Annotated in this window: 54 protein-coding genes (2 of these 54 cut by a window edge); 20 read left to right on the forward strand and 34 right to left on the reverse strand. The window is 65.7% G+C overall.

What is annotated here, in order from left to right; all coding sequences use genetic code 11:
- On the forward strand, positions 1 to 152 hold the 3' end of the coding sequence (locus tag LNV28_RS14080; RefSeq protein ID WP_263519056.1) for an amidase. It extends 1465 nt beyond the left edge of the window; the window shows 152 of its 1617 coding nt (coding positions 1466-1617); its start codon lies beyond the left edge, outside the window; the stop codon is at positions 150 to 152.
- Positions 153 to 371: 219 nt separating this feature from the next.
- Here LNV28_RS14080 and LNV28_RS14085 read toward each other — a convergent pair whose 3' ends face one another.
- The 6 genes from LNV28_RS14085 to LNV28_RS14110 form a co-directional block, all read right to left on the reverse strand.
- Positions 372 to 725 carry a TonB family protein gene (locus tag LNV28_RS14085; RefSeq protein ID WP_263519055.1) on the reverse strand — a complete coding sequence of 118 codons (354 nt, stop codon included), beginning with the start codon at positions 723 to 725 and terminating at the stop codon, positions 372 to 374.
- A 71-nt stretch (positions 726 to 796) separates the two neighbouring features.
- Complete coding sequence (locus LNV28_RS14090) at positions 797 to 2350, reverse strand: methyl-accepting chemotaxis protein (RefSeq protein WP_263519054.1); 1554 nt, start codon at positions 2348 to 2350, stop codon at positions 797 to 799.
- Positions 2351 to 2722: 372 nt separating this feature from the next.
- Entirely contained in the window at positions 2723 to 4321 is a 1599-nt protein-coding gene (locus LNV28_RS14095) for a methyl-accepting chemotaxis protein (RefSeq protein ID WP_263519053.1), read from the reverse strand.
- 124 nt (positions 4322 to 4445) lie between these two features.
- Positions 4446 to 5732 (reverse strand): c-type cytochrome, encoded by a 1287-nt coding sequence (locus tag LNV28_RS14100; protein WP_263519052.1) that lies wholly within the window; start codon positions 5730 to 5732, stop codon positions 4446 to 4448.
- Positions 5733 to 6428 (reverse strand): c-type cytochrome, encoded by a 696-nt coding sequence (locus LNV28_RS14105; protein WP_263568986.1) that lies wholly within the window; start codon positions 6426 to 6428, stop codon positions 5733 to 5735.
- Positions 6421 to 7128: a YggS family pyridoxal phosphate-dependent enzyme gene (locus tag LNV28_RS14110; protein WP_263519050.1), complete on the reverse strand. Its 708-nt coding sequence runs from the start codon at positions 7126 to 7128 to the stop codon at positions 6421 to 6423. The genes LNV28_RS14105 and LNV28_RS14110 overlap by 8 nt, the downstream gene beginning before the upstream one ends.
- A gap of 26 nt (positions 7129 to 7154) precedes the next feature.
- Between LNV28_RS14110 and LNV28_RS14115 the strand changes: the two genes are divergently transcribed.
- The 3 genes from LNV28_RS14115 to LNV28_RS14125 all read left to right on the forward strand — a co-directional run bounded on the left by LNV28_RS14115 (position 7155) and on the right by LNV28_RS14125 (position 10447).
- A complete protein-coding gene (locus tag LNV28_RS14115; protein WP_263519049.1) occupies positions 7155 to 8198 on the forward strand; it encodes a type IV pilus twitching motility protein PilT in 1044 nt (347 codons plus the stop codon).
- 144 nt (positions 8199 to 8342) lie between these two features.
- Positions 8343 to 9479: a PilT/PilU family type 4a pilus ATPase gene (locus tag LNV28_RS14120; protein ID WP_263519048.1), complete on the forward strand. Its 1137-nt coding sequence runs from the start codon at positions 8343 to 8345 to the stop codon at positions 9477 to 9479.
- 44 nt (positions 9480 to 9523) lie between these two features.
- Positions 9524 to 10447, forward strand: a complete 924-nt coding sequence (locus LNV28_RS14125; RefSeq protein WP_263519047.1) for an NAD(P)-dependent oxidoreductase — start codon at positions 9524 to 9526, stop codon at positions 10445 to 10447.
- Between the two features lie 37 nt (positions 10448 to 10484).
- Here the strand turns inward: LNV28_RS14125 and LNV28_RS14130 are convergent, their stop codons facing one another.
- The 3 genes from LNV28_RS14130 to LNV28_RS14140 all read right to left on the reverse strand — a co-directional run bounded on the left by LNV28_RS14130 (position 10485) and on the right by LNV28_RS14140 (position 12292).
- Complete coding sequence (locus tag LNV28_RS14130; RefSeq protein ID WP_263519046.1) at positions 10485 to 11129, reverse strand: BON domain-containing protein; 645 nt, start codon at positions 11127 to 11129, stop codon at positions 10485 to 10487.
- Between the two features lie 41 nt (positions 11130 to 11170).
- The gene (locus tag LNV28_RS14135; protein WP_263519045.1) at positions 11171 to 11743 is read right to left on the reverse strand and encodes an SIS domain-containing protein; all 573 of its coding nucleotides are present in this window, start codon (positions 11741 to 11743) and stop codon (positions 11171 to 11173) included.
- Positions 11744 to 11845: 102 nt separating this feature from the next.
- Complete coding sequence (locus LNV28_RS14140) at positions 11846 to 12292, reverse strand: YraN family protein (protein WP_263519044.1); 447 nt, start codon at positions 12290 to 12292, stop codon at positions 11846 to 11848.
- Here LNV28_RS14140 and rsmI point away from each other — a divergent pair.
- Positions 12285 to 13202: a 16S rRNA (cytidine(1402)-2'-O)-methyltransferase gene (gene rsmI / locus LNV28_RS14145; RefSeq protein WP_263519043.1), complete on the forward strand. Its 918-nt coding sequence runs from the start codon at positions 12285 to 12287 to the stop codon at positions 13200 to 13202. The genes LNV28_RS14140 and rsmI overlap by 8 nt on opposite strands.
- A 35-nt stretch (positions 13203 to 13237) precedes the next feature.
- On the opposite strand, the gene LNV28_RS14150 is transcribed toward rsmI, so the two are convergent.
- Together LNV28_RS14150 and LNV28_RS14155 are read right to left on the reverse strand one after the other, a co-directional pair.
- Positions 13238 to 13594, reverse strand: coding sequence for a hypothetical protein (locus tag LNV28_RS14150; RefSeq protein ID WP_263519042.1), 357 nt, complete (start codon positions 13592 to 13594; stop codon positions 13238 to 13240).
- Between the two features lie 179 nt (positions 13595 to 13773).
- Entirely contained in the window at positions 13774 to 14226 is a 453-nt protein-coding gene (locus tag LNV28_RS14155; RefSeq protein WP_263519041.1) for a DUF4188 domain-containing protein, read from the reverse strand.
- Between the two features lie 128 nt (positions 14227 to 14354).
- On the opposite strand from LNV28_RS14155, the gene LNV28_RS14160 reads away from it, so the two are divergent.
- The 4 genes from LNV28_RS14160 (at position 14355) to LNV28_RS14175 (ending at position 18519) form a co-directional block, all read left to right on the forward strand.
- Positions 14355 to 15230 carry a LysR family transcriptional regulator gene (locus LNV28_RS14160; protein ID WP_263519040.1) on the forward strand — a complete coding sequence of 292 codons (876 nt, stop codon included), beginning with the start codon at positions 14355 to 14357 and terminating at the stop codon, positions 15228 to 15230.
- A 64-nt stretch (positions 15231 to 15294) separates the two neighbouring features.
- Entirely contained in the window at positions 15295 to 16758 is a 1464-nt protein-coding gene (gene tldD, locus LNV28_RS14165) for a metalloprotease TldD (RefSeq protein WP_263519039.1), read from the forward strand.
- A gap of 277 nt (positions 16759 to 17035) precedes the next feature.
- Positions 17036 to 18163 (forward strand): 3-deoxy-7-phosphoheptulonate synthase, encoded by a 1128-nt coding sequence (locus tag LNV28_RS14170; protein ID WP_263519038.1) that lies wholly within the window; start codon positions 17036 to 17038, stop codon positions 18161 to 18163.
- A 44-nt stretch (positions 18164 to 18207) separates the two neighbouring features.
- Positions 18208 to 18519 carry a hypothetical protein gene (locus LNV28_RS14175; RefSeq protein ID WP_263519037.1) on the forward strand — a complete coding sequence of 104 codons (312 nt, stop codon included), beginning with the start codon at positions 18208 to 18210 and terminating at the stop codon, positions 18517 to 18519.
- Here LNV28_RS14175 and LNV28_RS14180 read toward each other — a convergent pair.
- Positions 18513 to 19172: a trimeric intracellular cation channel family protein gene (locus LNV28_RS14180; protein ID WP_263519028.1), complete on the reverse strand. Its 660-nt coding sequence runs from the start codon at positions 19170 to 19172 to the stop codon at positions 18513 to 18515. The genes LNV28_RS14175 and LNV28_RS14180 overlap by 7 nt on opposite strands.
- Before the next feature lie 171 nt (positions 19173 to 19343).
- Between LNV28_RS14180 and htpG the strand changes: the two genes are divergently transcribed.
- Entirely contained in the window at positions 19344 to 21227 is a 1884-nt protein-coding gene (gene htpG, locus LNV28_RS14185; protein WP_263519027.1) for a molecular chaperone HtpG, read from the forward strand.
- 71 nt (positions 21228 to 21298) lie between these two features.
- On the opposite strand, the gene LNV28_RS14190 is transcribed toward htpG, so the two are convergent.
- The 4 genes from LNV28_RS14190 to LNV28_RS14205 form a co-directional block, all read right to left on the reverse strand.
- On the reverse strand, positions 21299 to 21961 hold the full coding sequence (locus LNV28_RS14190) for a PEP-CTERM sorting domain-containing protein (protein WP_263519026.1): 663 nt from the start codon (positions 21959 to 21961) through the stop codon (positions 21299 to 21301).
- A 252-nt stretch (positions 21962 to 22213) separates the two neighbouring features.
- A complete protein-coding gene (locus tag LNV28_RS14195) occupies positions 22214 to 23287 on the reverse strand; it encodes a serine/threonine protein kinase (RefSeq protein WP_263519025.1) in 1074 nt (357 codons plus the stop codon).
- Between the two features lie 79 nt (positions 23288 to 23366).
- Positions 23367 to 24209 carry a DUF2726 domain-containing protein gene (locus LNV28_RS14200; RefSeq protein ID WP_263519024.1) on the reverse strand — a complete coding sequence of 281 codons (843 nt, stop codon included), beginning with the start codon at positions 24207 to 24209 and terminating at the stop codon, positions 23367 to 23369.
- 213 nt (positions 24210 to 24422) lie between these two features.
- The gene (locus LNV28_RS14205; protein WP_411969975.1) at positions 24423 to 25157 is read right to left on the reverse strand and encodes a GNAT family N-acetyltransferase; all 735 of its coding nucleotides are present in this window, start codon (positions 25155 to 25157) and stop codon (positions 24423 to 24425) included.
- A gap of 310 nt (positions 25158 to 25467) precedes the next feature.
- Here LNV28_RS14205 and rplM point away from each other — a divergent pair, with 310 nt between their 5' ends.
- From rplM to erpA, 3 genes are all read left to right on the forward strand, one after another.
- The gene (gene rplM / locus LNV28_RS14210; RefSeq protein ID WP_263519023.1) at positions 25468 to 25896 is read left to right on the forward strand and encodes a 50S ribosomal protein L13; all 429 of its coding nucleotides are present in this window, start codon (positions 25468 to 25470) and stop codon (positions 25894 to 25896) included.
- A gap of 9 nt (positions 25897 to 25905) precedes the next feature.
- A complete protein-coding gene (rpsI, locus tag LNV28_RS14215) occupies positions 25906 to 26298 on the forward strand; it encodes a 30S ribosomal protein S9 (RefSeq protein WP_263519022.1) in 393 nt (130 codons plus the stop codon).
- A 196-nt stretch (positions 26299 to 26494) separates the two neighbouring features.
- Entirely contained in the window at positions 26495 to 26869 is a 375-nt protein-coding gene (erpA, locus tag LNV28_RS14220; protein WP_263519021.1) for an iron-sulfur cluster insertion protein ErpA, read from the forward strand.
- 69 nt (positions 26870 to 26938) lie between these two features.
- On the opposite strand, the gene LNV28_RS14225 is transcribed toward erpA, so the two are convergent.
- Both LNV28_RS14225 and LNV28_RS14230 read right to left on the reverse strand, forming a co-directional pair.
- On the reverse strand, positions 26939 to 28054 hold the full coding sequence (locus LNV28_RS14225; RefSeq protein ID WP_263519020.1) for an anhydro-N-acetylmuramic acid kinase: 1116 nt from the start codon (positions 28052 to 28054) through the stop codon (positions 26939 to 26941).
- A 52-nt stretch (positions 28055 to 28106) separates the two neighbouring features.
- Complete coding sequence (locus LNV28_RS14230) at positions 28107 to 29492, reverse strand: M23 family metallopeptidase (RefSeq protein WP_263519019.1); 1386 nt, start codon at positions 29490 to 29492, stop codon at positions 28107 to 28109.
- A gap of 234 nt (positions 29493 to 29726) precedes the next feature.
- Between LNV28_RS14230 and tyrS the strand changes: the two genes are divergently transcribed.
- Entirely contained in the window at positions 29727 to 30980 is a 1254-nt protein-coding gene (gene tyrS / locus LNV28_RS14235; RefSeq protein WP_263519018.1) for a tyrosine--tRNA ligase, read from the forward strand.
- Between the two features lie 111 nt (positions 30981 to 31091).
- Here tyrS and LNV28_RS14240 read toward each other — a convergent pair whose 3' ends face one another.
- The 13 genes from LNV28_RS14240 to gspG form a co-directional block, all read right to left on the reverse strand.
- Positions 31092 to 34508, reverse strand: coding sequence for a S41 family peptidase (locus LNV28_RS14240; RefSeq protein WP_263519017.1), 3417 nt, complete (start codon positions 34506 to 34508; stop codon positions 31092 to 31094).
- 110 nt (positions 34509 to 34618) lie between these two features.
- Complete coding sequence (locus LNV28_RS14245) at positions 34619 to 35515, reverse strand: 5'-nucleotidase (protein ID WP_263519016.1); 897 nt, start codon at positions 35513 to 35515, stop codon at positions 34619 to 34621.
- Between the two features lie 15 nt (positions 35516 to 35530).
- The gene (gene gspF, locus LNV28_RS14250; protein WP_263519015.1) at positions 35531 to 36742 is read right to left on the reverse strand and encodes a type II secretion system inner membrane protein GspF; all 1212 of its coding nucleotides are present in this window, start codon (positions 36740 to 36742) and stop codon (positions 35531 to 35533) included.
- Positions 36743 to 36764: 22 nt separating this feature from the next.
- A complete protein-coding gene (gene gspE, locus LNV28_RS14255) occupies positions 36765 to 38183 on the reverse strand; it encodes a type II secretion system ATPase GspE (protein WP_263519014.1) in 1419 nt (472 codons plus the stop codon).
- 5 nt (positions 38184 to 38188) lie between these two features.
- Positions 38189 to 40429 (reverse strand): type II secretion system secretin GspD, encoded by a 2241-nt coding sequence (gene gspD, locus LNV28_RS14260; RefSeq protein WP_263519012.1) that lies wholly within the window; start codon positions 40427 to 40429, stop codon positions 38189 to 38191.
- A 2-nt stretch (positions 40430 to 40431) separates the two neighbouring features.
- Positions 40432 to 41358, reverse strand: a complete 927-nt coding sequence (locus LNV28_RS14265) for a type II secretion system protein N (protein ID WP_263519011.1) — start codon at positions 41356 to 41358, stop codon at positions 40432 to 40434.
- A complete protein-coding gene (locus LNV28_RS14270; protein ID WP_263519010.1) occupies positions 41355 to 41870 on the reverse strand; it encodes a type II secretion system protein M in 516 nt (171 codons plus the stop codon). The genes LNV28_RS14265 and LNV28_RS14270 overlap by 4 nt, the downstream gene beginning before the upstream one ends.
- On the reverse strand, positions 41867 to 43186 hold the full coding sequence (gene gspL, locus LNV28_RS14275; RefSeq protein ID WP_263519009.1) for a type II secretion system protein GspL: 1320 nt from the start codon (positions 43184 to 43186) through the stop codon (positions 41867 to 41869). The genes LNV28_RS14270 and gspL overlap by 4 nt, the downstream gene beginning before the upstream one ends.
- A 115-nt stretch (positions 43187 to 43301) precedes the next feature.
- A complete protein-coding gene (gene gspK, locus LNV28_RS14280; protein WP_263519007.1) occupies positions 43302 to 44297 on the reverse strand; it encodes a type II secretion system minor pseudopilin GspK in 996 nt (331 codons plus the stop codon).
- Positions 44294 to 45010 (reverse strand): prepilin-type N-terminal cleavage/methylation domain-containing protein, encoded by a 717-nt coding sequence (locus LNV28_RS14285; protein ID WP_263519006.1) that lies wholly within the window; start codon positions 45008 to 45010, stop codon positions 44294 to 44296. The genes gspK and LNV28_RS14285 overlap by 4 nt, the downstream gene beginning before the upstream one ends.
- Positions 45010 to 45387: a type II secretion system minor pseudopilin GspI gene (gspI, locus tag LNV28_RS14290; protein WP_263519004.1), complete on the reverse strand. Its 378-nt coding sequence runs from the start codon at positions 45385 to 45387 to the stop codon at positions 45010 to 45012. The genes LNV28_RS14285 and gspI overlap by 1 nt, the downstream gene beginning before the upstream one ends.
- Complete coding sequence (locus LNV28_RS14295; RefSeq protein WP_263519002.1) at positions 45384 to 45857, reverse strand: pilus assembly FimT family protein; 474 nt, start codon at positions 45855 to 45857, stop codon at positions 45384 to 45386. The genes gspI and LNV28_RS14295 overlap by 4 nt, the downstream gene beginning before the upstream one ends.
- On the reverse strand, positions 45829 to 46260 hold the full coding sequence (gene gspG, locus LNV28_RS14300) for a type II secretion system major pseudopilin GspG (RefSeq protein WP_263519000.1): 432 nt from the start codon (positions 46258 to 46260) through the stop codon (positions 45829 to 45831). The genes LNV28_RS14295 and gspG overlap by 29 nt, the downstream gene beginning before the upstream one ends.
- An 88-nt stretch (positions 46261 to 46348) precedes the next feature.
- Between gspG and LNV28_RS14305 the strand changes: the two genes are divergently transcribed.
- Complete coding sequence (locus LNV28_RS14305) at positions 46349 to 46942, forward strand: hypothetical protein (protein ID WP_263518999.1); 594 nt, start codon at positions 46349 to 46351, stop codon at positions 46940 to 46942.
- Here LNV28_RS14305 and LNV28_RS14310 read toward each other — a convergent pair.
- Positions 46932 to 48032, reverse strand: coding sequence for a nicotinate-nucleotide--dimethylbenzimidazole phosphoribosyltransferase (locus tag LNV28_RS14310; protein ID WP_263518998.1), 1101 nt, complete (start codon positions 48030 to 48032; stop codon positions 46932 to 46934). The genes LNV28_RS14305 and LNV28_RS14310 overlap by 11 nt on opposite strands.
- A 127-nt stretch (positions 48033 to 48159) precedes the next feature.
- Positions 48160 to 49689 (reverse strand): threonine ammonia-lyase, biosynthetic, encoded by a 1530-nt coding sequence (gene ilvA, locus LNV28_RS14315; RefSeq protein WP_263519173.1) that lies wholly within the window; start codon positions 49687 to 49689, stop codon positions 48160 to 48162.
- Positions 49690 to 50106: 417 nt separating this feature from the next.
- On the opposite strand from ilvA, the gene LNV28_RS14320 reads away from it, so the two are divergent.
- Positions 50107 to 50529, forward strand: a complete 423-nt coding sequence (locus LNV28_RS14320; protein WP_263518996.1) for an OsmC family protein — start codon at positions 50107 to 50109, stop codon at positions 50527 to 50529.
- Between the two features lie 25 nt (positions 50530 to 50554).
- On the opposite strand, the gene coq7 is transcribed toward LNV28_RS14320, so the two are convergent.
- Complete coding sequence (gene coq7 / locus LNV28_RS14325) at positions 50555 to 51172, reverse strand: 2-polyprenyl-3-methyl-6-methoxy-1,4-benzoquinone monooxygenase (RefSeq protein ID WP_263519172.1); 618 nt, start codon at positions 51170 to 51172, stop codon at positions 50555 to 50557.
- Positions 51173 to 51573: 401 nt separating this feature from the next.
- On the opposite strand from coq7, the gene LNV28_RS14330 reads away from it, so the two are divergent.
- The 4 genes from LNV28_RS14330 to LNV28_RS14345 form a co-directional block, all read left to right on the forward strand.
- On the forward strand, positions 51574 to 52581 hold the full coding sequence (locus LNV28_RS14330; protein ID WP_263518994.1) for a porin: 1008 nt from the start codon (positions 51574 to 51576) through the stop codon (positions 52579 to 52581).
- 203 nt (positions 52582 to 52784) lie between these two features.
- Positions 52785 to 53864 carry a porin gene (locus LNV28_RS14335; RefSeq protein WP_263518992.1) on the forward strand — a complete coding sequence of 360 codons (1080 nt, stop codon included), beginning with the start codon at positions 52785 to 52787 and terminating at the stop codon, positions 53862 to 53864.
- Positions 53865 to 54029: 165 nt separating this feature from the next.
- Positions 54030 to 54683 carry a DUF3047 domain-containing protein gene (locus LNV28_RS14340; RefSeq protein ID WP_263518991.1) on the forward strand — a complete coding sequence of 218 codons (654 nt, stop codon included), beginning with the start codon at positions 54030 to 54032 and terminating at the stop codon, positions 54681 to 54683.
- A gap of 235 nt (positions 54684 to 54918) precedes the next feature.
- Positions 54919 to 55021, forward strand: the 5' end (the start) of a protein-coding gene (locus LNV28_RS14345; RefSeq protein ID WP_263518989.1) for an ABC transporter permease. The gene runs 875 nt beyond the window's last position; the window shows 103 of its 978 coding nt (coding positions 1-103); it begins with the start codon at positions 54919 to 54921; its stop codon lies beyond the right edge, outside the window.

Consider the following 55021-nt stretch of genomic DNA (forward strand, 5'->3'; position numbering starts at 1 on the left):
TGACCGTGCCCATGGGCCTGGTGGGCGAGCTACCGGCCGGCATCTCCTTCGGTGGCTTGGCCTGGCAGGAAGCCAAGCTGCTGGCCTACGGCTATGCCTACGAGCAAGCCAGTCTCAAGCGGGCCGCGCCGAAGTTCTTGAGCAAGGTCTGAGCACGGGCCGCTTGGCGCCATAGGAAAAGCCCGGCGTGACCGGGCTTTTTTGCGCTTGTTCGCAGGTTCAGCCTTCGCGCGAGCATGCGCTCAGGCTTGAACGAGACACCGGATGCTGCGCAGGCAGCCTCTTGCTTCTGCGTTCAGCCTTCGCGCAAACATGCGCTCAGGCCTGAACGAGGCACAGCATGCTGCGCAGGCAGCATCCTGTGTCCACGTTCAGTCCTCGTTGTTGAAGACGAGCTTGACTTCGTGGTGCTGCTTTTCGCCGCTGGCTTCGAAGCGCCAGTCCATCAGGGCGTTGGTGACCGAGCGGTCGAAGACCTTGCGCGGTTGCGCTTCCAGGATGTCCACGCCGGTGACCTTGCCGTCGCCGTCGATGGCCATCTTGGCGGTCACGGTGCCGCGGGTGATGGATTGCTTCTCGGCTTCACGCGGGAACTCCGGCGGCACCTTCTTGACGATCTTGGGTGCAGCGTGGGCACTCAGGGCCAGTGCCACGGTGGCGGCGAACAGGCCGGCAGCGCGCAGCAGGGAAAAGGAGGAAGCGGCGGGGGTGCGGGTGTACTTCATGGTGCGGGTCTCGACTGCAGAAATAGAGGGTTGTGGGGCAAAGAAAAGAGGGGCGGGAAACTGGACGGCGTTCAGGCCGGCACGGCGCGGAAGAAGCCGACGGCGTCGAGCAGGCGCGAGGAACTGGTCTTGAGCGCGTCGGTCGAACGGCCGAGCTCATCGACCAAGGTGGTGTTCTGCTGGGTGGTGCGGTCCAGCTCGTTCATGGCGTTGTTGACCACGCCGACACCGGCCGCCTGCTCCTGGGCCGAGTGCGAGATTTCCTCGATCAGCTGGCCCATATTGTTGACTTCGTCGACGACGCTGCGGATGGTGACGCCGGCGTTGTTGACCAGGGCGGTGCCGTTCTCGACCTTGACCGAGGACTCCTGGATCAGCACCTTGATTTCCTTGGCCGCGGCGGCCGAGCGCGAAGCCAGGGCACGCACTTCGGAGGCCACGACCGCGAAGCCGCGGCCATGCTCGCCGGCACGCGCCGCTTCCACGGCAGCGTTCAGGGCCAGGATGTTGGTCTGGAAGGCAATGCCGTCGATGACGCCGATGATGTCGCCGATCTTGCGCGAGCTGGCGCTGATTTCTTCCATGGTGTCGACCACCTTGGCGACCACTGCGCCGCCAGCCGAGGCCGATTGACGCGCCTTGGTGGCGATGCTGGCTGCGCGACGGGTCAGGTCGCTGGCGCCGTTCAGGTTGGCGGCGATTTCTTCCACCGAGGCCGCTGTGTTTTGCAGGCTGGCGGCCGAGCGGGCCGTGCGGTCCGACAGATTGACATTGCTGTCGGCAATGTCCGAGGAGTTCTGGGCCACTTCACCGGCGGCGTCGCTGACGCTGCTGACCACGCCGGTCAGCGCGGCCTGCATGTCCTGCATGGCACGCAGCATCTGGGCCAGTTCGTCATGGCCTTCAGCATGGATGGCCATGGTCAGGTCACCGGCGCTGATCGCTTCGGCTGCGGCTTGGGCGCGGCGCGCCGGCAGGACGATGGAGCGGGCAATCACCAGGCCGCCTCCGACGCCGATCACCACCGCCACCAGCACTAAGACACCGGTCAGCAACACGGCGTTGCGGGCCATCTCGCCACCGGAGATGGCCAGGTCACGGGCGCTCTCGAACTGCAGCTCGACCAGACCCTTGAGGCCTTCTTGGTAGGCTTGCTGAGCCGGGCGCACATCGGTGATCAGGCTTTCACGCGCCTCGTCCGGGCTGCCGTCCTTCTGGATCTTCTGGAACTTGGCCACAGCGCCGACAAAGGCGGTCTTGCGCTCACGCACCTGGCGCACCAGTTCTTTTTCCTTGTCGCCGACCAGGCTGGCCTCGACGTCATTGATCTGCTTGTCGCTCTCCGCCAGGGCGGCTTCGATGGCGGCCTTTTGCTTTTTGATCTGGCGTGCTTCGTCGAGCAGCAGCAGGTCGCGCGAGGCGCGAGCGATCACATTGACTTGTTCCTCAAGCGCATTGGCCGAGGCGATCTTGACCAGGCTGGAGTTGGCCGTGAGGTCCAAGTCCTTGGCGAGGCGGTTGGCCGTATTGGCACCATAGCTGCCGATCGCGATCAGCAGAAGAATCAGGAGGCCGTAGCTCACGGCCAGACGCTGGCTGATGCGCAGCTGGGTCAGAAAATTCATCGATGAATCCCTCGTCAAGAACTGCTTGTTGTGGTGGCTGCTGCGCCGGTCCGGCGTGCTGCTGCGGCCGGGCACCCCGGCGGGGCGCTTGCGATGCCTGTGACGCTATCGGCGCCACACACTGAGTTCTTGATGCTGGATTCCATGGATTCCTGAGCGGCCTGTGACATATGTCGCAGTGGCGGCTCGGCGTCCATGAACAGGACGGTTCGGGGTGGGCCGCACGACAAACTGCGGACGCCAGTCTGCCTTCGCCACGCGCTTTTGGCGCAGAGGCGAAGACCGATCGTGTGAACGATTTCGCGCCGCAGCCCGGCGGCATCCCCGGTTCAGGGGCTTGCTGTCGGAGCAAGGGTAGCGAGGCAGATTCAATCAGGCGGCGGTGCGGAACTGCCTCATATTGGCAGCCAGGCCATGGGCCTGACCGTGCAGGGCCGCAGAAGCGGCCGTCGACTGCTCCACCAGGGCGGCGTTCTGGCTGGTCATCTCCTCCAGCGCCTGCATGGCGTGCTCGACATGGTCCAGATGGCCGCCCTGTTCCATGGCGCTGGCCTGCAGATGGTCCATCAGGTCGCGGACCTGATAGACCCCGGCGATGATCTCGCTCATCTGCTGCCCGGCGCCCTGGGCGCGGGCCGAGCCGGCTTCGGCCTTGCGCACCGAGGCCGTGATCAGGCTGTTGATTTCATGGGCGGCCTGGCTGCTGCGCTGGGCCAGCTGCCGCACCTCGGCGGCCACCACAGCAAAGCCTTTGCCCTGTTCGCCCGCACGTGCGGCCTCGATGGCGGCATTCAAGGCCAGGATGTTGGTTTGGCGGGCGATGCCGTCGATCACGCCGGTGATCTCGCCGATCTGTTGGGCGGCACTGCGAATCTCGGCCATGTCCAGGACCATCTGCTGTACCGCGCTGCCGCCGGCCGAGGCCTGCTCGGCCGTGGCTGCACTCAGGCGTGCGGCCTGAGCGGCGCCGCCCTGGGTTTGCCGCAGGCTGGCGGCCATGGCGCTCATGCGCTGGTTGGTGGCCTGCAGGCGCGCGGCCGAACTTTCGGTGCGGCGGGACAGGTCCTGGTTGCCGCTGGAGATTTGCGTGGAGGTGATGCTGACGCTGTCCACGCCCTGGCGGACGGCTTCCACCATATCGCGCAGGCGCTCGGTCATGGTGCTCAATGCAGCGTTCATGCGGCCCAGTTCGGTGCGTTGTTCGGCGCCCGTGCGTGCCGGGCTGCTCAGGTCGCCGCGCGCCACGGCCGCGGCGAGATGGACCACATCGCCCAGCGGCCGCGTGATGGAGCGCGTCACCCGCCAGCCCAGCAGGCCTGCGGCCAGCACCAGTGCCGCGATCAGCAGGAGCAGCTGACGTCGGCTTTTCAGATAGGTCTCATTGGCCAGCCGGGCTTCGGCTTGAGCAGCCTTCAGGTTCAGGTCGGCCAGCTGCAGCAGCAGGCCACGCGCATCATCAAAGCGGCGCGCGCCCTCACTGGTGATCAGGTCGATTGCCGCCGACCCGGCGCCCACTTGAACAAAGGCTTGCACGCCCTGACGCAAGGTGCTGTAGTGACGCAGCGCCTGGACGGTGTCCTGGAACAGCGCCTGTTCTTCCGGACTGTGAAGCTGGGCCTCGTAGCGGCCGCTGATCTGCTTCAGCTCTTGATCGACGGCGTCGATCTGGCTCGCCACAGTCGCCACGTGCTCGCGCTCGCTCATGGCCATCAGATAGTCCAGCGAATGGCGCCGGGTCGCCAATTCGGCCAGGCGCAAGCTGTCGGAAACGCCTTGCAGGTGGACGGCGCTGATGTTCTGTGCGCTGGTGTCGATCTGCTGCTGGCGCATGATCGAGAACGCACCGAGAAGCGCCAGGGCCGCGGCCAGCAAGCCGAAAGACAGGCTCAGCCTGCGTGCAATGGACCACTCGGTCCGTAACATCCGGGACGCCAGAGGCGAGAACCAGGCCAGAGCCCGTCGAGAAAACATGCCAACTCCAAAATCTGCAGGAACCATGGGCCGGCAGTCTGTAAGTGCTGTGTGACGAGGGCGTTACCGGGCTCGGCCTGGGCATGCTGTGCAGCGCAACTGCGTGAACAATTGCCGCTTCAATTCAATCCACGCGCTGGTCCTTGCTCTGCAGCACATCGAGTGGCCGCACATCGGGCGCGCCCTGGGGCTGGTTGCCCCAGGCGGTGCGTACATAGCTGGCCACGGCGGCCAATTCCGTGTCGCTGAGCACACCGGCAAAGGGCGGCATGCCGAAGGGCCGCGGGTTGCCCACGGTCGAGGGCGCGAAACCGCCGCGCTGGATGATGCGCAGCAGATTGGCTGGGTTGGCCATCAGCAGCGCGCGGTTGCCGGCCAGGGCGGGGTAGATGCCGGCCACCCCCCGACCCTGCTCGCCGTGGCAGCTCGCGCAGTGGTCGGCATAGAGTTGCGTGCCTTGCTCGCGCAGCTTGAACTCGGCGCGCCGCTCGGGCACCGCGGCCGGTTTGCTGTGCTGAGGCAGGGTCTGTAAATAGACCGCCATGGCGGCCAGATCGGCGTCGCTGAGGTGCTGGGTGCTGCCGCGGATCACCTCGCTCATGGGGCCGAGCGCGCTGGCCTGGTCGTTGCGGCCGCTTCTCAGCCATTGCTGCAGGGCCGGCGCGCTCCAGCTGGCGACGCTGCCTTCCGCTGCATCGTGAAGCGAGGGCGCGTACCAGCCCAAGGCATCAAGCATGCCGCCCGAGAAGTCGTTCAAGCCGCCGGTGGCACCCAGGCTGTTGCGGCTGGCGTGACAGGCATTGCAGTGGCCCAGGCCCTGGCTCAGGTAGGCACCACGGTTCCATTCGGCCGTGCGCTGCGCATCGGGCTGGAACACCGCCGGCCGGAAGTACAGCGCCCGCCAGACCGCCAGTGCGGCTTGCGTGTTGTAGGGGAAGCGCAGCTCATGCTCGCGCCGCGGCTGGGCCACGGCGGGCAGGCTTTGCAGGTAGGCGAACAGCGCATCGGCGTCCTTGCGCGTGACCAGGGCGTAGTTGTCGTAGGGGAAGGCGGGCGTCAGCAAGCGGCCGTCGCGGCCGCGGCCGTTGTGCAGGGCGGCCCAGAACTCATCGGCGCTCCAGCGGCCCAGGCCGGTCTCGGCATCGGGCGTGAGGTTGGACGTGAAGACGCTGCCGAAAGGCGTGGGGATGGCGCGGCCGCCGGCGTACTCGGCGCCGCCACGGGCGGTGTGGCAGCCCATGCAGTTGCCGGCGCGGGCCAGGTAGGCGCCGCGCTCAATCAGGGCCGGGCTTGATTGAAATGGCGTGCTGCGCGGCGCGCTCTCGTCCAGGTGATTGAGGCGCTGCACCGCCAGGGCGGCAAGCAGCAGGCCGGCGACGAGCGCGCCAAGGAGCTTGGTGCGGAGCTTCATTTACTTGAGCCCCCCGCATTCCATGGGCAGGGGCGCGGGCAGGCTGTCGGCCGGGCGGGCGCCGGCGGGCATGGGCTGGCCGGCCAGCCAGTGCGAGATGGCGTTGATCTCTTCTTCCTTGAGCTGCTTGGCGATCGAGGCCATGCAGTCGGGCGCGACGGCGCGGCGCTGGCCGCTGCGCCAGGCGCCGAGCTGGCCGTTGAGATAGTCGCGCGGCAGGCTCAGCAGGCCGGGGATGAAGGGCTGCACCCCGGTCAGCTGCTGGCCGTGGCACTGCACACAGGCCGGCAGCTTGCGCGCCGGATCGCCCTTGAGCACCAGCTCTTGGCCGCGGCTCAGCACCGCAGCCGGCAGGACCGGAGTCTGCGGCGGCGGGTAGGGCAGGTGAAGGCCTGCGAAGTAGCCCGCCAGCTCGTTCAGATAGGCATCGCTCAAGGGGTCGACCAGATCGCTCATCAGGCCGTAGTGGCGCCGGCCATCGCGGAAGTTGAGCAACTGCTTGTAGAGATAGCCCTGCGGCTTGCCGGCCAGGCGTGGGTAGTAGCCGTCGGCGGCGGCGCGGCCTTGCTGGCCATGGCACTGGGTGCAGGCTAGGGCGCGCTGGGCGATGCTGTCTTCGACCATGGCTGGAGCCGCTCCGGCGAGCGGAAACCAGGCCAGACCCAGAATCAGGGCAAATGAGCGCAGCTTACGCATAGGAGCGGGCACCAAAGATGGCCGAGCCGATGCGCACCATCGTCGCGCCCTCCAGCACGGCCGCTTCCAGATCGGCGCTCATGCCCATGGACAAGGTGTCCAGGCCGCCGAACAGGGTCGGGTCTTGCTGTTTCAGGTCGGCCAGCAGCTCGGCCAGGTCGCGGTGCGGCTGGCGCTGTGCTTCAAAGTCTGCGGCTGCTTCCGGCACGGCCATCAGGCCGCGCAGACGCAGGCGCGGCAGGGCGGCAACCGTGCGGGCCAAGGCGGGCAACTCAGCCGGGGCGATGCCGCTCTTGCTGGCCTCGCCGCTGATATTGATTTGCAAGCAAATGTTCAGCGGCGGCAGCGTGGCCGGGCGCTGTTCCGAGAGGCGCTGTGCGGTCTTGAGCCGGTCCACGCTGTGCACCCAGTCGAAGGCCTCGGCCACCGGCCGGGTCTTGTTGCTCTGCAGGGGGCCGATCAAGTGCCAAGCCAGCTGTGATCGGAGGTCTGCGAGCTCGGCGATCTTGTCCAGGCCTTCTTGCACATAGTTTTCGCCGAAGGCGCGCTCGCCCGCCGCATGGGCCTCGCGTACCGCCGCCGCCGGGAAAGTCTTGCTGACGACCAAGAGGCTCACGCTATGCTGCTCGCGCCCTGCACGCTCGCAGGCTGCTGCGATGCGACGGTGCTGTTCTTGTATGTTGTTCGCTATCGTCGCCATAATGGCCCAGGCTCTTTCTCACAATCATGGACATCACTCAACTGCTCGCATTTTCGGTCAAGAACAAGGCCTCCGACTTGCACCTTTCGGCCGGCCTGCCACCGATGATCCGCGTGCATGGGGATGTGCGTCGCATCAATGTCGAAGCCCTGGAACACCGCCAGGTGCACGACATGGTCTACGACATCATGAACGACTCCCAGCGCAAGATCTACGAAGAGTCGCTGGAAGTGGACTTCTCGTTTGAGATCCAGGGCCTGGCGCGCTTCCGGGTCAATGCCTTCAACCAGAACCGCGGCGCCGGCGCTGTGTTTCGGACCATTCCGAGCAAGATCCTCTCGCTGGAGCAGCTCAACGCGCCCAAGATCTTTGCCGAGCTGGCCCTGCGCCCGCGTGGCCTGGTGCTGGTGACCGGCCCCACGGGTTCGGGCAAGTCGACCACGCTGGCCGGTATGGTCAACCACCTCAACGAGAACGAGTACGGCCACATCCTGACCATCGAGGACCCGATTGAGTTCGTGCACGAGTCCAAGAAGAGCCTGATCAACCAGCGTGAGGTCGGCCCGCACACCATGAGCTTTGCCAACGCGCTGAAATCGGCGCTGCGCGAGGACCCGGACGCCGTGCTGGTCGGTGAAATGCGTGACCTGGAAACCATCCGACTGGCCCTGACCGCCGCGGAAACCGGCCACTTGGTCTTCGGCACTTTGCACACCTCGTCTGCCGCCAAGACCGTGGACCGTATCGTCGACGTCTTCCCAGCGGCTGAAAAAGAAATGGTGCGGGCCATGGTGTCCGAATCCCTGGTGGCCGTGATCTCACAAAGCCTGTGCAAACTCAAGGACGGCTCCGGCCGTGTGGCGGCGCACGAAATCATGTTGGGCACCTCGGCCATTCGCAATTTGATCCGCGAGAACAAGGTCGCGCAGATGTACTCGGCCATTCAGACCGGCAATGCGGTCGGTATGCAGACCCTGGACCAGAACTTGACCGACCTGGTCCGCCGCAACATCATTGCCCCGGCCGAGGCGCGGGCCAAGGCCAAGTTTCCGGAGAACTTTCCGGGCTAAAGCCCAGAAAGTTCGACGTGACTCATGTGGCGGCAGCCACGGGAGTCGCGGCAAAACTTCCCTGGCTGACCTCGGCACCGGCGGCGCACCAGCCTGCTACATTGCCGGCGGTCAAATCAAGCAGACGGTTAGGACGATTCATTCATGGAACGCGATCAGGCCTCGAAATTCATCAACGATCTGCTGCGCCTGATGGTCTCGCGCAAGGGCTCGGACTTGTTCCTGACGGCCGACTTCCCGCCCGCCATCAAGGTCGACGGCAAGGTGACCAAGGTCTCGCCCCAGCCCCTGAGCGGCCAGCACACCTTGCAGCTGGCGCGTTCCATCATGAACGACAAGCAGGCGGCCGAGTTCGAGCGCAGCAAGGAATGCAATTTCGCCATTTCGCCGCAGGGCATCGGCCGTTTCCGTGCCAATGCCTTCTTGCAGCAAGGCTCGGTGGGCCTGGTGCTGCGCACGATTCCGGCCGAGCTGCCGACCATTGCCTCGCTTGATCTGCCCAAGATCTTGCGCGAGGTGGTGCAGTTCAAGCGCGGTCTGGTGATCGTCGTCGGCGCCACCGGTTCGGGCAAGAGCACCTCGCTGGCGGCCATGATCGACGAGCGCAACCAGACCACCTACGGCCACATCATCACCATCGAAGACCCGATTGAGTTCGTGCACCCGCACAAAAACTGCATCGTCACCCAGCGTGAGGTCGGCATCGACACCGACACCTGGGAGTCGGCGTTGAAGAACTCGCTGCGCCAGGCGCCCGATGTCATCTTGATGGGCGAGCTGCGCGACCGCGAGACCATGGAGCATGCCGTGGCCTTCGCCGAAACCGGCCACCTTTGCATGGCCACCTTGCACGCCAACAGCGCCAACCAGGCCCTGGACCGCATCATCAACTTCTTCCCCGAAGAGCGCCGCAGCCAGCTGCTGATGGACCTCTCGCTCAATCTGCGCGCCCTGGTGTCGCAGCGCCTCTTGCCGCGCCGCGAGGGCAAGGGCCGGGTGGCGGCGGTCGAGATCCTGCTCAACACGCCCTTGGTGTCCGACCTGATCTTCAAGGGCGAGGTCGGTGAGATCAAGGAGATCATGAAACGCTCGCGCGAGCAGGGCATGCAGACCTTCGACCAGGCCTTGTTCGATCTCTATGAGAGCGGCAAGGTCACGTACGAAGACGCGCTGCGCAATGCCGATTCGGTCAACGACCTGCGCCTGCAGATCAAGCTCAACAGCGAGCGTGCGCGCTCCGGCGATCTGAGCACCGGCACCGAGCACTTCACCATTCTCTGAAGCTGCGGCTGCGCCCCAGCCCAGCCCTGGTTTAGAGTGGCGGCATGAACGCAGCCACCCACCTACCCACCGGCGCCGCCGTGCGCGCCTATGACGCCATCCCCTCGCAGCCCGTGGCCTTTCTAGGCCTGGGCGTGATGGGCTATCCCATGGCTGGCCATCTGGCTCGCGCCGGCCACCAGCTCACGGTCTACAACCGCACGGCCAGCAAGGCCCAGGCTTGGGCCGCGCAAGAGGGCGGCCGCGCCGCCGCCACACCGCGCGAGGCAGCGCAGGGCGCGCACATCGTGTTCGCCTGCGTGGGCAATGACGATGACTTGCGCTCGGTGGTGCTGGGCGAGCATGGTGCGTTCGCCGGCATGTCGCCGGGCGCGATTTTTGTGGACCACACCACGGCTTCGGCCGAGGTCGCGCGCGAGCTGCATGCCGAGGCGCGCCGCCTGGGCCTGCACTTCATCGACGCACCCGTCTCAGGCGGCCAGGCGGGTGCGGTCAATGGTGCTTTGACGGTGATGTGCGGCGGCGATGCCGAGCCCTTCGAGCAGATCCGCCCGCTTGCCATGGCCATGGCCAAGGCGGTCACGCGGGTGGGCGAGTCGGGTGCTGGTCAGCTGGCCAAGATGGTCAACCAGATCTGCATCGCCGGCCTGGTTCAAGGCCTGGCCGAGGCGATTGCCTTCGGTGACAAGGCCGGCCTGGACATGAAGCAGGTGCTCGATGTCATCGGCAAGGGTGCGGCCCAGAGCTGGCAGATGGACAACCGCGGCAAGACCATGGTCGACGGCAAGTTTGACTTTGGCTTTGCCGTCGACTGGATGCGCAAGGACCTGGGCCTGGTGCTGGACGAGGCGCGCCGCAACGGTGCGCGCGTGCCGGTGACGGCCGTGGTCGACCAGTTCTACGCCGATGTGCAGGCCGCTGGTGGTGGCCGGCTGGACACGTCCAGCCTGATTCAGCGCTTGAAGTGAGAGCCTGGCGGCGCACCCGCGCCGCCCCGATATTGCTTTACTTGCTCTGCGGCTCGACGCGCTTGGGCGTCAGGCGAGCCAGCTCTTCTTCGCTGATGATCTCGAAGGCGCGCACCACCTTCTGTGTGCCGCTGACGCCGCGGGCAATCTCCACGGCGCGGCTGGCTTCGCGCTCGGAGACGCGGCCCATCATGTAGACGGTGCCGCGCTCGACCACCACATAGAAGGCGTTCGAGATCAGGTCGCGTGCATCAACGAGGCTGAACTTGATCTTGCCGGCCAGGGTGACGTCGCTGGTCCGGCTGCTCAGGGAGCTGTTGCCCAGCACGGCGGTTTCATTGAGCACATGGCGCACGTTCTCGACTTCGCTGGCGATCTTCTCGATGCGGGCGCGTTCGGCTTCGCTGGCAACTTCGCCGGTCAGCAGCACCATGCGGTTGTAGGCATTGACGTTGACATGACCCTTGTCGCCGAGCTGTTCGCGGATGCGCGCAGCCGCTTTGAACTCGATGCCTTCATCTTCGACCTGGGTGCCCGAGGTGCGGCGGTCGGTGGCGACGATGGCGCCACCCATCATGGCGCCGCCCAGCATCAAAGGGGCGCAGGCCGAGCTGACAAAGGCGGCGCCCAGGGCGAGCAGCAAGACGCTGGTGCGGGCAGAGCGGATCGGAAGCAGTTTCATGGCAGTGGGGTCCGGTGATATGTGAATGGGTGCTGGCCTGATTACTCGCCCGCACCCAGCAGCTGCAGGTCGACGGCGTCACACAGGCAATGCGCGAGCAGGCGCTGCGCTTCGGCAACACGGGCGGCGCGGCTGTGGGGCACGCGGATCTGCACATCGGTGTCCTGAAGCAGGGAGCGCATGGGGTCATTGCCTCCGCCGGTGAGGGCGATCACGCTCATCTCTTGCGCATGGGCGGCCTCCAGCACGGGGGCCCAGCGGTTCTGCAATTCGGCCTGCGCTTCGAACAGCAGCAGCAGGTCACCGGGGTGGCCGTGGGTCTGCACCTGCCGGGTCAGCGCTTCTTCGGCATTGCTGCCATGGGCTTGGCCATCGAGGGCCCAAGCGGCCAGGCCGGGGCGTTCCTGCTCGAAGCGGCCGACCAGCAGGGCTGCCATATAACTGGCATCCAGTGCGGACAGGCCTTGGCCACAGCAGAGCACGCGGCCACCGCTGGTGATGCCTTCGATCAGCATTTGCGCGGCGTCGGCCAGGGGGCGCGACAGGTTCTCGGCCACCTGGTACAGCAGGTCGGCGCTTTCGAAGAACTGGGTTTGGATTCTTTGCTCTAGCATGTGGCGGGATCATAAGCGAGTGCAGGCAAACCCTGGTTCCAGGGGCCGCGGGCCTGCCAGGTGCTGCCGTCTGCACCCGGCGGCAGCAGCGGAAGGGCAGGTTCAGGCTGATCCGACATCGAAGGCGGCCACCAGCCATTCGATCTGATCGCCGTCGATCGCCACCACATCAAAGCGGCAAGGTGGCGGGCTGGCATGGCGCAGCAGGTAATGCTGGGCTGCGTAAATGAGCCGGGCCTGCTTGCGGCTACCGACGCTGGCGGCTGCGCCGCCATGCCCGAGGCCGGCTCGGGCGCGCACTTCCACGAAGACCAGGGTGCCGTCGCGGGCGCGCAGAATCAGGTCGACCTCGCCGGCGCGGGCACCGCGCCCTGCGGCGACCCGATAATTGCGCTCCAGCAGATGCAGGCCTTGGGCCTGCAGATGGCGCAGGGCCGCATCTTCGCCGGCCTGCCCCAGGCGTTGACGCGCCGTTGGCCGGCCGCTTGTTTCTTGCGTTCTGCCGGTCGCCGGCGAGACTGCCTTTTTCGGAGAAGCCCACTTGAACATCGATGCCTCCCTGCTCCTGCAGGCGGCTGCTGCCGCCGCGGGTGGCCAGCAGTATCCTGCAGCCACGCTCTATGTGGTGGCCACACCCATCGGCAATCTGGCGGACATCAGCCTGCGCGCCGTGCATGTGCTGGGCCTGGTCGATGCGGTGGCCTGCGAGGACACGCGGGTCAGCGCCGGCCTGCTGCGCCATCTGGGCCTGCACAAGCCCTTGATCAAGCTGCACCAGCACAACGAGCATGAGGCCAGCGCCGACTTGCTGGCGCGGCTGCGGCAGGGCGAACGCATCGCCTACATCAGCGACGCCGGTACGCCGGCCATCTCCGACCCCGGCGCGGTCTTGGTCGCGGCCGTGGCGGCTGCGGGCCTGCGCGTGCTGCCCTTGCCTGGGGCCAGCAGCACGGTGACTGCGCTCAGCGTGGCCGGTGACACCGCGGCCGAGGGTTTCGAGTTTGCGGGCTTCCTGCCGACCAAGACCGCCGAGCGGCGCAACGCCCTGCAGGCCTTGACCGGGAGCCGGCGCAGCCAGGTGCTGTTCGAGGCACCGCACCGCATTGAAGCGCTGCTGGCTTTGCTGGCCGAGCTCTGCCCCGAGCAGACCGTGACGGTCTGCCGCGAACTGACGAAGCAGTTCGAGACCGTGTACACGGCGCCGGCGGCCAGCCTGCCCGCTTGGTTGGCGGCCGATGCCCAGCGCGAGCGCGGCGAGTTCGTGCTGGTGTTGCATGCGGTGCGGGCCAGCCAGGCGGCGGCCGATGACTTGCCGGCCGAGACCTTGCGCACCCTGGACTTGCTCTTGCGCGAGCTGCCGCTCAAACAAGCGGTCAGCCTGGCGGCCGAGCTCAGCGGTGCCTCGCGCAACCGTCTCTACGATCTGGCCTTGGAAAAGAAGAACAAAGCCCAGGACTGAGTGGTGCGTCCCGGGCTGAAATCAGGCGCAGGCGCTCACTGACCGGCCGCGGTCTTGTCATTGTGCTTGGCGCGGTGGATGGCCGCGCTCTTGCGCTCCTGCATGCGGTGCAGATGACGGCGTTCCTGCTGGGTGACTGTGCCATCGGCCTTGGCCTGGGCTTCGGCGTTTTGCACGGCGGCCTGGCCGCGCTCCAGGCGTTGAGTTTCCTGGGCGCTCAGGGTGCCCGAGGCGGCTCCTTGGGCGATGCGAGCTTGCTGATGGGCCTGGCGATGGTCCACCCGCGGTGTGGCTGGCGTTTGTGCCTGGGCGGCGCTGGCGATCAGGCCCAGCAGGGCAGCACCGATCAGTGACAGATGGAGTTTGCGAGTCATCGTGGCGGCAGCGTTCATGACGTTGAGGTCCTTGTGTCTATCCAACCCTAAGGCGGGGGTTGGCGAGGTGTGGAGGGGAAGGATCAAGCCGCGGGTTTGCGTGCTTGATTGAGTCCACAACGCCGGCTTAGCTGGCTGCGGTGACCACCCGGCGGTAAAGATCCGTGAAGCTCGGTGAGGGACTGTGGCGGCCGGCATCAAGCCTCACGCCGCAGGCGCTGGGCCGCGCTGTCGCGATGTGCCTGCACCGGCTGCAAGGCGCCGGCCCGGGCCAGGCCAAAGGCCGGCATGTTCAGGTAAATGCTCTCGTGCTCGCCCGCGCGCACCGAGTAGGTCTCGTGCCAGACGCCAACGGTGCCGTCCTTGCCGATGGCCTTGTTGAAGGCCGCCCAGGCGGGCAGATGGGCCGCCTGGCGGTCTTTCGCATAGGCCAGCAGTTGCTCCATCGAGCGCCAGTACTGCACGCCGATCACCGTGCGGCCGAACCACATCTCCGCATGCAGCAGGCCCCGCTCCGGCTGGCTTTTCAGCTCGGCCAGCATGCGCGGCATGGCCGCGGCCACTGGCCACCATTTGTGCAGCAGCCAGGGCTTGTTGATGCGCATGCCGATCAGGAAAACGACAAAGTCGCCTTCGATGTGGGCCGTCATTCTTTGGGTGTGGATCATGAAAGTATGTGCCAGGGGAGCGTCTTCAGGCCTGCAGTGTCGGCGGCCGGTTTGTATTTCGGAACTGGCTATATTGCGGGTCAGGTATTCATTTTTGAATTGGAAGCCACATGGCCCTGGACTGGTCGCAAGTGCAGATATTCCTCGCCCTGGCCGAGGCCGGCTCGCTCAACCGCGCCGCGCCGCAGCTGGGTCTGAGTCAGCCCACCTTGGGGCGGCAGTTGCTGGCGCTGGAAGAATCCTTGGGCCAGCTGCTGTTCGAGCGCCACAGCCGCGGTTTGAGCCTGACCGAGGCCGGCCATGCCTTGCTGCCGGCTGCGCGCCGCATGCGCGAGGGCGCGCAGGAGCTGGCTCTGGCCCTGGCCGCGCGCGATCAATCGCTGGCCGGCACGGTGCGCCTGACCGCCAGCGACATCGTCAGCACCTATTTCCTGCCGCCGGTGCTGCACGCGCTGCGCCAACGCTACCCGGAGGTGCAGATCGAGCTGGTGGTCAGCAACGAGCAGGAAGATTTGCAGCAGCGCAGCGCCGACATCGCGCTGCGCATGGTGCGCCCCGAGCAGGAGATGCTGGTGGCGCGCAAGCTCAGCGAGTGGCCGGTCGGCGTGTTTGCCCACCGCGACTACATCGCCCGCCGCGGCCTGCCGCAAATGAGCACGATCCTGGAGCACGACTGGCTGGGCTACGACCGCTCCGACCGCATGCTGCGTGGTTTTGCCGCGGCTGGCACGCCGGTGCCAGTGAGTTTTTTCGGCCTGCGCTGCGACAACCAGGTGGTGATCTGGGAGGCCATGCGCGCCGGCATGGGCTTGGCTGTCAGCGCCGTGGCCCTGGGCGAGCGTGACTCCGAGGTGCAACAGGTGCTGCACGAACTGCCGATCGAGCCCCTGCACCTCTGGCTGACCGCCCACCGCGAGCTGCGCGACACGCCGCGCCTGCGGGTGATCTACGACGCCCTGGCCCAGGCCTTTGCGCGGCCCTTCTGATCCAGCGGCAGGGCCAATCGGGCGCCGCCCCTGCGTGGCCGCGCCCGCTCCTACAATGGCCCGCATGATCTCGCGCGAACCCACTCTTGCCCGCCTGGTAGCAGCCCGCAGCCAATTGCTGGAGCCTTATGGCCTCAGCGAACATGTTCTGAGCAAGGCCTTGCGCCTGATCACCGAACACCGGGTTGACGATGCCGACCTGTATTTCCAGACCACCCGTGCCGAGGGCTGGAGCCTGGAGGAGGGCATCGTCAAGAGCGGCTCCTTCAGCATTGACCAGGGCGTGGGCGTGCGCGCCGTCGCCGGCGAGAAGACGGCGTTTGCCTACTCCGACGATATTTCCGAAGCGGCCCTGATGGACGCCGCCCTGACCGTGCGCAGCATCGCCGCCGCCGGCCAGAGCCGCCGCGTCAAGGTGCCCAGCGTCGGCACGGTGGCGCCGAGCCGCTCGCTTTACGGCGCGGCCGATCCGATTGCCAGCCTGGACAGCACCGAAAAGGTGGCCCTGCTGGAGCGCGCCGAGCGCATGGCCCGAGCCAAGGACCCGCGCGTGGCTCAGGTCATGGCCGGCCTGGCGGCCGAACATGATGTGGTGCTGGTGGCGCGCGCCGACGGCACTCTGGCCGCCGATGTGCGCCCGCTGGTGCGGCTGTCGGTGACCGTGATCGCCGAAAGCAATGGTCGGCGTGAGGTCGGCAGCGGCGGTGGTGGCGGGCGTTTCGGCCTGGCCTATTTCACCGACGAGATGATCGCCAGCTATGTCGACCAGGCGGTCAATGCCGCCCTGACGAATCTGGAATCGCGCCCCGCTCCGGCCGGGGAGATGACCGTGGTGCTGGGCCCGGGCTGGCCGGGCGTGCTGCTGCACGAGGCCATCGGCCATGGCTTGGAAGGCGACTTCAACCGCAAGGGCTCCAGCGCTTTTGCTGGACGCATCGGCCAGCGCGTCGCCGCCAAGGGCGTGACGGTGCTGGACGATGGCACCATCCCCGACCGCCGCGGTTCGCTCAATGTCGACGACGAGGGCTGCGCCTCGCAGCGCAATGTGCTGATCGAGGACGGCATCCTCAAGGGCTATATCCACGACGCCATGAGCGCCCGTCTGACCAAGGTCGCGGCCACCGGCAATGGTCGCCGCGAAAGCTACGCCCATGTGCCCATGCCGCGCATGACCAACACCTATATGTTGGGCGGCGACAAGGACCCCAAGGAAATCATCGCCAGCATCAAGAAGGGTCTGTACGCCAGCAACTTCGGTGGCGGCCAGGTGGATATCACATCGGGCAAGTTTGTCTTCTCGGCCAGCGAAGCCTTCTGGGTGGAAAACGGCCAGATCCAGTACCCGGTCAAGGGCGCGACCATCATTGGTAACGGTCCAGATGCACTGACCCGCGTCACCATGATCGGCAACGATATGCAGCTGGACACGGGAGTTGGCGTCTGTGGCAAGGAAGGGCAGAGCGTGCCGGTGGGTGTGGGCCAACCGACCCTGCGCATCGAGGGCATGACGGTGGGCGGAACGGCCTGAGCGCTGTTGTGCGCAGGCCTCAATGCTTGAATCTGCGCTGAACGCTTGTCAAAAACTGCGTGCTACATTCCAGCTCATGCACTCGCCGAAGACTTATTTCTTTAGCTTTTTTTGGTTCTCCAACCGCACCGGCGGCCGAGAGGCGAGAGCGTAAGCAAGCAACACCAAGCACAGCGCACAAATCTCTAGAAACCGCCGGGTCCACCACCCGGCGGTTTTTTTTCGTCCCTGGCGCGCTGCCCCGATTTCAAAAGCACGGAAAGTGAGAGTCACGCCCATGAATGCCAAGTCCGCCAAACCGGAAATTCAGGCTGAACGCTGGTACTCGCAAGAGGACAAGACCAGCGCGACCGATGACGAGCGCATCGTCGACATCACGCCGCTGCCGCCGCCGGAGCATCTGATCCGTTTCTTCCCCATCCGCGGCACGCCGATGGAGCAGTTGATCGCCGGCACGCGCCAGAGCATCCGCAAGATCATGCAGCGCAAGGACGACCGCCTGCTGGTCATCATCGGCCCTTGCTCCATCCACGACCCGGCCGCGGCGCTGGAGTACGCGCGCCGCCTGCTGCTCGAGCGCGAGAAGTACGCCGACACGCTGGAGATCGTGATGCGCGTCTACTTCGAGAAACCGCGCACCACGGTGGGCTGGAAGGGCTTGATCAACGACCCCTACCTCGACGAGAGCTACCGCATCGACGAGGGCCTGCGCATCGCCCGCCAGTTGCTGCTGGAGATCAACCGCCTGGGCGTGCCGGCCGGCTCGGAGTTCCTGGATGTGATCTCGCCCCAGTACATCGGCGATCTGATCTCCTGGGGCGCGATCGGCGCACGCACGACCGAGAGCCAGGTGCACCGCGAGTTGGCCTCAGGTCTGTCCGCTCCGATCGGCTTCAAGAACGGCACGGACGGCAATATCAAGATCGCCACCGACGCCATCCAGGCGGCGGCCCGCGGCCACCATTTCCTCTCGGTGCACAAGAACGGCCAGGTCGCCATCGTCGAGACCAAGGGCAACAAGGACTGCCACGTGATCCTGCGCGGCGGCAAGGCGCCCAACTATGACGCCGAGAACGTGGCCGCCGCTTGCAAGGACCTGGCCGCCTCCAAGCTGGACACCACGCTGATGGTGGATTGCTCGCATGCCAACAGCTCCAAGCAGCACCTGCGCCAGCTCGAAGTGGCGCGCGATGTGGCGGCGCAGATTCGCGCTGGCAGCCAGAGCATCTTCGGCGTGATGGTCGAAAGCCATCTGCACGACGGCGCTCAGAAGTTCACGCCAGGCAAGGACGACGCCCGCAAGCTGGACTACGGCAAGAGCATCACCGATGCCTGCCTGGGCTGGGACGATTCGATCGAGGTGCTGGAAGTGCTCAGCGCGGCGGTCAAGGCGGCGCGCACCTGAGTTCTGAGCCAGAATCAGACCGTCCCAGCCCCGAAAGGCCCGCGATGCGCAGTGAAGTGAAGGTCGTGTTCAGCCCGCTCCAGCAGTTCGATCTGGTGGTGGATGCCGAGGAAGTCTTGAGCTTCGAGGCCGCCCGCAAGTGGCTGGACGAGCAGTACGTCAAGAACGAGTGCGAGCCCATGCGAGGCTCGGGCAAGGTCTTGCTGGCCGACAAGATCCTGGGTGTGGCCGCCGCCGTGGGACCAGCCGCTTTCGGTGACCCGGCCTGGGCGCTGGACTACGCGCGTGCCACCAGCGGCGCCCTGAGCAAGGCCTTGCTCAGGGTCGATGTGGCCAAGCGGACGCTGTCTTACTGAAGCTGGGGCGCCGGCAGCTGCCAGCCGAGCTGCAGCGAAGCCAGGCGCAGCGCCGCCACCACCAGCATGCCGCTGAAGAAGGCGATCTGGCGCGGCAGGCCCAGGGCCCGCAGCAGCAGATAGGCCGCAATGCCGCCGATGGCCGCGCTGGCGTAGATGTCCCGGCGCAGCAGCAGGGGCACTTGGCCGGTCAGCAGATCGCGCAGCACGCCGCCGCCGCTGGCGGTGATGGTGCCCAGCAGCACCACGACCAGACGTGGCTTGCCGGCCTCTTCGGCAATCTCGGCGCCGCACAAGGCAAACAGGGCCAGGCCCAGGGTGTCGGCCAGCACCAGGGCCACATGGCCGCTGGCCAGGGCCTGGCTCCAACGGCTGGCGGCCAGGGCGGTCAGCAGGGCAGTGAGGCCGATCACCTTGATGTAGCGCGTGTCCGTCATCCAGAAGATGGGGTGGCGGCCTAGCAGCAGGTCGCGCAGCGTGCCGCCGCCAATGGCGGTGATGGCGGCCAGCACCAACACGCCGAACAGATCCAGCCCCGCCTGCATGGCGGCCAGGGCGCCGCTGCTGGCGAACACGGCCACGCCGGCCAGGTCCATCCAGTAGAGGATGGCTCTGGCTTTCGGGGTCAAGGTTTCAGGGTCGGCTGAGCTCATGGCGGGATTCTCTCAGCCTGCTTGGCAGTGGCTGGCCAAAGTCGTGCCGGCCAAATCTTGGTTCCCAGCTCTTGAAGCGCCCGCAGCTGGCCCCACATCCGGCTCACCCGCGCGCGGTGAACAACGATCGCCCGCGCCTTGATTCTTGTTTTTCAGGACACGCGCAACGCCATGACACAAAAGCAAACCCATGCCTTCCAGGCCGAGGTCAAGCAGATCCTGCACCTCGTCACCCATTCGCTGTATTCCAACAAGGAGATCTTCCTGCGCGAGCTGGTGTCCAACGCCTCGGACGCCTGCGACAAGCTGCGTTTCGAAGCGCTGGACAAGGCCGAGTTGTTCGAGGACACGCCGAACTTGGAAGTTCGGGTCTCCTTCGACGAAGCTGCCCGCACTGTCACCATCAGCGACAACGGCATCGGCATGAGCGAGGAAGAGGCGATCGCCCACCTCGGCACCATCGCCAAGAGCGGCACGCGCGAGTTCATGGCCAAGCTCGAAGGCGAGCAGAAGAAGGATGCCAACCTGATCGGCCAGTTCGGCGTGGGCTTCTACTCGGGCTTCATCGTCGCCGACCGCATCACCGTGGAAACCCGCCGCGCCGGTTTGTCGGCTGAAGCGGGTGTTCGCTGGACTTCGGAAGGTACCGGCGACTACGAAGTTGAGACCATCAGCAAGCCCGGTCGCGGCACCGATGTCGTCCTGCATCTGCGCGAGGGCGAGGACGAGTTCCTCAAGACCTGGCGCTTGAAGTCCGTCATCAGCAAGTACTCCGACCACATCTCCCTGCCCATCCTGATGAAGAAGGAAGAGTGGGACGCTGAAGCCTCCAAGCAGGTGCTCAAGGACGAGTGGGAGTCGGTCAACAAGGCTTCGGCCCTGTGGTCGCGCTCCAAGAGCGAAGTCACGCAGGAGCAGTACGAGGAGTTCTACAAGCAGATCAGCTACGACACCGAAGCGCCGCTGGCCCACACCCACAACCGCGTGGAAGGCCGCAGTGAGTACACGCAGCTGCTCTACATCCCCAAGAAGGCGCCGTTTGACCTGTGGAACCGCGACAAGCGCGGTGGCGTCAAGCTCTACGTCAAGCGCGTCTTCATCATGGACGATGCCGAGGCGCTGATGCCGGTCTACCTGCGCTTCGTCAAGGGCGTGATCGACTCGGCCGACCTGCCTCTCAACGTCAGCCGTGAGTTGCTGCAGGAAAGCCGCGATGTGAAGGCCATCCGCGAGGGCTCGACCAAGCGCGTGCTGGGCATGCTGGAATCGCTGGCCGACAGCGAGGACGCGGCCGATCGCGCCAAGTACGCCGACTTCTGGAAGGACTTCGGTCAGGTGCTCAAGGAAGGCATCGGCGAAGACCATCAAAACCAGGAACGTCTGGCCAAGCTCTTGCGCTTCGCCTCCACCCAGGCCGACGAGGGCGTGTCCTTGGTCGACTACCTGAAGCGCGCCAAGGAAGACCAGGACGCGATCTACTACATCACCGCCGATTCGCTCAGCGCTGCCAAGAACAGCCCGCAGCTGGAGATCTTCCGCAAGAAGGGCATCGAGGTGCTGCTGCTGACCGATCGCGTGGACGAGTGGATGCTCTCCCACCTGTTCGAGTTCGAAGGCAAGCCGCTGCAATCGGTGGCCAAGGGCGCCATCGACCTGGGCAAGCTGCAGGATGAGGACGAGAAGAAGAAGGCCGAGGAAGCGGCTGCAGACCTCAAGCCCTTGCTGGACCGCCTGAAGGAAGCGTTGAAGGAGCGCGCCAAGGACGTGCGCGTCTCCACCCGCCTGGTCGACTCGCCCGCCTGTATCGTGGTGGAAGAGGGCGATATGAGCGGCCACCTGGCCCGCTTGCTCAAGCAAGCCGGCCAGGCCGCGCCGAGCTCGCTGCCGACGCTGGAGATCAATGCCGAGCATGCCCTGATCAAGAAACTGGACGGTGCCGCTCAGTTCGACGATCTGGCCCAGGTGATCTTCGACCAGGCCGTGCTGGCCGAAGGCGGCCATCTGGAAGACCCTGCGGCCTATGTGCGTCGCGTCAACGCCATGCTGCTGGGCTGATTGTTCAACGGCTCGCAGCAAGAAAAAAAGCCCGCCAATTGGCGGGCTTTTTCATGGCGATGGAGTCGTGCTCAAGCCGAGCGGCGACGGCCAGCGCAAACGCCCAGCAAGGCCAGGGCCACCAGCGACAGCGTCGCGGGCTCCGGCACTTGGTTCGACACCGGAGCGGCGCCAGTCATGGAAATCGAGTCGACAGCAAAGTCGTTGCCATAGCCCCAGTCGAGCCAGCCGCCGCCTTGGTAGTAGCCCGACAGCTGGTACTCGTTCTTCAGTGTGATCTGAGCCGTTGTGGCAGCGCCAGAATTCCAGCTCAAGCTGATCAGGTTCCAGCCGCCTGTGGCAGCTTTGACGATGCCACCGACATTGTTGCCGTTGATCTGCGCCTGGATGGGCACGTTGTAGGGCGCATAGCCTGCGTAGTCGTCCTGCACGTAGAACTGGAGCGTGTAGTCGCTGTTGGCGGCAATGTCGAAGACGGAGCTGATGAAGAAGCGATGGTCGGGGTCCGGACCCGTGGCTGTGCCCAGATTGAAGAACGCGCCGCTCTGCCCCCCGGAGCTGAGAACGCAATTGCCTTGGCCTTGGCAATTCGACCAGTAGGCATCGCCGCGGGTCCAGCCGTTGAAGCCGTTGTCAAAGCCTTCGCTATAGACAACGCCGGCTTGTGCGGCAGAGGTGAAGAGGCCACCAACGAAGGCCAGGGTCAGGGCGCTGAAGAGTTTTTTGGTTTGCATAAATTGCTCATTCAAAGAAGTGTTGACCAGAACCCGACAGCACAGCGCCATGTTCGGCGCGGCGGCTTGGCGCTGGCTCGACATGGCCTCCGTTCCATGGGGAGAAGGCAACATCCCGTTACAAGTTCCGTGCCAACTTGATACAGCTCAATGAATCAAGGGGTTAGGGCCGTGACCTTGTTGGGCTGCAGAAATCTGTAAAGCTGGCCGACAAATTCGTGATTCCAGGTGGCCCAAGTGCGGCGCATTTCCCTAGCGGAAACCCTCATCGAAGGACACATCGCCCTCGTCGCGGAAGTCATCGACCGGCCGCTCGTCCTTGGGCGTCATCGCCTCCAGTTGCTCGCCGAGCTTGGCGACCTGGTCGTGCCAGTAGTTTGACGTGCCGAACCAGGGGAAGGCCAGTGGGAAAGCCGGGTCGTTCCAGCGTTTGGCCAGCCAGGCGCTGTGGTGGATCATGCGCAAGGTGCGCAAGGGCTCGATCAGGCGCAGCTCGCGGCGGTCGAATTCGGCCACCGTCTCATAACCCTCCAACACCCAGGACAGCTGCTGGCGCGCCGCCACCTCATCGCCGGACAAGAGCATCCACAGGTCCTGCACGGCCGGGCCGGTGACGGCGTCGTCGAGGTCCACGAAATGGGGGCCGTGGTCGGGTGTCCAGAGGATGTTGCCGGGGTGGCAATCGCCGTGCAGGCGCAGCAATTCCAGCTCAGGGATGCTGTCAAAAGTGGTCCGAATGCGGCTCAGGCAGGCTTGCACCACGGCGTCCCAGGCTGGGAAGACCTCGATGGGCACGCAGTCCAGCGCCACGAGCAGATCACGTGCCATGCGGCCTGGTTCAGCGCCGGCCCAGCGCAGGCGATGCTCGAATGGGCGCCGGCGGCCCACCGTGTGCAGCCTGGCGAGCAGACGGCCGATCCAGCGCAGCACCTCGGGGTCTTCCAGCTCGGGTGCGCGCCCGCCCTGGCGCGGTGTGACGGCAAAGCGCTGGTCGCCGAAATGGGCCAAGGTGGGCGGCTCGCCAGCCAGTTGCAGCTGCGCCTTGACGTCCTGCAGCGCCCAGGGCGCGGCCACCGGCACCTCGGCCTCGGCCAGTTCGCGAGCGAACTGGTGTTCCTCCAGGATTTGCGCGTCGCTCCAGCGGCCCGGCCGGTAGAACTTGGCCACGGCAATGCGGCCGTCCTCCAGATGCAGTTGCAGCACCCGGTTCTCGTAGGAGTTCAGCTGCAGCATGCGGCCATCGCCGTACAAGCCGGCGGCATCCAGCGCGTCCAGCATGAATTCGGGGGTCAGGGAGCCGAAGCTGCGATCCAGATCTGGGTTCATGGGAGGGAGAAAGAAAAACGGCGCCGGACCTTGTTCGGTCCAGCGCCGCAGTATCGCTTGGGCGGGGGAGGGGCCGGCTTCAGCGTGGCAGGCGGCCGCCGTAGCGCGGCGAGTCGACCACGTGGCCGACGATGTCGTTGGGGGCTTCGTCCGGATACTGCGCGTCTGCGTTCAGGGGCTCGCCGAACGGGACGGAATTCTGGAATGCGCTTCCGCCGCTGCGGTGGCCTTGCGCGCCGCTGTGGCGCGGCGGGGTGTCCACCATGCCGTTGTTGTCGAAACGGCTGTCTGGGGCAAAGAAAGAGTCATGGAAAACGGCCGAGTCCTGCCACAAGCCTTTGCGGCTGGGGCGACGCGCCGTGCCGCCCTGCAAGCCGGGGCGCGAGGGCGAGATACTGCCCGGCATGGGCGCTGCTTGCGGGCCACGCGAGTTGCTGTTGCTGAAGGGCACCAGCAACTGCAACTCTGCCGCGCTGGGCAGATTGTCGATGGCGCAGCGCAGATAGCGCACGCGGCAAGCGCCCAGCACCGATTGTTTGATCTGCAGGCCTCGGCCGGAGATGCCGCGTTCGCTGTCCAGATCCACGGCAGCGAGCACGCGGCCGTTCGGGCTGCAAATCGCAAAGGTGACGTTGATGGCGCCCAGCAGGTCGAACCAGTAGCGTACTTCCTGGGCCTCGGTCGGTTGGCAGAAACGCACCAGCGGCAACTTGGACAGGATCACATGGTGGGGCAGGGCTTCCTTGAGCAGGCGATAGACGCGCCGCTCATCGCTGCTGAACACCGGGCGCGCGGTCAGTGACCATTCGGTCGGCAGCGGCTTGGTCGGAGGAGCGGAGCGCCTCAGCACCCACAAAAGCGCTACGGCCAGCAGGCCGAAGCCCGAGGCGATCGCGATGATCCACGGAATGGTGCTTTGCATGGCCCTCGACAGCCCATTTGGGTTTGAATTTGCGCCTGTGTTCAGGTGCTTATTACCCAAATGTAGCGCAAGACCATGACATGTAACTGGGTGTATCCCCTGGTTCCGGGGGTTGCTGACGCCAGGGTGGTTGAGACCGAAAGCGCGCCGGGTTTGTGGCTTGCTTTTGCTTCCTGCGAAGGCTTGGATCTGTGCAGGCCGCTGTGGCCAAGTTCAGAGCTTGGCGCTCTTGCCGGCCTCGCCGAGCTTGGACTTGACCTCGGCCACGCCGTCAATGATGTCGCCGATGACACGGACATGACGCTTGAACTGGAAGTCGAGTTCTGCCAGATGGCGCTCGATCGCTTCATCCACATGCGAAGACACGGTGTCGGGCGGCAGACGCAGCCAGGCTTCCGATTCGGAGCCGTCGCGTTCGACCGTGGCGCCGGCATTGCGGGCGATCTTGAGCATGGCCGCGTTCTCGCTCAGGGCGTGGATGAACAAGGTGTCGATGCCGCGGTTGCGCGCGTGCAGGGCCGCGCATTCAAACAGGCGGGCGCCGAAGCCGCGCCCGCGCACTTGCCCCAGCACCGAGACACCGAACTCGGCCATCGCGGCCTTGCCCGGGCGCTGCGGCCGCGGCGCGTAGGCGAGGTGGGCCATGGCCACCAGCTCCAGCTTGCGGTTGAAGATGCCCAGCACCTCGTCGCGCTCGAAATCCAGGGACATGGCGTAGCGGCTGATCTGCTCGTCGGCAGCCGGGTAGCCGAAACGCAAATAACGGTCACGCTCTGCCAGCGTCAGCAGGTGCTGGGCAATGCGGTGGCGATGGCGGCGCGCCAGCGAGCGTATCGGCACCCAGTTGGACATGCGTCGAAAGGCCGCCACCGGATTCCACGCCGACGCTTCTTCGGCGGCCGGTGTAGCTTTCAGATCCTTGGCGCTGCTTTCAACATCGGGCTTCATGGCGGGACCCTGGGGTCGTACGTAATAACCCGGATGGTAACCCGGGATCTGGCGCAACGTTGGGCCTCGATCGGCCAATCTTCCTTTTCAAATCAGATGACTTCCTGCTACAATCGCGGGCTTCCCCTGATTTGGCTGTGGGGAAGAAACCCATGCGCCTTGTGTGAGAGGTCGCGAGATGGGGTAGCGAGCGGTGCAAACCGATGCGCAGGCCTTGTCCCGATAAGCGGCACCGAATGCGGCGAGTGTGGGTATGAATCAGCCATCCGACCGCCGGGCAGATGTTCTGCCGGGCATTCGAAAGAAACTCATGAAGACCTTCAGCGCCAAGCCGGCAGAAGTGACGCACGAGTGGTTTGTGATTGACGCCACCGACAAGGTGCTCGGACGTGTTGCCAGCGAAGTGGCACTCCGTTTGCGCGGCAAGCACAAGGCCATTTACACGCCTCACGTGGACACCGGCGATTTCATCGTCATCATCAACGCAGAAAAGCTGCGCGTCACTGGCAACAAGGCCAATGACAAGGTGTACTACCGTCACTCGGGTTTCCCGGGCGGCATCTACGCCACCAAGTTCAAGGACATGCAAGCCAAGCACCCGGGCCGCGCCCTGGAAAAGGCTGTCAAGGGCATGCTGCCCAAGGGTCCTCTGGGCTACGCCATGGTGAAGAAGCTGAAGGTCTATGCCGGTGACACCCACCCGCATGCCGCTCAGCAGCCTAAGCCTCTCGAAATCTAAGGAGCGGTGATGATCGGAAACTGGAACTACGGTACAGGCCGCCGCAAGTCGTCGGTCGCACGTGTCTTCATCAAGAAGGGCACGGGCCAGATCGTCGTCAATGGCAAGGCCATCGGCGATTATTTCGGCCGTCAAACCTCGATCATGATCGCCAAGCAGCCTCTGCTGCTGACGAACCATGGCGAGACCTTCGACATCAAGGTCAACGTCCACGGCGGCGGTGAGTCGGGTCAAGCCGGTGCTCTGCGCCACGGCATCACCCGCGCTCTGATCGACTATGACGCGACTCTGAAGTCCGAGCTGAGCCGCGCCGGCTTCGTCACGCGTGATGCGCGTGAAGTCGAGCGTAAGAAGGTCGGTCTGCACGGCGCGCGTCGTCGGAAGCAGTTCAGCAAGCGCTGATCGATCTTCCTGGTGGGTGGTCTTCACGGGCCGCTCGCCACCACTCAGGGCCGCTTTTCAGCGGCCTTGTTTGTTTGTAGGCCCCGGTTCGGTTTCGGTATTGCCAGCACCTGGCATGGGGTCTTGCCGCAAGGCAGGTGGTCTTGCCTGCATTTGCATGGACAATGCCGGCATAACGCCAACATCAGGAATTCACATGAGCGCAGTGCTTGAAAATCCCGCCATCGGTGCCGACGAGATGCCCGTGCCGCTGGTCTTCACCGACAGCGCGGCCGATAAGGTGCGCGATCTGGTGGCCGAAGAAGGCAACCCCGAGTTGAAGCTGCGCGTGTTTGTGCAAGGCGGTGGCTGCTCGGGCTTCCAGTATGGTTTCACTTTCGATGAAGCCGTCAACGAAGACGACACCCAGATGAACAAGAACGGCGTGACGCTGCTGATCGACGCCATGAGCTTGCAGTACCTGGCTGGCGCCGAGATCGACTACAAGGAAGATCTGCAAGGTGCGCAGTTCGTGATCAAGAACCCGAACGCGACCACCACCTGCGGCTGCGGCTCGAGCTTCTCGGTCTGACCGACGCTCACGTGCGCTGTGTAGACAAGCCGCCCTTGAGGCGGCTTTTTCATGGGCGCTTGCCTGTCTTCAGGCGGGGTGCAGCGCGCCCAGAATACGCGGCCCGGCCGCACCGGTGACGGCCGATAGATTGCCAGGTAGGCCGCGCACAAAGCGCATGGCCAGCCATGCGAACGCGGCGGCCTCGACCTGCATGACCGGCAGGCCGGCCGCATCGCTGCTCGCCACCTCGGACTCGGGCAACAGTGCTTGCAGGCGCCGCATCAGTTGGCTGTTCAGTGCACCGCCGCCGCAGACAAGCAGGCGACTCAATTCTTGCTTCTGGCTGCGAAGGCTGTCAGCGACAGCTCGCGCACTCAGTTCCAGCAAGGTCGCTTGCACATCCTCAGCTCGAGGGGGGGTCACCAAGCGAGTCAGGTGATGCTGCAGCCAAGCGCGGTGAAACAGGTCGCGCCCGGTGCTGCGCGGCGGTGGCTTGGCAAAGAATGGCTCGGCCAGCAAAGCCTGTAGCAGCTCTGGCAAGACCTGACCCTGGGCGGCCCAGGCGCCATCGCCGTCGTAGTCCAGTCCGCGCTGCTCGCTGATCCAGGCATCCATCAGGCAGTTGCCGGGCCCGCAGTCAAAGCCGAGCGTCCGCTCGTCGGCCAGCAAGAGACTGATATTGCTGATGCCGCCGATATTGAGCACGCCGAGGCTTTCACCCGTGCGGCCGAACACGGCGCGGTGGAAGGCGGGCACCAGGGGTGCACCTTGGCCGCCGGCCGCCACATCGCGGCTGCGCAGGTCGCAGACCACGGCAATGCCGCTCTGCTCGGCCAGCAGGGCACCGTTGAGCAGCTGGCTGGTATAGCCGATGCCATCGAACTCGCTGGGGCGGTGACGCACGGTCTGGCCATGCGCGCCGATCGCCTGGATATCGCTGGGGCGCAGTCCACATTGCTCCAGCAACTGGGCCACCAAGTCGGCGTAGCTGCGGGCGAGGCCATTGGCTGCCAGGGCGGCGCGATGGAGCTCGTCGGGGCCGCTTTGATTCAGGCTCAGCAGCTCTTCGCGCAAGGCCTTGGCAAAGGGCTGGTGGGCATGGCTCAGCACCTGCATGGCGCCGGCTTCGGTAAAGCGAGCCAGAACGGCATCGACCCCGTCCAGCGAGGTGCCGGACATCAGGCCAATGAAGAGCTCACTCATGGGGTGAGGCGCGCGAGCGACCTGCGGAGAGTGGCGCGGGCGAAACGTGGGCTCAGTCGGCGCCCAGCACGCCGGATTCCATGCTTTGCGCCACGGTCAGCTGAGTCTTCACGCTGGCCACGGTTTGCTGGAACTGATTGCGCGCGTAATTGGGCAAGGTCACGGCTTCGGAGGCGCGGGCGATGACACGCGGGTCCTGGTGCGCGCCCTTGACTCGGAACTCAAAGTGCAGATGAGGGCCGGTCGCCCAGCCGGTAGCACCGACGGCACCAATGCGCTGGCCTTGCTCGATGCGCTGGCCTTTCTTCACATCGATGCGGCTCAGGTGGGCATAGACGGTGGTGCGATCGCCGTTGTGGCGGATGTGGACCACGTTGCCGAAGCCATTCTGCCAACCGGCAAATTCGACATGGCCATCGCCGACCGTGCGCACTGGAGTTCCGGTCGGTGCGCCGTAGTCGACGCCGAGGTGACGCCGCCAAGTTTGATGAATCGGGTGGAAGCGCATCGCGAAACCGGAGGTCACGCGCGAGAACTCCATGGGGCTGGCCAAGAAGGCGCGGCGCTTGCTCTGGCCGTCAAAGGCGTAGAAGTTGCCCTTGCCGGTGGCGCTGTCCTTGAACCAGACCGCGGTGTGGCTACGGCCGTTGTTGACGAACTCGCCAGCGATCACGCGACCCGCGGCCCCATTCCAAGTGATGGGTTCGCCGTCGGCGGTCAGGCTCTCGTAGACGATGGAGAAGCGGTCGCCCTTGCGCAGTTCGCGGTGGAAGTCGATTTCGCCCGAAAACATATCGGCCATCTGGGTGGCGATGGCGTCGGGAATGCGGGCTTCGTCGGTGGCGGCGAACAGCGAGCTGTTGATGGTGCCGCTGCCGAGGCGGATCTGCGCTTGCAGAGGCGCGGTTTCGATCTTGGCGCTGAAGTGGCCTTCAGCATTGCGGCTGATGCTCAGGCGGCTGAAATGGGTGCCTTGCTGATCCGCGGATTCGGCCGGGAATCGTGCCACCAGGGTCTGGACCACGCCTGAGGCGTCGGCGGTCAACTGCACCATCTTGCCGGCACGGCCTTGCAGCAGGCGCTTGGCCACGGGGTCTTTGCGCAGGAATTCAGCGGCGGCCGGGTCGAAGGCGCCCAGGCGCTTGAACAGGCTTTCGACCGTGTCGCTGCTGCGGGTCAGCTCATTGCGGCTGAGCGCGATCGAGTGGCTGGCCAAGGCGCTGAGTTGGCTTTCCAGATCGTCGATCTGAATGGCTTCAGTCAGGGTGCGTTGCGGCAGGTCAGCTGCATTGGGCGCCAGCGGGGCGATACCAAAGGCGGTGATTGCAAAACCGCTGAGCAAGGTGACCACGGCACCGGTCAGGGCTCGCGGATGCCGCGCGGCAAAGGCTTCGGCTCGCGCCAGAGCCAGCTTCACGTCATTTGTCCGGAGTTTCACGCTGTACGGTTCCCAGGGTCTTCTTGTTGGGGTCAGCGCCGCGGATTCACGGTGCTGCCGAAAGAATGTGGTGCCAGGCGCCTGTGGGCCCGTCCACTAGAATCAGCCGCTGTGTCGCCCCCTCCTCAAGGGTGTGCCGTCACAAAACCAGGCGCGAGTATAACGAGCCCATCCTTGCGTCAACGCCACGAAAACCCGATAAATCAGGGCTTTACCCAGGCCCCACTCGCTCCCATGTCCGATCCGCGAACAAACGCCACGCCTGCAGCAAAAACGCAGTTCCCAGTCACCGATCGCGTGCGCGAGGCCTTGGCGGTCTCCCAGCGAGGCTGTGATGAGCTGCTGCCTGAGTCCGACTGGGTGCAAAAGTTGGCCCGCTCCGAGGCCACCGGCGTGCCGCTGCGCATCAAGCTGGGCCTGGATCCGACGGCGCCCGACATCCACATCGGCCACACCGTGGTGCTGAACAAAATGCGTCAGTTGCAGGATCTGGGTCACCAGGTGATTTTCCTGATCGGCGACTTCACCTCCATGATCGGCGACCCGTCCGGCCGCAACGCCACCCGCCCGCCGCTGACGGCCGAGCAGATCAAGGCCAATGCCGAAACCTACTACGCCCAGGCCAAGCTGGTGCTGGACGAAAGCAAGACCGAGATCCGCTACAACTCCGAGTGGAGCGACCCGCTGGGCGCGCGCGGCATGATCCAGCTGGCCGCCAAGTACACCGTGGCCCGCATGATGGAGCGCGACGACTTCACCAAGCGTTTCGCCGCTCAGACGCCGATCTCGGTGCATGAGTTCCTCTATCCGCTGATGCAGGGTTACGACTCGGTGGCACTGAAGAGCGACCTGGAACTCGGCGGCACCGACCAGAAGTTCAATCTGCTGATGGGCCGACACCTGCAGCAGGAGTACGGCCAGGAGCCTCAGTGCATCCTGACCATGCCGCTGCTGGAAGGCCTGGACGGAGTCGAGAAGATGTCCAAGTCCAAGAACAACTATGTGGGCATCAGCGAGCCGGCCAACACCATGTTCGCCAAGATCCTGTCCATCAGCGATGAGCAGATGTGGAAGTGGTTCAAGCTGTTGAGCTTCAAGAGCCTGGTTGAGATTGCCGTCTTGCAGGGCGAGGTCGGGGCAGGCCGCAACCCCAAGGAAGCGAAAGTGCTGCTGGCCAAGGAGCTGACGGCACGCTTCCACAGCGCGGCGGCGGCCGAAGCAGCCGAGGCCGATTTCAACAACCGCGCCAAAGGCGGCATCCCAGACGAGATCCCCGAGGTCAGCCTCAGCGGCGCGCCCCTGGGCTTGGCCAATGTGTTGAAGTCGGCTGGCCTGGTGGCTTCGAACAGCGAAGGCATGCGCATGATCGAGCAAGGCGGCGTGCGCATCGACGGCACGGTCGTCAGCGACAAGGGCTTGAAGCTGGAGGCCGGCACCGTGGTCGTGCAGGTGGGCAAGCGCAAGTTCGCACGCGTCACATTGACCTGAGCCTTTGGGCTCTGCGCCCTAAGTCCCAAGCAAAAACGGGAGGCCCGGTGATGAACCGGGCCTCCCGTTTGTCTTCCAGCGGCACGGCAAGCGTGCCTGCCGCGTCTTTCCCTACTTCAGGCTCACCGGCCGCGGGTAGGCGCCCGGCTTGGGCTCGGCGCGCGGCTTCTCGGCCATGGCCTTGTTGAGCGTGGCAATCGCGGCGTCCAGCTGGGCATCACCGCCCAGGAAGCTGGCGCGCGGCAGGTTGTCCACCTCCAGATCCGGCTTGACGCCGATGCCTTCCACCAGGAAGCGGCCATCGGGTGCGATCTGGCCGGTCTCGGCCGCACGCATCATGCCGTTGTCGATCAAGCGGTTCTGGTCCGACAACCATACGCCCGCACCCGAGGTGGTGGTGCCGATCAGCGGGCCCAGGCCCAGGCGCTTGAAGCCCTCAGCGAAAGTCTCGCCGTCTGAATACGTGCCTTCGTTCTGCAGCACCACGACCTGGCCGCGGAAGGTCTGCTGCATGTTCGAGCGCACCGGTGCGCCGGCCGGCGATCGCGGTTGCCAGTAGGCCCAGGCGCGGCGCAGCAGCTTCTCCAGCACCCAGCTGTCGATGCTGCCGCCGCCGTTGAAGCGCACATCGATGATCAGCCCTTCGCGGTCCACATGGGTGTAGAACTCACGTGCGAAATCGGCGATGTCGGCCGGCCCCATGGCACGCAGATGCACATAGCCGATGCGGCCGTTGGAGGCCTTGTCGACCGCTTGCGCGCGGCCAAAGCGCCAGTCGGCATAACGCAGCTGTTGCTCGCGCTGGCGCGCCACCGGCGTGACGATGCGCTGCAGTTCCGGGCCACCGCTGGACGGCTTGATTTGCAGCAACACCTGCTTGCCGGCCTGGCCGCGCAGCAGCTCCACCTCATGCGCCACTTCATTGGCCTTGCGACCGTTGATGTGGGTGATCAGGTCGCCGTCTTTGAGGCCCAGCTCGGCGCGGGCCAAGGGGCCCAGCTCGCTGGGCAGCTCGGGGTCGGCGCGGTAGATGCGCTCGATGCGCAGTCCGTCAGAGGTTCGGCTCAGCTGCGCGCCGAGTCCGGCCAGGCCGGGCTCTTCGGGCGCCTGGCGCTGATCGCCGGCATTGACCTGGCTGTGCAGGGCGCCCAGCTCGCCGACCATCTGCGCCATCAGCTCGGCCAGCTCGGCGCGGTCGCTGACGCGCTCGACCAGGGGCTCGTACTTGGCGCGCATGGCGGGCCAGTCCACACCATGCATGGCCTTGTCGTAGAAGTAGTCGCGGTGCATGCGCCAGCCGTCGGCAAACATCTGGCGCCACTCGGCGCGCGGGTCGGTGGCGATCTGCCAATCGCTCCAACGCACCTGGAACTTGGCGAGCTCCGTCGGCAGCTTGGCACCGGCATCGCTGAGGATCAGCTCGGGCGCCGCGCCGGGCGCGCCATTGCGCACCACCAGCATCTTCTTGCCATCGGCGCTGAGCTCGACGCTGCGCACATCGCTGGCCACGGTTTCGATGTTGCCGCCTTGGTTGTCGATGGCTGCGGTCTTGAGTATCGATTTGCGCTCACCGCCGGTGATTTCGGCGTCGAGGAACCAGAGGCGCTTGCCGTCGGTGGTCAGGCCGCTGTAGTTGCCGGCGGGCAGGGGCAGTTCGTAGAGCCGCTCACGCAAGCCTGCGAACTGGATGGCGGGCTTGGGCTTGAGTTCGGGTTTCAACTCTGGCTTCAGCTCGGGCTTGGCGGGATCTGGCTTGCCATCGGCCTTGCTGGCGTCGGCGCGTTGCTCGGGTTTCAGCTCCGGCTTGACTTCGGGTTTGGGCTCCGGCGGCTCCAGCTCGTCCTTGGGCGCGAAGGGGAAGCGCAGGCCTGGCTGCAAGGCCAGGGCAAAGAGCTTGCTGCTGCGGTCGAAGTAGGGGCCCATATTGCGGTCGCCCCAGGGCGAGCCGCGGCCGGTGACGGCGAACTGGCGGTTGGAGACGAAGTACAGCCAGCGGCCGTCCGGCGAGAAGGCCGGCGACTCGCTGTCATAACGCTCGCTGCTGACGGTGTGGATCTTGTTGTCGGCCAGGTTGAAGAGCTGCAGCTGATCGCGGTTGCCGTCGACCAGGGCTTGAGTGAAGGCCAGACTGCGGCTGTCTGGCGCCCAAGTCAGGTTGGCGATGCTGGCGCTGCGGGTGTCGCGCGTGATCAGGCGGCTGTTGTTGCCCTTGAGGTCGCTCAGGTACAGATGGCCTTCCTTGTCGCTGTGGGCCAGATAGCGGCCATCGGGCGACAGGGCCATGTCCTTGCGTTGGGCGCGCGCGTCGCGGGTGATTTGCTCGGGCTTGCCCAGGCCGTTGGCGGCAAAGCGCCAGACCTCACGTTCACCACTGAAATCGCACAGGGCCAGCACCTGCTTGCTGTCCGCACTGAACAAGCCCTTCAGGCAGCGCCCATCGGGCGCTTGCGGCAGCTCGGCGCGGCGCAGCTGGCCCAGGCCTTGAGTGGCCAGGCGGCCGCGGCTGGCCAGCAGCACGCGCTCGCCGCTTGGTGCCAGGGCCACATCGGTGAGAAAGTCTTGCGGCTTTTTGACCCAGCGCTGGCGCTGCGGTTCGAAGTCGCCGCTGAGCTGGATGGCGATGGGTTTGGCCGCGTTGGAGGCTGTCGCAGCGTTCAGGTCCACGCGGTAGAGATCGGCGCCCAGGGCGTAGACCGCCTGACCGCCGTCCACCGAGGCGTGGCGGATGTCCCAGCCTTTGTGTGCTGTGTGCTGGCGCAGGTCCTGGCCCTGGGCGTTGACCGACCAGAGATTGACCGTGCCGTCGCGGTCCGAGAGGAAGGCGATGCGCTCGCCCGCCGCCGTGCGGTAAGGCATGGGCAGGCGGTCATTGGCGCCCTCGGGGAACAACGATCGGGCTTCGGCCGTGCTGCTCAAGTCCAGGGTCCAGAGTCGGGCCAGGGCGCCGCCGCGGTACTGCCGGGCGTTGTCGCCGCGCAGGCCATTGCGGGTGAAGAAGAGCTGGCGGCCGTCGCTGCTCACAGCGCCGTCACTGGCCTGGGCCACGGGAAGGGCACGGCGCGCTTGCGTGACCGGATCCACGGCATAAAGCTGGGTCACCGGCTGGCCGGTTTGCGAGGGGCCGGAGTAGATCACCTCGCCCAGGGCGCTGAAGCCCCAGACCCGCTGGCCGCCATTGCCTTCCCAGCTCAGGCGCTGCGGCAGGCCGCCTTGCACCGGCATCAGGTAGACATCACCGGGGCCGTCGTACTGGGCGGTGTAGGCCAGCCAGCGGCCGTCGCGCGAGAGCACGGGTGAGCCTTCCTGGCCGGGGTGGGTGCTCAGGCGCTCGGCGCGGCCGCCCTGGGCATTGACACGCCAGAGGTCGCCTTCGGCCACAAAGACCAGCGAGTCACCCTGCAAGGCCGGCTGGCGGAAGAAGCCGGGGTTGGGCGCGCCGGGGCTGGCTGCCCCTGTGCTCAAGGCGGCGCAACTCAGGGCAGCGGCCAGGGTCAGGCGGTGCAGCCGAAGCGGAAGGCGTGGGTTCATGCGCGTGGGGCTCGGGTTGCGAGCGCTGAAAGTGAGCGCCGATTATCTTGGCCGCCTGCAAGCCCTTGGCCCCGTAGAAGCCCCGCTTTGTGCGCAGAGCGCCTTCCCGCTCAAAGGTTGGCGATACCGGCGCTGACATGGCCGGCTGGCACATGAGCGGCGGCGCTGGCGATGTGGCCGGCCTGGTCGTCGAAGAAGAAGTCGGGTTCGAACTCGCGCAGGAATTCGCCCTTGGCCAGGCCGCCCAGGAACATGGCCTCGTCCACCTCGATGCGCCAGTCCATCAGGGTGCGGATGGCGCGCTCATGGGCCGGCGCGCTGCGTGCCGTCACCAAGGCGGTGCGCACCTTCATGCCGCCTCCGCCTTCCTGCTGCAGCCGATGCAGGGCCTGGAGCACCGGCTTGAAGGGGCCGGCGGGCAAGGGCGTGTTGGCGTGGGTGATTTCGTGGGTCTGGAAGGCGTCCAGGCCCTCGCGCTGGTAGACCTGCTCGGCCTCGTCGGAGAACAGCACGGCGTCGCCGTCGAAGGCGATGCGCAGTTCTTTCGGGTGGGCGCTGGAGGCATGGGCCGAGAGCGGCAGCACGCGCGCCGCAGCCACGCCGGCCTGAAGGGCACTGCGCACATCGGCCTCATTGGCCGAGAGAAAGAGCTGGGCCTTGAGCGGGCGCAGATAGCGCCAGGGCGATTCGCCGCGCGTGAACACGCCGCGCTGGATGTTGAGGCCGTAATGTGCCGCCGAACGGAACACGCGCATTCCTGAGATCGGGTCATTGCGTGAGAGCACCACCACCTCAACCTTGGGTGCGCCATCGGCATTGAAGGCCAGCAGCTTGCGAACCAGTGAGAAGGCCACGCCGGGCTTGGCCGGCTGGTCCAGGCGCGTCTGCTGCAAGGCCATGTAGTCGCGGTCGTTGCCGGCCTCGAAGCGCTGGTTCTCTTCCTCGAAGTCGAACAGCGCACGCGAGGAGATCGCCACCACCAGCTGTCCGTCGAGATTGGCCGGCATGTCTTGTCTACCTATCTACTTCACAAAGCTGTTCATCTGGATGATGGGCAGCAGCACCGCCATCACGATTACCAGCACGACCGCACCCATGCCGACGATCAGCAGCGGCTCCAGCAAGGTCGCCAGGGCCAGGGCGCGGCGCTGCACTTCAACGCTGAGCTGCTTGGCGGCTCGCTCCAGCATCTGCGGCAGCTGGCCGGTCTGTTCGCCCAGGCGGGCGAACATGGCCAGGATGCCGGGGAAGCGCTTCTTGCCGGCCAGGGCCGAGCCGACCGGTGCGCCCTCGCGCACCTGCACCAGGGCGTCGAGCGCATCGGCGCGCATGGCGTGGTTGGACAAGGTCTCGGCCGCCGCTTGCAAGGCCTTCAGGATGGGCACACCCGAGCCGGCCAGCATGGCCAGGGTGCCGGCAAAGCGTGCCGCGTTGTAGCCGCGGGCCAGCCGGCCCAGCAGCGGCACTTTCAGAAAAGCCGCATCGAAGCGCAAGCGGAAGGCCGGGCGCTTGAGGGCCCAGGACAGGCTCGTGCCGCCGCCGATGGCCGCCAACACCATCAGCCAACCCCACTCACGCACGAAGTCACTGGTGGCCAGCATGGCCACGGTCAGCCAGGGCAGGGCGCGCTTGGAACTGGTGAAGGTGGCGGCGATCTGCGGCACCACATAGGTCACCAGGAAGATGATGATCATGAAGGCGATCAGCGAGACGATGGTCGGGTAGGCCATGGCGCCAATCAGCTTGGCCTTCAGGTCCTGGCGCTCTTCCAGATCGTCGGCCAGTTTTTCCAGTACCGGGCCGAGCGCGCCGCTCTGCTCACCGGCTGCCACCACGCCGCGGTAGACCTCGTCGAACTCGCGCGGCGCCGTGCCCAGGGCGCGGGCAAAGCTGGCGCCGGCATTGACCTCGGCCTTGAGCTGCGAGAGCAGCTCACGCTGGCGCGGGTCCTCGCATTCATCGGCCAGGGCCGTCAGCGCCCGCTCCAGCGGCAGGCCCGAGCCGACCAGGCCAGCCAGTTGGCGCGTCCAGACGGCCAGCGCGGTGGTGCTGAAGACGCGGCGCGCGAAGCGACTGCCGCCGTCCTGGCCCTGCTGCTGCACCGGCTCCAGGCTCAGCGGCACCAGGTTCTGGGCGCGCAGCTGGGCACGCGCGGCGCGCGGGTTGTCGGCCTCGATCAGGCCGCTGCTCGAGCGGCCGGCCGGGTTCAGGGCTTCGTATTTGTAGGCGGGCATGGTGGGCGGCGCGACACCGGGCTCAGGATTCGCGTGTCACGCGCAGCACTTCTTCGACCGAGGTGATGCCGGCATCGATCAGGCGCTGGCCGTCCTCGCGCATGGAGCGCAGGCCGGCTGCATGGGCGGCAGCTTGAAGCTCACTCTCTGCGGCGCGCTGGTGCATCAGGTGCCGCACTGCTTCGTCGGCCACCATCAACTCATAGACGCCGGTGCGGCCCTTGTAGCCGGTGCGGCTGCAGGCTTCGCAGCCGACGGGGTGGTAGCGCCCTTCACCATCCTGGCGTTTGCAGACGGGGCAGAGCTTGCGCACGAGGCGCTGGGCCAGCACGCCCAGCAGGCTGGAGCTGAGCAGGAAGGGCTCGACGCCCATATCGGTCAGTCGAGTGACGGCGCTAGGGGCGTCATTGGTGTGCAAGGTGGCCAGCACCAGGTGGCCGGTCAGCGAGGCCTGGATGGCAATCTGCGCGGTCTCGTAATCGCGGATTTCACCGATCATGATCACGTCCGGGTCCTGACGCAGGATGGCGCGCAGGGCCTTGGCAAAGGTCAGGTCGATCTTGGCATTGACTTGGGTCTGGCCCACGCCGGCCAGCTCGTACTCGATCGGGTCTTCCACCGTCAGCACATTGGTGGTGCTGGTGTCCACGGTCTGCAAGGAGGCGTAGAGGCTGGTCGTCTTGCCCGAACCGGTGGGCCCGGTGACCAGCACGATGCCGTGCGGCTGCTGCACCAGGCGCTTGAAGGCCTCCAGCACATCGCCGCTCATGCCGAGGCCTTCGAGCGTGAACTTCGATTCGGTCTTGTCCAGCAGACGCAGCACGGCGCGCTCGCCGTGGGCGCTGGGCAGGGTGGAGACGCGCACATCGATGGCGCGGCCGCCGATGCGCAAGGAAATGCGGCCGTCCTGCGGCAGGCGCTTTTCGGCAATGTCCAGCTCGGCCATGATCTTCAGGCGCGAGATCAGGGCCGCGTGCAGGCCGCGGTTGGGCTGCACCACTTCGCGCAGCGTGCCGTCGACGCGGAAACGCACCGAGCTGGCACGCTCGTAGGGTTCGATGTGGATGTCGCTGGCGCCGTCCTTGGCCGCCTGTGTCAGCAGCGCGTTGAGCATGCGGATGATGGGCGCGTCATTGGCCGCTTCCAGCAGGTCTTCCACGGCGGGCAGGTCCTGCATCATGCGGCTCAGGTCCACCGCGCTCTCGACCTCGCCGATCACCACGGCCGCGCTCGATTCGCTGCCGGCATAAGCGGCGTTGATGCGCTCGGCCAGGCTGCTGGCGGCCTCTTGTTCGAAGCGGTCGATCAGGTAGAGGCGCTGCACCTCGGACAGAGTGGCCAGGCTGACTTCGGCCGGCGCCCAGAGCACGAGGCTGGCGCCGTCGTCCTCCAGCAGCACCGAATTGGCCTTGGCGTAGGCGTAAGGCAGGGGATGGCGCATGGCGCTCACTGGCCCACCTTGTCCGTGGCGCCCGCCGGCGGCTTGGCCACGCCGATGGGTGCGGTGGGATTGGCCGGCAGCAGCGGCGTGCCGGTATCCGGAAGGGCGAACTTGGACTCGGGCTTGACCGATTCCTGCAGGGTGCGGAAATGGTCGTAGCGGTCGAGCGTGATGCGGTCGGCCGCTTCCTGGCTGCGCATGATGACCGGGCGCAGGAACACCATCAGATTGGTCTTGACCCGGCTGCGGCCGGTGTTCTTGAACAGATTGCCGATCAGGGGCAGGCTGCCCAGGCCGGGCACGCGGCCCTCGCTGTCGGCGAACTCGTCCTTGAGCAGGCCGCCCAGCACCAGGATCTGGCCATCGTCCACCGAGACCGTGGTCTCGATCGAGCTCTTCTCGGTCGAGGGGCCGCTGCTGTCGGCCTTGGTGGTCGGGTCGACCGAGGAGTTTTCCTGGAACACCGTCATGCGCACTGTGCCGCCCTCGCCGATCTGGCTGCGGATGCGCAAGGTGATGCCCACATCCTTGCGGTCATAGGTTTGGAAGGGGTTGACTGCGCCGGTGCCGCTGCCACTGCCGGTGTTGGTGTAGGAGCCCGTCACGAAGGGCACCGAGCGGCCGACCACGATCTTGGCTTCTTCGTTGTCCAGGGCGACCAGATTGGGCGTGGACAGCACATTGGCGCCGGCCTCGGTCTCCAAGAAATTGGCGATCGCGCCCAAGGTGTAGCGCTCGCCGAATTTTTTGAGCAAGCCGATATTGAAGCCGGTCGGCGCATCTTTGATGACGCTGGCAATAGCGGTGGTGCCGCCGTAGAGCGCGGCCGAACCCTGGATGATGTTGCCCGGGCCGGTGCCGAAATTGGTGCCGGCGCCCGTGATGCTGCTGTCTCCTTTGTTGCCGAACAGGTTCTGCCACTGCACGCCGAAATTGCCGCTCTTGCTGGCGTCGACTTTGACGATCAGGGTTTCGACATAGATCTGCGCGCGCCGGCCGTCGAGCTGCTCGACGACCTGGCGGATCTGGCGATACAGCGGTTCGGCGGCCGTGATGATCAAAGCATTGGTCGAGGGGTCGGCCTGCACAAAGCCGCCGGTCGAGGGGCCGGCCGAGGCGCTGACCGGTGTGGTCGCCGCTGCTGACGCGCCGCTACCGCTGGTGCTGCTGTTGTTGCCTGAGCCAGCGCCGCTTTGCTGCAGTCCGCTGAAATTGCCCGCACCCAGGCCGCCGGCGCCGCTCTGGCCTGCTCCCGAGTTGCTGCCGGAAGCACCGCCCGCATTGCTGTTGGCCGAGAAGGCGGCACGCAGCACCGTGGCCAGCTTGGTGGCGTCGGCGTTCTTCAAGTAGATGACGCGGATATTGCCGGCCGGGCTGTTGTCCAGCGAAGGCTGGTCCAGCTTGGCGATGATGCTCTTGGTATAGGCCAGGCGCGTCGGGTTGGCGGCGCGCACGATCAGGGCATTGCTGCGTGGGTCGACCACCACATTGACGCTGCCGCTGCCGCCTTGGCCGGGCACCGCTGCGGCGGCATTGCCGGCTTCGGTCAGGCGCAGCACCAAGGGTGCCAGGTCGGCGGCGACCGCATGCTTGAGCGGCACCAGCTCGATGTCTGTGGCGCCGGCCGTGTCCATGGCGGCGATGATGCGGCCCAGGCGCTGCAGGTTGTCGGCGTAGTCGGTGATGACCAGGCTGTTGTTGCCCGGGTTGGCGTTGATGGTGTTGTTGGGGCTGATCAGCGGGCGCAGCACCGCCACCAGGTTGTTGGCGTTCTCGAAGTTGAGGCGGTAGACCTGGGTCAGGATCTGGTCACCGCGCTCCTTGCTGCTGTCCACGGCCACCGAGCCGGCCTGCAGCTTTGCGTCGGCCTCGGGAACGACCTTCCACAGCCCGGCGCTCTCCACCACGGTGAAACCCAGGCCGCGCAGGGCGGCCAGGTAGTTGAGGTAAGCCTCGCGCGGCGTCACCGGTTGCTCGCTGTAGACCGTGATCTGGCCCTTGACGCGCGGGTCGATGATGAACTGGCGGTTCATCATCACGCCCATGGCGCGGGTCACGGCCTCGATGTCGGCGTTGACGAAGTTCAGAGTCACCGGCGTCGGTGCCTTGACGGCCGGGCCGCTGCCGCGCGGCTTGTTGGTGGCGGCCGGGCTCAGGGCAGGCGTGGCCAGCAGGGCCAGGGCCAGCAGGGAGACGCCCGCTTGCTGTCGCCGAGGCGCGATGGGCGCCCGCTTGTCGTCGTTCATGCTCATCCGATCGAAAAGACGGAACGGGCGCCTTGGCGCCGTCCGATGATGTTCAGGAGGTTGTTCAAGGCGGCTTCCCGGCCGGGCGCGGCGGACGCTTCCAGCGTGAAGCGCGGCTTGCCGGCCGTCAGCGTGCCCTGGCCATTCAGCATCAGGGCGCCTTCCAGGGTGCTCAGATTCATCTGGCTGACGTTGCCGACGTCGCCGGTCTGGCCCGGGCTGGCGGGCATCGCCAGCAGGGAAAAACGGTAACTGCCCAGCGGCGCGAGTGTCGAGACGCGGGAAGACAAATTGAGCAGGTCCAGGTCCAGTTGTCCGAATTGGCGCCACTGCCCGCCCAGCCACTCCAGGCGCAGATCGCGTGCGCTCAAGCGTAGCGAGCCGCCCAGCTGCAAAGTGTTCCAAGGCGTGCCCAGGCCCGAGAGCAGGCCCGCCGGCAGACGTGCCAGCCATTCGCCGCTGTTGGCCACGGCCAGCTCGAAGCGGCCCCAGCCCGGGCGCAGCAAGAGTTGCAGCTGGCCATTCAGGCAACAGTCCTGGCGGGCATTGAGAGCCAGGCCCAGGCCTTTGAAACCCAGGGTCCAGCTCAGGCGGCCGGGCAGGATGGCGGCGTCACGGCTGCCCGCACCACCGCTGAGCACCAGCACGCCGCTGCCATTCCAGATGCTGCCGCGGCTGTCAGTGATCAGCACATGTTCATTGCTGGCCGTGGCAAGGCCGCGTGCCAACCAGCTGGCCGGCGCAAAGGCCACGAGGGCAATGCCAGCGCCCAGCAGGGCGCCGGCCACGCTCCAGCGCCGTGGCAGGCTCTGGCGGGCACGCTGCCCCAGGTCTTCGGTGGGCAGGTCCTGCCAGTGACTCGGCGCACCCAGGCTGGACCCGGTCGCGTCGCCGGGGCGCTTGCTTCGCCCGAAACGAAGCGGATTCATGGGGCCGAGCCTCCTTGCAGGCCGAGCACGATGCTGCCGCTGAAGCCCTGCGGGCCGCGCTGCAGCTTGGCCTCCAGAGGGCGGGCACGGGCGGCGCTGCGCGCTTCGCCCAGCCAAGCCTGCAAGGCCTCGCTGCTGACGCCGTTCAGGGTCAGCACGGCGCGGTCGCCGCTGAGCTGCAAGCGGGCCGCCGGGCCCAGGTGTTCGCTGGCTGCCTGCAGGGCTTGGGCGGCTTGGGCGGCGGGCACGGCCGGGGCGGCGCGCAAGGTTTGCGCTTCCTGCGCCAGGGCCTGCATGTCCTGCAGCTGACGCTCCAGGCTTTCCGCCTGGGCCGGAGCCTGGCTCAGCGTGCGCCAGGCCGGCTGAATCGCCACGAACCAAAGCAAGGCCAGACCCAGCAGCAGGGCGATCAGCTGCGCGGCCTTGCGTTCGCGCTCGCCCATCTGCTGCCACTGCGCTTGTGCCTGAGCTTGCAGGCCGGCCCAGGGTGTCGGTTTCTTGTCGATGCTCATGTCTTGGGCCCGGGCGAGGCCTGGGCGGAAAGGGCGTTGCGGACCGCCGGCGCATCGGCGGGCAGGCGGCTCAGGGTCAGCTGGCCTTCGCTGCTTTCCAGCTGCCAGCCTTCGCTGCGCAGCTGGCTGCGGAATTGCTGAATCTGTGCCTCGCTCCAGCCGGCGCTGGACAACTGCAGGCGGCCGGCTTCGAAGCTCAGGCTGTCGGCCGGGCCGCGGTCCTGGGGCCAGGCGGTGGCAGCCGCAGCCAGCAGGGTTTCCAGGTCCTTGTCACCGCTGCGGCCGGCGCTGGCGCGCAGGCCGTCGATTTCACGCTGCATCTGCGTCGGCGCGTCCAGCACCGCACGCACATGCGGGAAGGTCTGGGTCAGGGTCTGGGTGATGGCAGCGCGCCGGGCCTTGAGCTGGGCGTTTTGCTGCCAGGCGGCCAGGTTCATGCCCAGCAGCTGCACGGCCACGAGGCCGGCAAGGCCAATGCGCACCGGGCGCCACTGGCGACGCATCAGGCCGCGCGAGAGCTGGCGCAGGGCGCGGATGCCGCGGGTGCGCGGCGCCAGTTCGAATTGGCGCAGATTCCAGGGGCAGTCGATCACGCTCAGCGCGCGCTGGGCGCGGCTCAGCGGCGTGACCGCCGTGCCCAGCCAATGTTCGGCCGCTGCCGCCACCTCGGGTGCGGCATGCCACTGCGAGCTCTGCACCAGGGGCGCCGGGAAGAGCTGGCGCGTCAGGCTGCCCTCCAGCGGCAGATTGCTGACCCCCTCGGGGTGGCTCCAGCGCAGGGCCACCGGGCTGAATTCCTGGCCGGTGCTGTAGAAATAACCGCGCGGCGGGCTGCCGGGCCAGCTCAGGGGGCAGACTCGGTCGACCACGATCTGCGCCGCTTCCAGCGCCGCCAGCTGCGCTTGCAGCCAGGCACGCGAGCAGACGGCGACCCAAGCGCTATCGCCGCCCTGGGCTTCGGCTTCGATGGCAAAGTGCAGGCTCTCGGCGTCGTCGAGCAAGCTGTCTTCCAGCAGGCCGGCCAGGGCGCTGCGCATCTGACGGCCGGCGCGCGGTAGGCTGACGCGCTGCCAGGCCACGTCGGACTCGGCCGGAATGGCGATCACCAGGTCGGCGTGCGGCAGTTGGGTGGCCGGCAGGCTGCCTTGCGCGCTCAGCTCGCGTCCGTCGGCACTCAGCACATAGTCGATGTCGGCTGCGGCCTCGCCGCCACGGCCGAGACCGGTCGCTCGGCCCAGGCCGTCGACGGTCGGGGCAGGGCGGCCTTGGGCATGCAGGCGGCTGCGCGGGGGCAGGAACAGGAGCAGAGTACTCATGGAGACGGGGGAAGCGGGCGCATTCTAGGTGGCGTATTTTGCGGGATCATGTGGAATCAATCAGTTAGCGCTTCTCTCTATGAAACGCCGGGCCCGGGCGACCTCGCGCGGCGCTTCACTTCCGGGTTTCCTGCAGCTGGTTGACGCGTTGGCGCTCGATCACCAGCATTTCCAAATTGCGCCTTTGTACCAGGGCGCGTTCCTCCATGACCCGTTCGTCCAGGCGCAGCCGGCCCTTGATGATGAAGAAGGCCGACTTCACATCGGCCCGCTCCGCGCTCAGATTGGCGTTGCTCGGGAAGTAGCTGGCCGCGTCTTGCAGCTTGCGCAAAGGCTGGGTCTGGCGTGCGCGCACCAGGCGCTCGGCCGAGGCCAGGTCCATGCCGTCATAGAGTGCGGCGATGACCTCGCGTGGCGCGGTGTTGAGGTTGACCGGCGTGGCCTGGGGCAGCAGGGTCAGCACCGGGCGCAGGCGTTCGATGGTTTCGGGCGTCAGGCCGAACCAGGCCAGCTGGTCGAGATTGCGCGGTGGTAGCGGTGGGTTCTTGTTGTCGGCCGCGTTGGCCTGGCTCTTGCTGCCGTCCTTGCTGTCGGCGGACTGGCGCAGCTTGCGGATCAGGGTCTGTGCACTGCCGGGCGGCGCGCCGACGCTGTCGCACAGACGCTCCAGCACCCTTTGCTCGAGTGCAGGGACCTCGGTGCCGCCGAGCAGATTGCGAAGGTTGTACTGCGCCTGGGCATCCTGCAGGCTGCCTGATAGAAAAGCCTCGGGCCCGCTGTCTTCTTTGTTGTCGGCATCGGCGGCCAGAAAGGTGGACAGGCGCGCTTCGGCCAGGGGCACGGCCCAGACCTCGCCGAGGTGGTCGACCGGCTCATTGAGGTTGGCGCGCGCATCCTCGCGCAAGATCAGGCGTGCCCAGTCGAGCACGCCTTGCAGGATCCAGGCGGACTGCGCCCGGGCCCGCTCGGCCGCCTCGATCTGCACCGCCCGGTATTGGCGCCAGACCATGGCCGAAGCCAGGCTAGCCACCAGGGTGACGATCAGCATGGCGGTCAGCAGCGCTGCGCCTGCTTGCCCGTGGTGTTGGGACTGGGGCCGGCGCTCGATCATGATTGCGGCCCGAGGATGATCTGGCGCGTCAAGCTGCCGTTGAAACCGCTGTCGGGTGAGAACTGCAGCACCACGCGCACGCCGCTGGGCAAGATGGCCCGCCTCGGGCCGCTGCCGTCCTTGTCGCCCGATCCCTGGCCCTGCCCATCTGCACCCTTGCCGGGGCCGGCTGCCCCTGGCCCTGGCGGCGGCGGGATGTTGTCGCTGCCATTGCTGACATCGTCGCTGGACTGGGCATTGCTCCAGCCATTGCCCCGGTAGAAATAGAGCTGCCAGGCACTGATGCCCTCGAGCGTGCTCAGCTGGCCGCGGTCCTGGATTTGCAGACGCAGGCTGCGCTCATAGGTTTGGCCCAGCTCATTCGCGCCCTGCTGCAGCGGGCCTTCCCAGCGCAGCAGCCGCCCCTCGCGCAGGCTCCAGACCACCACCTGCAGGCCTTGTGGCTGCTGGCGCGTCAGGCGCAGCGAGGCGCCGTCAAAGGCAATCGCCGGCACGCTGCCGCTGTCCTGCACGGCGCGCAGGTCGCTGTCCCATTGCGCCATCACGGTCTGCAAGCGGGCGCTGTGGTCCAGATGGGCCTGGGCCACTTCCCGGCTCTTCAGCAAGCCGTTGATGCCGCTCCAGGCCATCACGGTCATCAGGCTCATGATCAGCAGGGCCACCATGACCTCGATCAGGGTGAAACCGGTCGGCGTGTGGCGGCCGGCGCGCATCAGAAGCGCCCCATGATGGTGGAGAGCGTCAGCAAGGTGCGCTCGCCCTCGCCGCTGATCAAGGCGTCGACGCGGCGGAAGTTCGGGTTGGGCGTGGGCCGGACGACCATGCGGCCGCGGTAGACCTGGCCGAACTGTTCGCAGCTGAAGTCGCTGTCGCCGATGCCGGGGAATTGTTTGCCCAGGCGCAGCTCGGTCAGCTGGTTCTCGGCGCACCATTGGGCGGCGCTCATTTCGCGCAGGCGACTGGCGTTGTCGGTCAGCGAGCCCGCGGCCTTGACCCCGGCTGCCAGGGTGATGGCGACGATCACCAAAGCGACCATCACCTCGATCAAGGTGAAGCCGCGCGTCGCTGCCTTCAGGCCTGTGCGCCTCATGGCGCCGGAACCGGGCTGACGCTGAAGGGGGCCAGGCCGTCGGTGCTCAATTGCAGGCGTTGGTTTCCCAGGCGCAGCTGGACTTGCTGGGCGCCAATCATGGGCTCAGGCCCCAGGCGCACGCTGCGCGCATTGCTGATCTCCGCGATCACGCCTTCGGCCAGCCAGCGCCTGGGCAGCTGGATGCGTTCGGGCAAGCCCTGAAAGCGGAAGTGGTCGCGGGCATTCTGTTGTAGAGGCAGCCATTGCACGTCGAGGCCGGCGCTGCGGCTTTCGGCGCGAGCGGTCTCGAACAAGGCGACCAAGCGTTCGGCCTCGCGTTCGAGCTGGGCTTCGGCCGGGTCACGCATGGCCATGCTGACGGCGGCCGAGGCGATCGCCACCATGGCCACCACCACCAGCAGCTCGATCAGTGTGAAGCCGCGCTGTGCTTGCAAGCGCTTATTGCCAGGAACCGAGGTCGGCGTCATTGCCTTCGCCACCTGGGCGGCCGTCGGCACCGAAGCTGTAGATGTCGATCTCGTTTTTCACGCCGGGGTTGGCGTACTGGTAGGGGTTCTTCCAGGGATCGAGCGGCAGCTTGTCGATGTAGGGCTTCCAGTTGGCGGGCGGCGTGCCGGTGGTGGGCTTGCGCACCAGGGCTTCCAGGCCTTGCTCGCCGCTGGGGTAGCGGCCGTTGTCGATCTTGTAGAGCTTGAGTTGCTGCATCAGATCGTTGATGGTGGCGCGGGCGGCCGTGACCTTGGCTTCATGCAGGCGGTCCATCACATTGGGCACGATCAGGGCCCCCATCAGCCCGATGATGAGGAACACGACCATGATCTCGATCAGGGTGAAGCCCCGGGCGAGGCGGCGAGAGTTCGTTGTATTCATGTGAGCGTGACGGGCTGCGTGGTGAAGAAGGGTTAGCACCGGGGCCGGGGGCCGCGGATCAGCAAAGCGCATGAATCATAATCTGCCCATGCTTGCACGAATGATGGCTTTTCTGGTGTGGGGTTTGCTGGCTTGCAGCGCGGTCTATTGGCTGATCCAGCTGATGGCCCGACCCGTGGCGGCGCCCCTCCATGCTCAAGTGGTGCTCGAGCAGCGCAGCGGCACGGCCGATCTGACGCGTTTGTTTGGTGCGGCGCCGGTGGCCGCACCCGAAGCCGCCTTGCCTGCGGACAGCCGTTTCAGCCTGCTCGGCGTGGTGGCGCCCAGGAATCTGCAGGCCAGTCAGGCGGGCGAAGGCGTGGCCTTGATTGCTGTGGACGGTGTGCCGCGCACCGTGCGTATCGGCGCCGTGCTGGACGGTGAGCTGCGCTTGCTGTCGGTTCAGGGCAATTCCGCGCAGCTGGGGCGCGATGGCGTGGTCAGCATGACGCTCAATCTGGCGCCACCGCTGCCGGCTGCCACCGGTTCCTTGCCCCCTGCGGCCAATTCGCCGACCGTGCTCGGTGGCCAGCCCATGTTGCAGGGTGATCCGGCCCAAGCGCCGTTCCGCCCAGCGTCGCTTCCGCCCGGCCAGCCTCCGGCGCCTGGGGGACTGGACTCCAACGGCCTGCCTACGCGCTGAGGCGCGGCTCACTGCCGCTGTCACGGTAGGCTCCATTGAGCGAATCGACGCCGCTGCCCGTGTTCGGGCCGCGCGGCTCGGCGAGGTCGTGCAGATCGGTCAACAAGGCGGCGGCGCTGCGAATCATGGGCCAGGCCAGGGCAGCGCCGGTGCCGTCGGCGCTGTCCATGCCCAGCTCCAGCAGGGCTGAGGCATGGAAGGTGGCCAAGGCTTCGTCCAGGCCGCGGTGCACATGGCTGCGGCAGAACACGGCGTAGTCGGTCACCGGTGCGGCAATCTTGGCGGCCAGTTTGAGCGCGGCGCAGGCGGTGATGCCGTCGATGATGATCAGATGGCGTTTGGATGCGGCCACCAGCATGGCGCCGACCATCACAGCAAGCTCGAAGCCACCGAAGGCGGCCAGCACCTCCATTGGGTCGCTGACTTCGCGGTGGCGCGCTTGCGCCGCTTGCAGCACGCCGAGGATGTGGGCGAGCTCGTCCTGGCGCATATCGGGGCCGGACAGCACGAAATCGCGCACCGACTGGTCCATCAAGCGCGACAGCACCAGGGCGGCGCTCTCCGCCGAGCCCTGGCCCATGCCGGCACAGGCCAGCACATTGCCCGGCAGGTTGTCTGAAATTTCCATGCCCACCCGGACCCCGGCATGGGCTTGCTCCAGCGTCATGGCCGGGCCGGTGCGGGTGTTGCGGGTGCCGTGGGCGATCTTGCGCGCCATCAGTCGGGCGTGCGGCGCCAAGGATTCGGCGATGCCGCAATCGACCACGGCCAGTTGCAGGCCTTGCAAGCGGGCAAACACCGAAACCGGCAGACGGTTCTGCAGGGCCAGCTGGGCCTGCTCACGCGTGCTGCGGCCCCATTGCTGGCCGATGCGGTCCACCACCATGCCATGATCGGCGGCGAACAAGGCCAGCACCGGGTCGCGGAAGCGCGGCGTCAGCGAGTTTTGCACCAGACCCAGGCGCACCGCCAAAGGCTCCAGCTCGCCCAGGCCGCCGGCAATGGCGGCATGCCGGTCGACGCGGTCGCGCAAGGCCTTTTCCAGTTCAGGATTGGCGGTCGGCGAGATCAGGGACTGGTGCAGGGACATGGGAGGTGGTCAGCTCACCCTGAGCGGGTGCGGGCGGCTGGATTGTCGGGCTTGTGTGAGCTGGCCGGCATCCGCACTTGCCCTGCGCAGTGCGGCGCGGGTTGGGTGGGGCCGGCTGTGCTGGGTTTCAGCGCAGGAAGAGTTGATAGACCGGGTTGTTGCTTTCGTCTTCGAAAGGGTAGTTCAAGGAGTTCAGGAATTCCCGCAGCGCGGCATTGTCACCGCGCGGCACCTGGATGCCGACCAGGATGCGTCCGTAGTCGGCGCCTTGGTTGCGGTAATGGAAGAGGCTGATATTCCAGTCCGGGTGCATGCTGGACAGGAAGCGCATCAGCGCGCCCGGCCGCTCAGGGAAGATGAATCGGTAGAGGCGTTCGTTGCGCGCCAGCTCGGAGCGGCCTCCCACCATATGGCGCAAATGCTGCTTGGCCAACTCGTTGTCGGTCAGGTCCAAGGCCTGGAAGCCGCCCTTGGCAAAGGCGCGTGCCAGCTTGGCTGCTTCCTCGCGCTTCTGGGTGGCCACGCCGACCAGGATGTGGGCCTGGGCGGAATCGGAGATGCGGTAATTGAACTCGGTGACGCTGCGCGGTCCCAGCAGTTCGCAGAAACGCTTGAAGCTGCCGCGTTCCTCGGGAATGGTGACGGCAAACAGCGCCTCGCGGTGCTCGCCGACCTCGGCCCGCTCGGCGACGAAGCGCAGGCGGTCGAAGTTCATATTGGCGCCGCAGGTGATGGCGATGAAGGTCTGGCCCTTGCAGGCGTGCTCTGCCGCGTACTGCTTGACCGCCGCTACACCCAGTGCGCCAGCGGGCTCAAGAATGCTGCGCGTGTCCTCGAACACGTCCTTGATGGCGGCGCAGACGGCGTCGGTGTCCACCAGCACGAAGTCATCGACCAGGGCCCGCGTGATGCGGAAGGTCTCTTCGCCGACCAGCTTCACGGCCGTGCCATCGGAGAACAGGCCGACATCGTTCAGCAGCACCCGCTTGCCGGCCCGCACCGAGCGGACCATGGCGTCCGAATCCTTGGTCTGCACGCCGATCACCTTGATCTCGGGGCGCACCGCCTTGATGTAGGCGGCCACGCCGGAGATCAGCCCGCCGCCGCCGATGGCCACGAAGATGGCGTCGATCGGGCCGGGATGCTGGCGCAGCAGTTCCATGGCGATGGTGCCTTGGCCGGCAATCACATCGGGGTCGTCAAAGGGGTGGACAAAGCTCAGGCCCTGGGCTTTTTCCAGTTCCAGCGCGTGGCCATAGGCGTCGGTGAAGCTGTCGCCGAACAGCACCACCTCGCCGCCGTGGCTTTGCACTGCGTCGATCTTGACCTTGGGCGTGGTCACCGGCATCACGATCACGGCCCGGCAGCCCAGCTTCTTGGCTGACATGGCCACGCCTTGGGCATGGTTGCCGGCCGAGGCGCAAATCACACCCTGGGCCAGCTGTTCGGCGCTCAGATGGGCCATTTTGTTGTAGGCGCCGCGCAGCTTGAAGCTGAACACCGGCTGCTCATCCTCGCGCTTCAGCAGCACCTTGTTGCCCAGGCGCTTGCTCAGGCTTTTGGCCGGCGTCAGCGAGGTCTCTTTGGCGATCTCGTAGACGCGGGCGTTGAGAATGCGCTGCAGATAGCTGTTGTCGGAGGGAATCAGGTCGGGCATGCCGGCCGCAGCCACGGTCTTGGCGACGGGTTTGCGGGTGTGGCGGGTGCCACTCTTGAGCGTGCGGGCGGGGCCGGCCATGGGGTCTCCGATACAGATCTGTTGCGGCGCAACATGATAAGCCAGGCTTGTCTGGGGCCGATTCCAGCTCGGCTTGGCGCTTGTTTGGCCAAAAAAAACCCGAGCTTTTGCAAGCTCGGGTTGAATCCACCATGGAGGCGGTGGAGGAGACAAACGGTGCGAAGTTGCAGGCTGCTGGGGTTTTGACGCCGGCTGGCTGCGCGCAAGAGCTTCGCTTGGCTAGAATTTTAGCTGCTGCAATTGCTGCGGTGCAATATTTTTGGCGCCTTTAATTAGTCCGAGAGCTCTAGTGCAAAGTCCGCTGGGCTCGCCACTTTCGTTTGGAGCACACACAAGATGGAATGCACGATCAACTGGATGGGCGCCGAGGGCATGGCGTTTGTCGCCCAGACCGGCAGTGGTCATTTGCTGACCATGGATGGCGCCCCGCAAGGTGGGGGTCACAATTTGGCCCCTCGGCCGATGGAAACCGTCCTGGCTGGCACCGGCGGCTGCACGGCCTACGACGTGGTCTTGATTCTCAAACGGGGCCGGCATGATGTGCGAGGCTGCCAGGTCCAGCTCAAGGCCGAACGCGCCGAGACCGATCCCAAAGTCTTCACGTCCATCCATATGCATTTCCTGGTCACGGGGCGGGGCCTCAAACAGGATGTGGTGGAGCGGGCGGTCGCGCTGTCACATGAAAAATACTGCTCGGCCAGCATCATGCTGGGCAAGACAGCGACCATGACGACCTCGGTCGAGCTGATCGAAGGCTGAGTGTGGCGCATGCGCCGTGCTGGTTTCAGATTCGGTGCGCGGTGCTGGTCATCAGCCGAGCCGCCAAGCGCATGAGCGACTTGACCGGCGCCGGCAAAGCCTGGGCTCCGGCGGCCTCGGCCTCGGCGGCGTGGCGCGCCTCCTCCAATTTCATCTGTGCCACGATGGCACGCGAGGGCAGGTCGGCGTCCGGCAGGCGTTGCAGGTGCGAAGCCAGATGTTGCTCAACCTGACGCTCGGTCTCCACCACGAAGCCCAGGCTGACCCGGTCGCCGGTGAGGCCAGCCAAGCTGCCGATGGCGAAGGCGCCGCCGTACCACAGGGGACTCAAATAGCTCTTGTGGCTACCCAGTTCATCGAGTCGCTGCTGCGTCCAAGCCAGGTGGTCGACTTCTTCCTGGGCGGCGTCCTTGAAATGTTGGCGCAGTTCCGGATCACGGCTGAACAGGGCTTGCGACTGGTAAAGCGCCTGAGCGCAAACTTCCCCCACATGGTTCACCCGCATCAAAGCCCCAGACAGTTGAGCCTGCTCGGCACTGAGTTGCACTGGATCGCATTCACGGGCCGGTGAGGGCCGGGCGGCTGCCGGGGTGGCGAAGACGGTACGCAGACCATGGTCTACGCTGGCCAATACGCGGTCCAAAGGGCTGAGTCGAGAGGCGGCGATGTCGGGTCGTGTCATGGTGGTGCTTGGTGCTTGGTGCCGAAGTTTAGGGTGCTCTCTATGAAGTTCCGCCGTCTGCGCCCGCACGATGCAGTTGCTAGGGTTTATGAATGGTTTGTGAACTAGCTTTCTCGTTGTGTGTCAACAACGCAAACCCTGAATATGACAAGTGAAGGTGTTCTGCCGTCGCATTCGTCTTGTGTAATACGGCAACTTCCGCTGCAGGGGGTTGGCGCAGCGGGCTTGTCGGGAATGGTCAGGCAGCGATGCCGGAGTTTCCGGTCCCACGCGGGGAGGTCGGCTCAGGCCGGTCTGGAGGCGTCTTTTTGGCAGGTTTCAACCCTTGGGTGAAGCCTTACATATTTTTTGTGGAGTATCGAATGAAGAAATCTATCGTTGCACTGGCAGTTCTGGGTTCGTTCGCGAGCGTTGCTGCTGCCCAATCGTCGGTCACTCTGTTCGGCGTGATCGACGTGGCCGCGCGCTACACCAAGGCCAACGGCCAAACGCTGAAGAGCCTGGCCACCGATGGCAACACCAGTAGCCGTCTGGGCGTGCGTGGTGAAGAAGCCCTGGGTGGCGGCTTGAAGGCCGGTTTCTGGCTGGAAGGCGCTGTGAATGCTGACGCTGGTACGGTTGATACCACCAGGTTCTGGGGCCGTCGCGCCACCGTGAGCCTGTCTGGTGAGTTCGGTGAAGTGCGTCTGGGCCGCAACAAGTCCGTGGCACAGCTGCACATCGAAGCCTTTGACCCGACCTCGACCACCGGTCTGGGCAAGGCCAACCAGCTGTACAGCACCCTGGGCAGCGGCGTGAGCGTGGCTCGCTTTGACAATCAAGTGTCGTATTCGCTGCCGGGCAATCTGGGTGGCTTCTACGGCGCTGCTGATGTGGCTGCTGGCGAAGGCACAAACACCAACAAGGCGTACAGCGGCCGTGCTGGTTACGCTGCCGGCCCGCTGCACGTCAGCGCTGCTTTCCTGCAGGCTGGTGTGGGCACCAAGTACAAGCTGACCTCGTTCGGCGGTTCCTACGATCTGGGCAGCTTCAAGCCCTCCCTGACTTGGTCGACCAACAAGTTCGGCGCAGCCAAGCAGACCATCTTTACCGCTGCTGTGACCGTTCCTCTGGGTGCAGGCTCTGTCTGGGCTTCGTGGACCAAGGCTGATGCCAACGTTGCCGCTGAAACCCAGAAGTCGCCGGTGTTTGATGCGACCCACTTGTCGGCCGGCTATATCCACAATCTGTCCAAGCGTACCGCTCTGTACACCACCGTGTCCAAGATCGAGAACAAGGGCAAGGGCACCTTTGGCCTGCTGAATACACCCAAGGTCTCCGCTGGCGGTGGCTCGGGTGGCTTCGACGTCGGCGTGCGTCACAGCTTCTGATCTCAGGCTGCGCAAGCAAGCTTGATCTGAAAGCCGCCTTCGGGCGGCTTTTTTGTTTTCGGGGTGAGCAAACTTGCGTATGCCTGACGCACGATGGGAGGGTTTGCGCTTGTAGGAGGGTCGCAACATCGGGCTCGCTTGGTAGGTGTCATTCGCACAGAATGGATTGAACGTCATGCGACATTCACTACAAGGAGACATCGATGAAGAAGACTGCTGTGGTCCTGGGCCTGCTGGCCACTTTCTCGTCCGCTGGCTGGGCTCAGTCCAGCGTCAGCTTGTATGGCATCTTGGATGTCGGTGTGCGCTACACCACCAATTCCGGTGGATCCGCGGCGACCAAGGGTGACTCCCTGTCTCAGGTGATACCAGGCGGAATGTCCAACAGCCGTCTCGGCGTCAATGTCAGTGAGGACATGGGCGGTGGAGTCAAGGCCATCGCCAATTTAGAGCATCGGCTCAATTCCGATACTGGAACGCAAACTGCGGCCGAGTTCTGGCGTCAATCGTGGGTGGGTCTGGAGTCCAAGGAATATGGCCGCTTGACCCTGGGGCGTCAGTACAACGTTTTGTTCGATGTGTATACGAGTACCTTCTCGTCTTATAAGTATTCGCCGTACATCGAGATTTTCCGGCCGGAAACCGCCATGGCCATGGCGGGTCGCCAGAGCAATATGGTCAAGTATTTGGCCGAGTCGGGTCCTTTCCGCGGTGAGTTGCAGGTCGGCGCCGGTGAAGGTGCCAGCCCAGACAAGACCATGGGTGCCATGTTGCGCTATGCCAAAGACGAGCTGGCCTTTGGCGCCGGTGTGATGGACGTCAAGGACACGGCCGGGCGCAAGGTTCGTGGCCTGACCGTGGGTGGTGCCTATACAGCCGGACCTTTGTACGTCAACCTGTCCTGGGGGCAGAACAAGTTTGACCTAGGTACGGATGTGCTTCAGGCTGCATACACCAACAACTACACCATCAGCCCGGCCAGCCGGCTCAACGCAGCCGGGCTGGATGTGAAGAAGCGGGACATGCTGGCCCTTGGCTTCACCTACCAGTTCAGCAAGGAGCTGAACCTCGGTTTGCAGGCTTGGTCTGCCAAGCAAACCCACCATCGCCGCGCTGGCAGTAGCAAGGCAAGTTTTGCGGCAGCGGTGGCTGACTATGCCTTGTCAAAGCGCACGGATCTGTATGCCGAAGCCGACTACTCCAAGCTTGGCGGTGCGGTCAGTTTTGACAACACGGCCAAGAACCGGGTCGGCCTGACGACCGGTATTCGTCACCGTTTCTGACGCGATTCATGTTTGAATCCAGGCCGCCACGTGCGGCCTGTTTTTATTTGCGTCCTGGGTTTTTGAATGACCACCTCATTGCATTGCCGATCATGGGCTTCGTCCGCCCTCATGCTCTTGCTCCTGGCGGCCTGTGCCAGCCCGCCAGCGCCGCAGTCGCCGCCTATGCCTGAGCATTTGTCCGCCTGGTCGGCGCGTTCCCTTCCCGGCAAACGATTGACCGACTATTCCTTCGTGCAGCGCGGTGGGCGTGCCTGTGTGCTCGGTCAGGCCAAGCAGTCGGTTAGCCTCTGGCGCCGGCCATTGGACCTTGCTGCCGGGCAGGTCGAGCAGCTTCGATTTGAAGTCTGGATCGGTGAGCATGCGCAGCAGGCCACGGTGACAGTGGCCGAGACCGATGACGCGCCGGCCCGCATTCTGCTGGGCTTCGATGGCGACGAGGGGCGCTTGTCCATGGCCAATCGCATGCAGTTTGAATTGGTCCGCACCTTGACTGGGGAAGCGCCTCCATTCGCCACGCTGATGTATGTCTGGGATGCAACAGCGCCACCGGAGACCTTGGTGGTCAGTGCGCGTAGCGACCGCATCCGAAAAATCGTTGTGGGCTCCGGTCGCAAGGGGCCGCCTGCTTGGCATCAGATCCAGCGTGATGTGCGGGCCGACTACCAGCGTGCGTTTGGCGAAGCACCCGCGCGCCTGGTTTCACTGGCTTTGATGACCGATGCCGACAACACGGGCAGCCGTGCTGAGGCTTGTTATGGTGAGATTTTGCTGCTCGATGATGAGGCGCGGCCTTTGGATGGCAGCTTGCGCTTTTGAGACGAATGCCGGGCGCGCATCGGGACTTTCCCGTTTGTGGCCGGGCGTGCTCTTCGCCATCATGGCGCGGGCCTCGCAGCTTCCTCGAAGGCGGCCGCCAGGCAAAGAAATTCAATTACTGAACGAGCCGAGCCCTAGGAGGCCCGGACGCGGCTGATTCGTGCATGGGGGTGAGCCGAGCGCTTGACCGTGTCGGGGTCAGCATTCGTAGCGGCAGACTTCCCTCAGATCCGACATGCTAGTTTTCATTCTTCGCCGCCTGGTCCAGTCATTGATCGTGATGCTCACGGTGGCCTGCGTGTCCTTCATGCTGTTTCAGTATGTGGGCGACCCGGTCA

This window comes from Paucibacter sp. DJ2R-2, assembly GCF_025717675.1.
Lineage (GTDB): Bacteria > Pseudomonadota > Gammaproteobacteria > Burkholderiales > Burkholderiaceae_C > Paucibacter_A.

Excerpts from the sequence above, each read along its gene's own strand:
- LNV28_RS14245 (WP_263519016.1), bottom strand. The coding sequence starts at position 35,515 with ATGCCGGCCAATCTCGACGGACAGCTGGTGGTGGCGATCTCCTCGCGT.
- rplM (WP_263519023.1), top strand. The coding sequence starts at position 25,468 with ATGAAGACCTTCAGCGCCAAGCCGGCAGAAGTGACGCACGAGTGGTTT.
- LNV28_RS14155 (WP_263519041.1), bottom strand. The coding sequence starts at position 14,226 with ATGACGGCCCACATCGAAGGCGACTTTGTCGTTTTCCTGATCGGCATG.
- tyrS (WP_263519018.1), top strand. The coding sequence starts at position 29,727 with ATGTCCGATCCGCGAACAAACGCCACGCCTGCAGCAAAAACGCAGTTC.
- LNV28_RS14125 (WP_263519047.1), top strand. The coding sequence starts at position 9,524 with ATGAACGCAGCCACCCACCTACCCACCGGCGCCGCCGTGCGCGCCTAT.
- LNV28_RS14120 (WP_263519048.1), top strand. The coding sequence starts at position 8,343 with ATGGAACGCGATCAGGCCTCGAAATTCATCAACGATCTGCTGCGCCTG.
- LNV28_RS14320 (WP_263518996.1), top strand. The coding sequence starts at position 50,107 with ATGGAATGCACGATCAACTGGATGGGCGCCGAGGGCATGGCGTTTGTC.
- LNV28_RS14240 (WP_263519017.1), bottom strand. The coding sequence starts at position 34,508 with ATGAACCCACGCCTTCCGCTTCGGCTGCACCGCCTGACCCTGGCCGCT.
- gspF (WP_263519015.1), bottom strand. The coding sequence starts at position 36,742 with ATGCCCGCCTACAAATACGAAGCCCTGAACCCGGCCGGCCGCTCGAGC.
- gspD (WP_263519012.1), bottom strand. The coding sequence starts at position 40,429 with ATGAACGACGACAAGCGGGCGCCCATCGCGCCTCGGCGACAGCAAGCG.
- gspK (WP_263519007.1), bottom strand. The coding sequence starts at position 44,297 with ATGATCGAGCGCCGGCCCCAGTCCCAACACCACGGGCAAGCAGGCGCA.
- tldD (WP_263519039.1), top strand. The coding sequence starts at position 15,295 with ATGATCTCGCGCGAACCCACTCTTGCCCGCCTGGTAGCAGCCCGCAGC.
- LNV28_RS14200 (WP_263519024.1), bottom strand. The coding sequence starts at position 24,209 with ATGCAAAGCACCATTCCGTGGATCATCGCGATCGCCTCGGGCTTCGGC.
- LNV28_RS14090 (WP_263519054.1), bottom strand. The coding sequence starts at position 2,350 with ATGAATTTTCTGACCCAGCTGCGCATCAGCCAGCGTCTGGCCGTGAGC.
- rpsI (WP_263519022.1), top strand. The coding sequence starts at position 25,906 with ATGATCGGAAACTGGAACTACGGTACAGGCCGCCGCAAGTCGTCGGTC.
- ilvA (WP_263519173.1), bottom strand. The coding sequence starts at position 49,689 with ATGCCCGACCTGATTCCCTCCGACAACAGCTATCTGCAGCGCATTCTC.
- gspL (WP_263519009.1), bottom strand. The coding sequence starts at position 43,186 with ATGAGTACTCTGCTCCTGTTCCTGCCCCCGCGCAGCCGCCTGCATGCC.
- LNV28_RS14190 (WP_263519026.1), bottom strand. The coding sequence starts at position 21,961 with ATGCAAACCAAAAAACTCTTCAGCGCCCTGACCCTGGCCTTCGTTGGT.
- htpG (WP_263519027.1), top strand. The coding sequence starts at position 19,344 with ATGACACAAAAGCAAACCCATGCCTTCCAGGCCGAGGTCAAGCAGATC.
- LNV28_RS14130 (WP_263519046.1), bottom strand. The coding sequence starts at position 11,129 with ATGAAACTGCTTCCGATCCGCTCTGCCCGCACCAGCGTCTTGCTGCTC.
- LNV28_RS14105 (WP_263568986.1), bottom strand. The coding sequence starts at position 6,428 with ATGCGTAAGCTGCGCTCATTTGCCCTGATTCTGGGTCTGGCCTGGTTT.
- LNV28_RS14170 (WP_263519038.1), top strand. The coding sequence starts at position 17,036 with ATGAATGCCAAGTCCGCCAAACCGGAAATTCAGGCTGAACGCTGGTAC.
- LNV28_RS14305 (WP_263518999.1), top strand. The coding sequence starts at position 46,349 with ATGCTTGCACGAATGATGGCTTTTCTGGTGTGGGGTTTGCTGGCTTGC.
- LNV28_RS14150 (WP_263519042.1), bottom strand. The coding sequence starts at position 13,594 with ATGAACGCTGCCGCCACGATGACTCGCAAACTCCATCTGTCACTGATC.
- LNV28_RS14110 (WP_263519050.1), bottom strand. The coding sequence starts at position 7,128 with ATGGCGACGATAGCGAACAACATACAAGAACAGCACCGTCGCATCGCA.
- LNV28_RS14225 (WP_263519020.1), bottom strand. The coding sequence starts at position 28,054 with ATGAGTGAGCTCTTCATTGGCCTGATGTCCGGCACCTCGCTGGACGGG.
- erpA (WP_263519021.1), top strand. The coding sequence starts at position 26,495 with ATGAGCGCAGTGCTTGAAAATCCCGCCATCGGTGCCGACGAGATGCCC.
- gspI (WP_263519004.1), bottom strand. The coding sequence starts at position 45,387 with ATGAGGCGCACAGGCCTGAAGGCAGCGACGCGCGGCTTCACCTTGATC.
- LNV28_RS14295 (WP_263519002.1), bottom strand. The coding sequence starts at position 45,857 with ATGACGCCGACCTCGGTTCCTGGCAATAAGCGCTTGCAAGCACAGCGC.
- LNV28_RS14270 (WP_263519010.1), bottom strand. The coding sequence starts at position 41,870 with ATGAGCATCGACAAGAAACCGACACCCTGGGCCGGCCTGCAAGCTCAG.
- LNV28_RS14160 (WP_263519040.1), top strand. The coding sequence starts at position 14,355 with ATGGCCCTGGACTGGTCGCAAGTGCAGATATTCCTCGCCCTGGCCGAG.
- LNV28_RS14330 (WP_263518994.1), top strand. The coding sequence starts at position 51,574 with ATGAAGAAATCTATCGTTGCACTGGCAGTTCTGGGTTCGTTCGCGAGC.
- LNV28_RS14135 (WP_263519045.1), bottom strand. The coding sequence starts at position 11,743 with ATGCTAGAGCAAAGAATCCAAACCCAGTTCTTCGAAAGCGCCGACCTG.
- LNV28_RS14205 (WP_411969975.1), bottom strand. The coding sequence starts at position 25,157 with ATGAAGCCCGATGTTGAAAGCAGCGCCAAGGATCTGAAAGCTACACCG.
- LNV28_RS14085 (WP_263519055.1), bottom strand. The coding sequence starts at position 725 with ATGAAGTACACCCGCACCCCCGCCGCTTCCTCCTTTTCCCTGCTGCGC.
- gspE (WP_263519014.1), bottom strand. The coding sequence starts at position 38,183 with ATGCGCCATCCCCTGCCTTACGCCTACGCCAAGGCCAATTCGGTGCTG.
- LNV28_RS14340 (WP_263518991.1), top strand. The coding sequence starts at position 54,030 with ATGCCTGAGCATTTGTCCGCCTGGTCGGCGCGTTCCCTTCCCGGCAAA.
- LNV28_RS14115 (WP_263519049.1), top strand. The coding sequence starts at position 7,155 with ATGGACATCACTCAACTGCTCGCATTTTCGGTCAAGAACAAGGCCTCC.
- LNV28_RS14195 (WP_263519025.1), bottom strand. The coding sequence starts at position 23,287 with ATGAACCCAGATCTGGATCGCAGCTTCGGCTCCCTGACCCCCGAATTC.
- LNV28_RS14180 (WP_263519028.1), bottom strand. The coding sequence starts at position 19,172 with ATGAGCTCAGCCGACCCTGAAACCTTGACCCCGAAAGCCAGAGCCATC.
- LNV28_RS14310 (WP_263518998.1), bottom strand. The coding sequence starts at position 48,032 with ATGTCCCTGCACCAGTCCCTGATCTCGCCGACCGCCAATCCTGAACTG.
- gspG (WP_263519000.1), bottom strand. The coding sequence starts at position 46,260 with ATGAATACAACGAACTCTCGCCGCCTCGCCCGGGGCTTCACCCTGATC.
- LNV28_RS14095 (WP_263519053.1), bottom strand. The coding sequence starts at position 4,321 with ATGTTTTCTCGACGGGCTCTGGCCTGGTTCTCGCCTCTGGCGTCCCGG.
- LNV28_RS14100 (WP_263519052.1), bottom strand. The coding sequence starts at position 5,732 with ATGAAGCTCCGCACCAAGCTCCTTGGCGCGCTCGTCGCCGGCCTGCTG.
- LNV28_RS14175 (WP_263519037.1), top strand. The coding sequence starts at position 18,208 with ATGCGCAGTGAAGTGAAGGTCGTGTTCAGCCCGCTCCAGCAGTTCGAT.
- LNV28_RS14265 (WP_263519011.1), bottom strand. The coding sequence starts at position 41,358 with ATGAATCCGCTTCGTTTCGGGCGAAGCAAGCGCCCCGGCGACGCGACC.
- LNV28_RS14335 (WP_263518992.1), top strand. The coding sequence starts at position 52,785 with ATGAAGAAGACTGCTGTGGTCCTGGGCCTGCTGGCCACTTTCTCGTCC.
- LNV28_RS14140 (WP_263519044.1), bottom strand. The coding sequence starts at position 12,292 with ATGTTCAAGTGGGCTTCTCCGAAAAAGGCAGTCTCGCCGGCGACCGGC.
- LNV28_RS14285 (WP_263519006.1), bottom strand. The coding sequence starts at position 45,010 with ATGCGCGCCGGCCGCCACACGCCGACCGGTTTCACCCTGATCGAGGTC.